Consider the following 56,007-nt stretch of genomic DNA (forward strand, 5'->3'; position numbering starts at 1 on the left):
AGATAACGGCGAGTAAACAAATTGCTATAAGCATTTTTTTCAATGGTTGTCCTTATTGCATGGCGCATGCATCATGCATGCTAACGATCAGAGCTGTTGTGCAGTGGGACGGAAGATAATTTCGTTAACATCAACATCGTCAGGCTCGCTGATAGCAAATGCGACCATGCGCGCGAAACTTTCAGGGGGTATTCCCACTTGTCCAACATAATCCTGATTGGCCGATTGGACATCTGGCTCGCTGATGTGATCCAGCAGTTCGGTCTTAACCGCCCCAGGGGAGAGGATGGTGGTGCGGATGTTGTAGGGTTTGACTTCCTGACGAAGCCCCTCAGTTAGCGCACGAACAGCAAATTTTGTCGCCGAATAGACGGAAGAAGCAGGAAAAATAAGGTGGCCCGCGACAGAGGCCGTATTGATAATATGCCCCGACTTTTGCTTCTGCATATGGGGAAGCGCTGCGGCTATGCCATAAAGAACGCCTTTAATATTGACGTCGATCATCTGATCCCATTCGTCAATTTTCAGACTATCAATACGCGATAGCGGCATCACTCCCGCATTGTTAACAAGCACATCGATACGCCCAAAGGTTTCAACCGCTGTGTCCACTAACTGCTTTACCTGAGTTTTGTCGGTGACGTCGACACTGATTGCCATTGCTTTGTGTCCGGCAGTCGTAAGCTCTTTGGCCAGCGCTTCAATGCGTTCCTGCCGGCGCGCGCCGAGTACAACGCTTGCACCGCGTTCAGCAAGGTGCCGCGCTGCTGCTTCTCCCAATCCGCTACTGGCGCCGGTGATGACGATGACTTTGTCTTTTACATTATCGATCATTTCACTTTCCTTTCACATGAGAAGCATTTACTAGGGTGGCGTATTCTTCGCCTATACCTTGAAACACTAGCGCGGAATGGACAGTGTGATTAGGCAGGATTAATTGCAAAGACTAATGACTAGAATTCATTAATATGAGTGGCAGCCATCTGTTCACAACCCTTGACTGGGTCGCTTCAGCATTCAGGAAGAAGACGACGATCCAACGAGAAGGTCATGTAGCGCGAATCAACCGGCATACTCCGCATCGCTAACCTTCTCCAGCCAGTTAACCGGCGTTCCGTTGAGGGATTCTTGGATGGCGATATGGGTCATGGCGACATCCGGCGCGGCACCGTGCCAATGCTTTTCGCCCGCCGGAAACCACACCACGTCGCCGGGTTGTATGGTTTCAATTGGGCCGCCTTCGCGTTGTACGCGCCCGAGTCCTTGCGTCACGATTAAGGTCTGGCCAGCGGGATGCGTGTGCCACGCTGTGCGTGCCCCTGGCTCGAAGGTCACGGCCGCTCCAGACGTGCGTCCAGGGGCTTCTGCTGAAAAGAGAGGGTCAAGACGAACGGTTCCAGTGAAGTAATCCTCTGAACCCGGTTGAGAGGCTTGCGTACCTACACGAGTAATTTTCATATAACAATGCTCTGTTTTTTCTGCTGGAATTTTTAACAAGATAGCCGGGTTAGGCTTATTGATAAACGTGGATTAATACCTAAACGTTATGCGCGTAATTCATTAATCAATATAAGTGGGAACAACGGCGTTCAACACCATGACGCCGGTGGTGCGTGCGGCGTTTGAAGATTACGGTCTAGACTATGTGCCTGAAAGCCTTGTTCGGGAGCACATTGATGAGGGGCGTTTGGTGTCCGTGTTGAAAGATTGGAGGCCACCTTTTCCTAGCTATTTTTTATTTTACCCCCACCGGCGGCGTTCCTCGCTTGCCTTAGGCGTTATCGCAGATACCTTGCAATATTATCAGTGAAGTTACCATTCATGAATTGCTTTCATAACGGCATTATTTTACTTGGCGTTGTTATAGGGCTAACTCCTTGTCATTTTAAATGGAGCCTGGTTTGTCGTTCAGGTTATTCCCACGGGAGAACAGGACACCACTTAATGGAAAGAGGATGCTGGTATGAAACGCTTTCTGATGAAAACGCTTCCCCTCCTTGTACTCATGTCGGGCAGTGCTCTGGCTCAAAGTATTGAGGTTGATACGTTGGAATCTCGGCCCACTTCCATTGGCTCACCTGATCTGTTTACCGGCCAACCCGTCATTGACCCCCTCTTTGCTGAAACTGACTACTCAAGTGTTACTGCGGGCGTGGTGACATTCCCTCCTGGCGCTCGTGCCGCTTGGCATACTCATCCTGCTGGTCAAATTTTGGTGGTCACGTCAGGTGTCGGCTGGGTGCAAACCCGTGGCGAAGAGCGTCAGGAGATCCGTGCTGGTGATGTAGTGCGCATTCCGCCGGATATTGAGCACTGGCATGGTGCTAGTGCAGAGAATTCCATGACCCATATCGCTATTCAAGAAGCCGTGGACGGCAGTGCTGCCGACTGGCTAAGCCATGTCACCGATGATGAATATGCAGAATAACGCTTAAAAGGCTTATCATTATGAAACTCGCAACAACAACATTATTGACGTTAACCCTTGCATGCATCGCTGCTTCGCCCGCTCAAGCAGCTTCAAACACGGCCTCAGACGCGCCTACTTTTGCGCAACTTGAAGCCGTTTCTCCGGCGTTGGCGGCCTATACGCAAACGCTTGTGCAGGATGAGGTATGGGAGCGTGAGGCGCTTTCTGCCCGTGATCGTAGCCTTGCCACGCTAGCGGCCATCGTCGCTAGTAATCACACGGCGGAAATGCCCCATCACTTCAACTTAGCGCTGGATCATGGTGTAGAGCCAGACGAAATTTCCGAGCTGATTACCCATCTGGCATTTTATTCTGGTTGGGGAAATGCGACCTCGGCAGCTGCTATGCTTTATCCTATTTTTGAGGCGCGTGGTGTTGGAGCCGATCAGCTTCCTGCTGCTGAGGTCGAGCTATTGCCTCTTGATGAGGAGGTAGAAGAACAGCGCGAAACCACCGTTGAAGAGAACTTTGGCGACGTTGCTCCAGGTGTGGTCCATTACACCACGCACACCCTGTTTCGTGATCTATGGCTTCGCCCTGGGTTAGCGTCCCGTGACCGCAGCCTGGTAACGGTCAGTGCACTGATTGCCACCGGTAAAGTCGAGCAGGTGCCTTTCCACCTCAACCGCGCCATGGATAACGGCTTGACCCAAGAGGAGGCATCTGAGGTATTAACCCACTTGGCGTTCTATGCAGGCTGGCCGAACATCTTCTCGGCGATGCCAGTGGTGAAGGACGTTTTTGAGTCGCGCAACGAATAACACCTAATAACACTTAATGACCTTGATGAGGAAGAAGCCGATGGCAACCCTGACAATTAATGGTCAAGTGCATGAAGTGAATGCCCCTGACCAGATGCCCCTGCTTTGGGCCATACGTGATGTTGTCCAGTTGACCGGCACTAAGTTCGGTTGTGGGATGGCGCAATGTGGCGCCTGCACGGTGCATATGGATGGCGAAGCCGTGCGCTCCTGTGTCACGCCGATATCTGCTGCCCAGGGGCGGGAGGTAACGACGATAGAAGCCATTGGCGAAGACGCTGTGGGCAGACGAGTACAGCAGGCTTGGCTAGACCTGGGTGTGGCCCAGTGTGGCTATTGCCAGGGTGGGCAGATTATGAGCGCGACCGCATTGCTGAAGCGAGAAGCACACCCCAGCGACGAGCAAATTGTTGATGCTATGAATGGCCACTTGTGCCGCTGCGGTACTTACACCCGTATTCAGCAGGCCATTCATCACGCTGCCGACACTGAGGGGGAAGACGCATGAGCACGTTACGCGACACGCTCTTATTAGCCAATGTTAGCCGTCGTCACTTTCTAAAGGGGTTGGCGGCAGGCGGTGCCTTAGTCGTGGCCGCTCGCTGGTCACCATTACTTGCGGATGAACCCCTCTATGGGGCGGAAGCGATGCCCAATGGGTGGGTAGACGACCCCAACGTCTTTATCCGCATTGACGAGGATGGCATTGTCACGGTGGTCAATCACCGGGCGGAAATGGGGCAGGGGATTCGGACTAGTCTCGCCATGGTAGCTGCTGATGAACTGGGCGCTGAGTGGGAGCATGTGCGGGTAGAGCAAGCCCCTGGCGAAGAAGAAACCTACGGCAATCAAAATACCGATGGTTCCCGCAGCATGCGCCATTGGTTTGCGCCAATGCGACGTGCAGCTGCTGCGGCGCGCACAATGCTTGAGCAAGCCGCAGCTCAGCAGTGGGAAGTGCCAGTTGAAGAGTGTCAGGTGGGTGTTCATGTTGTCATGCATACGCCTAGTGGGCGCGAGTTAGGGTTTGGAGAATTGGCGGCAGTGGCTAGTCAGTTACCCGTGCCTGAGCGCGATACACTTCGCCTGAAACCCCGCGAAGAGTGGCGCTACATTGGCCAAGATGAGAGTAGTCGCAAACGCCCATTTGCGGTTGATGGGGAAGATATTGTAAGTGGTCAGGCCGTTTACGGCGCTGATATTCACCTTGATGATATGGTCTATGCGGTCATCGCTCGCCCACCCATCTATGGCGCTCAGCTACGCAGCGTTAATGATGAGGCAGCGCGAGCCTTGCCGGGTGTCATCCGTATTATTGAAATACCGACGGTGGGGCAACCCGCTGGTTTTGAGCCCTTGGGTGGCGTCGCGGTGATTGCTGAGAATACCTGGGCTGCCATTCAAGGGCGCAATGCTCTTGAGATCGAGTGGGACGTTGAGGCGGCAGGTGATAATGCCCGCTACGATTCGACACAGTATCGAGAGCAGTTAGAGGAAGCGGCGAGCTCACCTGGTCAACTGGTTCGCGAGCATGGTGACGTGGCAGCAGCTTTTAACGAGGCCGACTCACTCATTGAGGCTACTTACTATATGCCGCATATGGCGCAGGCGCCCATTGAGCCTCCTGTCGCTCTGGCTCGGCTGGTAGATGGTCGAGCGGAAATATGGGCACCGATTCAGCATCCTCAAGCCGCAAGAGAAGGGGTAGCTGGGCAGCTCGGTCTTGCTGTTGAGGATGTGACGGTTCATGCCACGTTGTTGGGAGGTGGGTTTGGACGTAAATCCAAGCCGGATTATATTTTGGAAGCGACCTACTTGAGCCAAGCGCTAGAGGGTCGCCCAGTCCGTGTTCAGTGGACGCGTGAGGATGATCTGCATCACGCTTATTTTCATGCGGTTTCTGTTGACCATTTAGAAGCGGGCTTAGATAGCGACGGCAAGGCGTTGGGCTGGCTGCATCGTACGCTTTCGCCCAGCATTGCTTCGTTGTTTGCGCCTGATCCCATGCATAAGCAGGATTTTGAACTCGGCATGGGCTTTAACACGATGCCTTTCAATATTGAGGCCATTCGCTTGGAGAATCCTGAAGCATCGGCCCACGTACGCATTGGCTGGTTTCGCGCCGTGTACAACCTGCCACATGCCTTCGCTATCCAGAGTTTTGCCGCTGAACTTGCGGCGGCAGCTGGACGAGACCATCGAGATTACTTGCTAGAGCTGTTAGGGCCTGAACGTCAAATTGATCCACGAAATATAAATGAAAGTTGGAACTATGGTGAGGATCCAGAGCAGTATCAGGTTGATATTGGAAGAATGCGGGCGGTAATTGAGACCGCCACTGAAGCCGCTGGCTGGGGGCGAGAATTAGCTGAGGGTCGCGGCCTAGGCTTGGCCGTGCATCATAGTTTTGTTGCCTATGCTGCGGTGGTGTTTGACGTTGAGATCAATAGCGACGGTGAGTTGACCATTCATAGTGCTGATATCGCGTTTGACTGTGGTCTTCAAGTAAATCCGGAACGTATTCGTTCCCAAATGGAAGGCTCCATCATTATGGGCATTGGTATCGCCCTGCAAAGCGAGATAACCGCCCATGAAGGCCAGATTGAGCAGGATAATTTTCATCAGTTCCTGTTGCCGCGTATGGGGATTGCCCCAGATGTCATTCGGGTGCACTTAGTCAACAGCAGTGAAGATGTGCCAATGGGTGGGGTGGGAGAACCTGGACTACCTCCTGTCGCCCCCGCTTTGTGTAACGCTATCTATGCTGCTACGGGTAAACGAATTCGGCGTTTGCCGGTCGGCAATCAGCTGACGAGTTGAGTATGAAACACCTTGATCTGCAGGTGATGGAACAGGCCTTGGCTTGGAGCCAGAGTGGCGACACCATTTGGTTATGCACGGTGCTGGCTACCTTTGGCTCTTCGCCTCGTGAGCCAGGCTCATGGCTAGTCATTCGTAAAGACGGGCAGCACGTTGGTTCGCTTTCGGGAGGGTGTGTTGAAGAGGATTTTATAGAGCGTCTTAAACAGGGAGAGTTTGAGCGCCCCATTACCATGCTGCGCTATGGAGAATCAGGTAGCCTGCCAGGGGCGCACGTAGTGCTGCCTTGTGGTGGAATCCTGGATGTGTTGATTGAACAGCTACTCCCGAATGATCACACGCACAAACACCTGAAGGAGCTGCAGGCGGCTTTGCAAGGGCAGTGCAATAGATTACGACACGTTGATTTAACGACAGGAGAAACACATCTAACCGACGATGACGGTGCAGGCCCTCGCGTTGTCATACAGCATGAGCGCTCTTCCGTTCAACTGCGGGTCGGCCCCGCCTTACGGCTAGTGATTGCCGGTATTTCGTCGGTTTCAATGGTGTGCGCCGAGTTTGCTCATGCCTTGGGCTACGAAGTAGTGGTGTGTGATCCGCGTGCTGACGAAGTACGCAATGTCGAAATGGCCAACGTTAAGGTGCGTTTGGAGCTACCCTCACGCTATATTGCGGCAGAGAACTGCCACTCGGCGACGGCCATCGTGGCGTTGACCCATGACCCGCGTATTGATGATTTGGCCATGATGGAAGCAGTGCGCACGCGTGCTTTTTATATTGGCGTGATGGGGTCAGTGCGCGCGTCAACATTACGTGCTGAGCGTTTACGCCGCTCTGGTGGGTTGAACGACAAGCAAATAGCACGTATCCACATGCCTATTGGTTTGGACTTAGGGAGTAAGACGCCTGCAGAAATCGCGCTTGCGGTTATGGCTGATATAGTACGTGTACAGCGGGGCAGGCAACGGCATGCCCTCTGATGAATGCAAAGTATTGGCGGTAATACTCGCCGCGGGTTATTCACACCGCTTTGGTCATGCTGATAAACGACTGGCTAAGCTGCCTGACGGTCGTCCCATGTTGGCTGCTACCGTTGCCAATGCGACAAGCGCCTTTCCTCTGATACGTGTAGTGGTCCGCCAAGAGGACGATCGTTGTGCGCTGGGCTTGCCTGATGAAGTGCCCATTGTGTATGCCAACCAGCCTGAGTGCGGTCTGGGCGCAAGCTTGAGTAGTGCGATAAAGGCTTGCATGACTGATACGACGCTCAGCCATATTCAAGCGGTTGCCATTTTATTAGGTGATATGCCTACTATCCGTACGGATACCATGCGCCATATCGAGCAATACGGTGACGCTAATTGCATTGTACGGCCTTTCTATCAGGGTAATCCTGGCCATCCTGTGTTATTTGGTCGCCGTTTTTGGCACGAGTTAGCCTCTTTAAAAGGGGATGAAAGTGCTAAAACGATCATGTACCGCCATCCTCTACGTTGTCAGCAGATTAATGTCTCCGACCCTGGAGTGTGTCAGGACGTGGATACCCCCGAGATGCTTGATCAATTGACAACGCACTGAGTCTTAAGAATACGTCTTTTCACTATTTACCCAATCATCGGTAGCCTTTCTGCAACACCCCCTTTACTAGCAGCCCTTCTCCTTAGTGTGTGGGGGCGCCACTTGGTGAAGTAAAGATTATAACCACATTAAGTTGGCTCAATAAGTGGCTTAAATAATTCGACATTCGTTATGGTGTTTGATTTTTTGAATGTTATATCAACAATGTTTAGTCAAGCTGAAAGCGGCTCCTTTGAGTCAAGGTGTTAGTTTGAGGAGTGATAAAATTTAGATTCTCAAAATGATTCGTGTGTGAAATTCATGAATGCAATGAATCGAGATCGCTTGTGGTATTAAGCTTAGTGCCATATTGTTGCATAAAGTTTTAAGGTTGTATGATGGTTGTAAAGTAATCACTCAATTACTGAGATTTGGTTGCTTATAGCTAATGTGCTTTTTATGGTAAGTGATACTAATTTTCAGCAATGGTGAATACCTTGAAAAAAACGATACTCTCACTATCTATCATGGCGATTTCCTTCTCAGCGTTAGGGCAAGATATGTCAAATGGTGCCGATAATTTTTATACAAGTGATTTGGTAAATGTTCAAGCAGTTACGTTTGAAAATATTTACCAAATGAATGTGGCGGGAAATTTATTTATACCTGAGGGATTAGATCCAAACGAAACACACCCTGCCATTATTGTGGGTCACCCGATGGGGGCAGTAAAGGAACAGAGTGCAAACCTTTATGCCACAAAAATGGCCGAGCAAGGGTTCATTACGCTTTCTATAGATTTACCATATTGGGGGGAAAGTGAAGGGCAGGTTCGAAATGCCGTTTCTCCAGATATGTATGCAGAAGCGTTTAGTGCAGCAGTCGATTACCTAGGCACTAATGTATCGGTAGATCGAGATAGAATTGGCGTTCTTGGAATTTGTGGAAGTGGTAGCTTTGTCATCAGCGCAGCCAAAATTGACCCCCGAATGAAAGCTATTGCGACAGTGAGTATGTACGATATGGGAGCTGCAAATCGTAATGCTCTCAATCATTCTCAAACGATGGAGCAAAGAAGGGAAATACTCGAGCAAGCTGCAGAGCAACGATATATCGAGTTTACAGGCGGTGAAACAGCCTATACTGGCGGAACTGTACATGAGCTTAATGAAGACACTCATCCTATTCAACGCGAGTTCTTTGATTTTTATCGCACCTCTCGAGGCGAGTACACGCCTGATGGCTCTTCTCCAGAGACGACAACGCATCCCACGCTCACCAGTAACGTTAAGTTTATGAATTTTTACCCATTTGAAGATATTGAGATCATTTCACCTCGGCCTATGTTGTTTATTACCGGTGATGAAGCTCACTCCATTGAATTCAGTGAAAATGCTTACGAATTAGCTGGAGAGCCTAAAGAGCTGTATGTTGTCCCTGGTGCTGGTCATGTCGATCTATATGATCGTGTCGACTTAATCCCATTCGATAAACTGAACATGTTCTTTGACCAAAATCTATAATTTCACCATCCGGTGATGTTTGTTTTAAAAATGCTCGCTTTAAAATTATTGAAAGATCTAAAGCAATATTTAACTATCATTTGTAAGATGGCTAGTGGAGCAAAGGCTCCACTAGCTTTTAAATAAGATTTAAGCGCATGAGGTTTTAAAAGTTCGATTTATGAAAATTGGATAATGAATGTCAATAGAGCTGTTGTATTTAATTTGTATGTCGCAGTCTATCAACTAACAAAGAGAAAGCGCGTGATGCTTGACGGCGATTTGGGTAATACAAATGAAACCCAGGAAAAGAAGGGCACCAATCTTTTAGTACTTGAATAAGACGTCCTTCAGCTATATGGTTCTTAACCATGTCTTCTGGGATAAAGGCTAGCCCCATTCCTGATAATACTGCTTTGAGAAGTTGCTGGCTATTGTTAAGGGTAAGCTGGCCATTAATATGCACGTTAAGTTCACGGCCTTCATTCTCAAACTCCCATGCGTAAAGGCCGCCTTGGCTAATTTGGCGCATACCAATACAGTTATGATGGATGAGATCATTGGGTATTTCAGGCTTCGAATAACGTGAAAAATAATCAGGCGTTGCCACTGCCACCATTCGCATATCTGGACCGATTCGGGTTGCAATCATGTCTTGTGCCACAGCTTCCCCTAAGCGAACACCCGCATCAAATCGCCCAGTCACTATATCTGAAAAGCCATTATCAGTATCAATTTCTACATTAATATCGGGGTATTCTCTTAAAAAACTTTCAAGTTTTGGGATAAGGATAGTATCCGCGGCATGACTGCTACTTGAAATTCTAAGACTGCCTGCAGGCTTGTCTCGCAATTCACTCAGAGAAGAAATGCCTTCCTGAATTGATTCGAAGCAAGGCGTCAGTGAATTGATTAAGCGCTGACCTGCTTCCGTTGGAGAGAGGCTTCTTGTTGTGCGTGTAAGTAATCGAATTCCTACACGTTTTTCCAAACCACGAATAGTATGACTGAGAGCTGACTGCGTAACGCCTAGCTCAGCAGCCGCACGCGTGAAGCTTCCTTTATCAGCGACCATTAAAAAAGTGTGTAAGTCGTTAAAGTTTTCGCGGCTCATTAATGAAGGCTCCTCATGTCATGAATTTGCGTTTAATGGCGATTTTCTAGGCTAAAGGCCAACAATGTTAACAGCCAAGTTGAAGAGGGTTCAGTGAGTAACATTTTCCGACATCATATTGCGTGAATTATTCATGAGTATAACTAATGATTACGATGATTGTGCCGCTATTGTGGCTACTTCCACCACAGAGTTAACCTTGTTTGAAATCTACTGCGTGAAATCTAACACCTTACAAGGGATGAAAATGCAACTTAATGTATCGGCTGTGGATACTCCTAAGAAGTCTGCTTCTTGGGGAGCGGTATTTTCAATGTCGCTATGTGTTGCCATGCTGATTGCGGCAGAATTTCTGCCAGTTAGTTTACTGACACCCATCGCTGATAGTTTAAACGCTACAGAAGGGCAGGCTGGCCAGGCTATCTCTATCAGTGGTTTTTTTGCTGTGTTGGCCAGCCTGTTAATGAGTACTGTGGCTGGTCGGTTTAATCGAAAGTGGGTTCTGGTCTCCTTAACCTCCCTGATGCTTTTATCGCTGGTCATAATAGCGGTCACCCCAAATTTTGCCATTTTGATGCTTTCCCGTGCATTGCTGGGTATCTGCATCGGCGGTTTTTGGGCGTTAGGTACCGCTGTCATCATGCGCTTAGTGCCGATTGAGAGCGTATCCAAGGCTTTGGCAGTCATGTACACAGGCCAAGCAGTTGCTGCGGCTTTCGCCGCGCCAATCGGCAGCTACCTTGGGGCAATAATCGGATGGCGCGGTGTTTTCTGGGTGTTAGTGCCAATTGTGATAGTGAATCTGATTTGGCAATTAATTGCATTACCTTCACTACCTACCAACGAGCGCCAATCATTCCATACCCTGCTGACGGTGCTTAAGCGGCCTTATTTCGCTCGGGGTATTGCTGCTGTCGTTTTCGCTTTTGCGGGCGCTTTCTCCATGTTCGCCTACCTGCGGCCATTTCTCGAAACGATCACCGGGGGGAATGTCGTAACGCTATCGCAGCTCTTCCTGGCGCTGGGCCTCGCTGGGTTCATTGGGAGTTGGGCGGCGGGTAAGTTTGCTAATGAAAACGTCATTCGTTTTTTGCAAGTAGTACCCGTTGTTATGGGGTTAGTCACGCTGGGGTTACTCGGCTTTGGCCATATAGTGGTTGTTACAGCTCTTTTACTGGCGATCTGGGGCGCCATGAATACTGCCATGTCGATCAGTTGGATGGCTTGGCTTTCACAAAATGTCGACGACGCACCTGAAGCAGCAGGTAGTTTGATCGTTGCAGCTATACAAGGGGCTATTCTTCTGGGCGCTGGTTTTGGGGGTGTTTTACTTGATTATGCAGGCATTATTGCCACATTTTCGGGCAGCATCTTCTTGTCAGCTATCGCCTTTATGTTAGTTGGATCAGGAAAACGCTTGCTCAAAGCGGCATAAGTTTTCAGTACCTAATCTGCTCTATTAAGCGTCGTGCAAGCCGGGAATTTGCCGAGCAGCTTATTCAATTGATGAGTGGATTTTTAAGCCATAAAAGAGATGGGGCAACTGAGCAATATGAGTAAAGCAAGCTGTGCAAATGAGGTGCCGTTGCCAGAAAACAGTGTTAACTGGAGCCCCGTCTTTTCCCTGGCCCTGTGCGTCATTGGTTTGATCACCGCAGAATTACTGCCGATAGGATTGCTGACGCCCATGGCCAACGAACTTGGGATCACTGAGGGAATGGCAGGTCAAACGGTAACAACAACCGCTATCGTGGCACTAGTCGCTAGCTTGTTAGTGGCCCCAGCCACACGTCGTTTCGATCGGCGTGTTGTTTTACTCTTTTTTACCTTTTTATTTATTGCCTCTAACGTCCTGGTTGCGATGGCACCGAACTATGCTGCGCTGTTAGCTGGACGGGTGCTATTGGGTATCAGCATTGGCGGGTTCTGGTCGATGATTGCGGCGGTTACGATGCGATTGGTTCCTAAAGAACGTGTGCCGCGCGCGCTCTCAATTGTCTTCGGCGGTTCTGCCATTGCGATGGCGGTTGCCACACCACTGGGAACTTATCTGGGTGCCATCATTGGTTGGCGAGGCGTTTTTCTAGTCACTGGGGGGCTTGGCGTCATCGCACTCATTTGGCAATTTATCGCTTTGCCATCTATGTCGCCAAACGTACCGTCGCGTCTGAGTACTTTATTTAGTCTTTTGAAGCGCCCCCAGGTAGCACTTGGAATAGCTGCGAGCATCCTGATTTTTGGCGGCCACTTTGCCTTTTTTACGTATTTGCGCCCGTTTCTTGAAACGGTTACTCGCGTCAACGTTAGCGGTGTTTCCGTTATGATACTGGGGTTTGGGGTTGCCAATGTCGTTGGCACTTTTGTTTCAGGGGCGATGATCCATCGTAGTCTTCGCCTTACGCTGGCACTGATGCCAATCCTAATGTGTCTCGTAGCGTTTGGACTTGTTGTTTTCGGTGGGCTTGCTCCAATCGCTGCGCTACTTGTCGCGGGCTGGGGGTTTGCCTTTGGTGGCGTTCCGGTGGCATGGACGACGTGGCTCACACGAACCGTTCCGGATCAGATCGAAAGCGGAGGCGGGCTGCAAGTTGCCTCGATTCAGTTGGCAATGACCGTGGGAGCAGGCGTTGGTGGTGTGTTGGTAGATCGCAGCGGTGTATTGGTAGTTCCTACTATTAGTGGCGCTATCTTTATCGTGGCGGCGGGGTTAGTGTTAATCGGTCTGCGCCCACAAAATTCATGATCAAAAATTTTGAAAAGCAATAGAGCGATGGTAACTCCCAGAGCTATAAACGTTGCCATTGAATGAGTCAAAGGAATGGCTCACCGCATAATCCTGACAAGCCGCTGAATACGACGTTATATCAGAATTTCTGCAACGTCCACACTTGGCCGAAACCAGCCTTCCAAGGCTCTCATGTGTCATTTCCAGAAAGTGACTACCTGAATGTCCTCAGCGACGTCACCCCTGCTTGAGTAGCGCTACACTTTAGAGTCCGATCCTACGTCAGGAGATGGAACAGAAAAAGCGTTTCAGCGAAGAACAGATCATTGGCTTTCTGGGCGAAGCCGAAGCGGGGCTGCCCATTAAGGAACTATGCCGCCGGCACGGTTTCTCTGAAGCCAGTTACTAACTATGGCGCAGCAAATTTGGTGGTATGAGTGTGCCCGATGCCAAGCGACTCAAAGAACTCGAAGCCGAAAAAGGACGCTTGAAAAAGCTGCTCGCGGAGTCGTTACTGGAGATGTTCGTATAATATATATTATGTTAAATTGGCTATTTGAAACACTGAAAATCCCGACTAAGTTGGACAATCGGTCTACCTTCTCCTTATTATTCGTGCTCTTACTATCCAAGGATATTACTTGTTATGCGCCCAGGTGTTTTGTGGCTACTGGCTGGCTTGTCTCTCACGTTTGCAGGTTGTGCTGTTACCCCGCCAGACTCTAATGAACCACCTCCGCTGAGCGAAGCATCATTCAATGCCCGTATCCTTGAGCTTGAAAGCGCCTTGACTCAGCAGTGTAATGCTTCATCAGTGCTTCAGGAGCGGCAGGTGAGCCAGCAACAGGTACTTACTGCTGATGTGCGAGAAGTGGGTAGTTTGTTACGCCATTTGCGCAACGACGTTGCAAGTTTAGAAGCACGCAGCGAAGAGCCTGTTATTATTCGCGAAGAGTGTGCGGTGGCGAGCGAGACTGATGGTAAGACCTTGCTCGGCCGCAGCGAGTGGGTTGGGATGCCTAGCATTGGCACTTACCTTAAAGCCCGGGTAGACTCCGGGGCGAATACCTCTTCTCTCTCCGCCTCTGATATTACTCGCTTTGAGCGTGATGGTGAAAACTGGGTTCGCTTCAAGCTTGCGCTTAATGACTCTGATGTTGTGGTGGATCGTGTCCGTGATGAGTGGATCGAGGCGCCTATCATTCGCAGGGTACGCATTGTTCAGGCTTCTGGTGAAGAGTCGCGGCCTGTTATTTCGCTGCTGATGACGCTTGGGCCTATCCGCGAAACGGTTGAATTTACCCTGAACGACCGTACTCATTTAGACTACCCAGTGCTATTAGGCCGGCGTTTTATGATGGATATTGCCACTATTGATGTTTCTGAAACCTATCTTCATGAGCGCCCTGAATTTCCAGGCGGCGAACCAGCCGAGCATGCAGCTGCTGACGAAGAGTCTGATCTAGACGATACCGAAGAGTAACCTGTCTTCCCCGCCGCTTTTTGTTGAAAGGAATCTTCATGTCACGGCTACCATTTTATTTAATCGTAGGTTTTTTATTGATTGCTGGTATTGCTACCAGTGTTCATCGTCATCTCCAGTTTGAGATCCCTTGGTTTCCCGGCGAGCAGCGACAGGTGTGGGAAATCGAAGCAGTCATCAATTTCAATGCCCAAAATGGTCCTGTGCAAGTGGATTTGGCGCTGCCGTCGCATCAGGCGGGTTATCGTGTTCTTACTGAAAACACTGCATCCTCTGGTTATGGACTGGCTTACCTGGCGGATGAGCTTGGTCGCCAGGCCCAATGGACGATTAGACAAGCAGCGGGTAGCCAGCAGCTTTACTATTCAGTCCAAATGCTAGTATCCCCTGATGCTCGCTCGCCAGTGCAAACACCTCCAGAGCTCTCCTCCCCTCCTCCATGGGAAAGCCCCTACGATACAGCTGCAAGCCAGCTTATTGATCGTGCTTGGGCGCGTAGCGCTAACAACGCCACCTTTGCCAGGGAGCTGATTTTAGATGTTAACGGTAATCGCCAGGGGGAAAACGCACGTTTGTTACTTACCCAAGAGCAGCCGTCATCACTGGTAGTGCGGTTACTCAATCAAGCGGGTGTTCAAGCAAGGGAAGTCAGCGGATTAATGCTTGAAGATGGGCGTAGAAGGCAGGCTTTGAGTGGCTGGATCCAGGTATTTGATACATCTACTGAGAGATGGGCGATATTCAACCCCATCACTGGAGAGCAAGGAAAGCCAGATAACTTGCTGCTGTGGGAAACAGGTGGTCGTGCGGTGCTGGAAGTTCAGGGTGGGACTAATTCCCGGGTGAGCTTTTCAATGCTAACCCACCATCAGCCAGCATCAGCAGCGGTGCGCAATCACTACTCAGAGGATACTCTACTTAACTTCTCCATTCACAGCCTGCCGCTGGAAGAGCAAGCACTCTTTCAAACGATTTTGTTGATCCCGATTGGTGCGCTGGTAGTCGTTTTCTTACGTGTATTGGTGGGCGTGAAAACTTCAGGCACCTTTATGCCTGTACTGATTGCGCTTGCTTTTATTCAAACCACGCTGCTGACCGGTTTAATTGGTTTCCTGTTAATAGTGGCAGTCGGTTTGATTATTCGTAACTATCTGTCCTACTTAAACTTGTTGCTTGTGGCAAGGGTTTCAGCGGTTATCATAACGGTCATCGCCATTATCTCAATTTTTACCGTCCTTGCTTACCGCATGGGACTAAGCGCTGGGTTAACCGTCACCTTCTTCCCGATGATCATTTTGGCGTGGACTATCGAGCGGATGTCAATCTTATGGGAAGAAGAAGGTCCGAAGCAGGTATTGATCCAAGGGGGGGGCAGTCTGCTCACTGCTGTTCTTGCATACCTTGCAATGAATAACCCATGGGTGCGCCATATTACGTTTAACTTCCTTGGTGTACAGCTCATACTAATGGCGCTCATTCTGCTGCTGGGTAACTATACAGGTTATCGGTTACTTGAATTGCGTCGTTTCAAGCCAATCACTGATGATGAGAAAGTCTCATGAGTTGGCTTACAAACTGGACGTGGCCCACCCGGTTGCGTGATAAGGGCATCATCGGCATGAATCGGCGCAATATCCGCTACATAGGACGCTATAATTCACGCCGTTTATACCCTTTGGTCGATGATAAGCTCAAAACAAAGCTGCTGGCCCAGCAATATGGCATTACAACGCCAGAACTTATTGGGACGGTAACAACGCAGTTTGGCGTTAAGCGTATTGGCGAGATGCTGGAAGGCCATAATGGTTTTGTCATCAAGCCAGCGAAAGGCAGCGGTGGTAAAGGCATCTTGGTGATTGAAAAAGTGGAGGATGATGCTTTTATCAAGCCCAGCGGGGTTCGACAGTCTATTAAAGATGTTGAGCGCCATGTGTCTAACATTTTGTCTGGGTTGTACTCTTTGGGTGGCTCTCCTGATGTGGCAGTGATAGAGACGCTTATCAACTTTGATGAGAGCCTCTTGGCCTATACTTATGAAGGTGTGCCGGATATTCGGGTAATTGTGTTTAAGGGTTATCCTGTGATGGCGATGATGCGGCTCTCAACAGCAGCATCAGATGGTAAGGCCAATCTTCACCAGGGGGCTGTGGGGGTCGGTTTAAATATTGCCACTGGTGCCGCTTTGCGTGGTGTTCAGTTTGATCGTCCATGCTTTAGTCACCCTGATACGGGGCATGATTTGGCAAGTCTGGTTGTACCTCAGTGGGATACGTTGCTCCATTTGGCTGCAGGTTGCTATGAAATGACGGGGCTGGGTTACTTAGGAACCGATATGGTGCTTGATCGTGATCATGGCCCTATGCTGCTGGAGCTAAATGCACGCCCTGGCCTGGCTATTCAAATGACCAATGGCGAAGGTTTACGCCGACGGTTAGACCTGATTGAGCATCAGCCTGACGGCGTTTCTGTTGAGGAGCGAGTAGCGTTTGCTCAGCATCATTTCGCACGTCAAAGTGAGCTAGTCGAAATCCCTGACAGCGCCATGGAGAGCGCGTAGACTACGGTAACGTTGTCCGATGAGTTATCTATGACTGAAGCTAATTCGTTACTATTGCAGGCAGAGTCTCAATGCCATACTCGTGGGGTTAGGTTTACCCCTATTCGTCGTCGTGTTCTTGAGTTAATCGCCGAAAATGGGGGCGGTTTGAAAGCTTACGATTTGCTGGATAAGCTTTCGACGGAACACGCGGCGGCGCGACCTCCTACGGTTTATCGAGCCCTTGAGTTTTTAATCGACCAGGGGTTAGTGCACCGGATCGAGTCGCAAAATGCCTATGTGGCCTGCGCATGCCCTGAACACACTCACGGCTTCCAGCTGCTTATTTGCCGCCAATGTGGCTACGTTGAAGAGCTGCACCTCGATGCTATTAGTGACGAGCTAGCCACATTGGCAAAACGACAAGGTTTTAACGTCGAGCGTCAAACCATTGAGCTCCTGGGCCTTTGCCAACAATGTCGACAGCCGAGTGCTTAACTATGTCTCATTTTGACAAGATTATGTCTCGTTTTGACAAGATAGAGCCAAACGCTCTGTTTAAAGCGCTAGAGTCTGCCACTCCAGCTGATACGCTGCCAAGTACAGGTAAGCTGCTTGATGTGGTGCGCTTTAATGAGGACGGTTTGCTACCTGCCATCGCCCAGCAGTACGATACCGGTGAGGTGCTGATGATGGCGTGGATGAACCGCGAGGCACTTGAGGAGACGCTAACAACGCAGCGTGTTTGCTACTATTCTCGCTCGCGTCAAAAGCTATGGCGCAAAGGTGAAACTTCTGGCCAACAGCAGCAGTTGAAAACAGCTGCACTCGACTGCGATGGTGACACACTGCTACTCAAGGTTGATCAAACGGGGCCTGCTTGCCATACCGGTCGCCGCAGCTGCTTTTATATCTCCCTGGATGCTCATAAAGCACTTATTAGCAGCGTACCGCTTATTGATCCTGAAGCTCTCTACGGTAAGAAATAAGTGCGTGCCTTGATAGCAACAGTGCGTCGTGGCTGCACAAAAGCATTAACCGTGCTAATGATCGGCTGCATCAAAGTCTACCAGTATACGCTGAGCCCCCTTTTAGGGCCGCGTTGCCGATTTTGGCCTAGCTGCTCTTCTTACACCATAGAGGCCATTCAGGTGCATGGCCCGCTTAAGGGTGGCTGGCTGGCGATACGACGGATCATCAAGTGCCATCCAGGCCACCCTGGTGGCATGGATCCTGTGCCAGGCGGTAGGAGCGAGCAGCTCTGCCAGGAGGATGGCAAACACACTTCCCACTGCTGTAGTGGTGACAAGGAGCTTGGGGCGTCGCCGCACGTCCAGTGTGGCGATCGCCGCTAATGCTTCTGCTTTGCTAATACTCCTGTTTCTCTGCCAGCCTCTCTGGTTAAGGTTACCCTCTTCTACCTGAGCTGTTCTCTACGCTTTGCTACTTGGTATATGCGCTCTAGCATGGCGTGCAAACCATTGCTGCGTGTTGGGGATAAGTGCTTATCCAGACCTAAGTCCTTCATAAAGTGTGGCTCTGTATTGTTTATCTCTTCCGCACTTCGCTCGCTATAAATCCGTAGCAGCACCGCAATTAATCCTGAAACAATGGCTGCATCAGAAGTGGCTTTAAAAATCAGCTTGTCACCCTCCTCCTCATGCCGCATCCAGACATTGGATTGGCAGCCCTGAATTTTGAACTCATCTGTTTTAAATTCTTCCGGAAAATCAGGCAGCTGCTTTCCCATATCGATAATGTACTGGTAGCGGTCCATCCAGTTATCGAATATTTCAAACTCTTCGACCAGCTCTTGTTGGGCTAGCTCAGCGCCGGAGGTGCTCATGGCGTTTCCCTTTGGGTTAGTGTCACAGAATGCTATCCATTATAACGTTTAGCCACGCTCTTTTGGGTCCGTTTGCCCTAAACGATGGCGCTGCTGCTCATAGTGCCACTCAGCTTCCTCGGTGTGTAGGTAGCGTGTTGTCGTATCTATTCTTGCGTGGCGAGCGCTTTCGGCCAGGTAGCGCAAGCTAACGCCGGATTGTGCTTGGTGGGTGATGGATGTGTGTCGCAACCAGTGCGGAGTCGCCTGGCGTAGAGCACTTATGTGAGTGGGATTACCGCCCTGCTCTTCTAGCGCGTCAGCGGCATCAGAAAACGTTTTGCGAATCAATCGATACACTTGGTTGTCACTAATGCCGCGCTGACCGTCTAGTGCGCGGATAGCAGGAGATATCTCCTGGTATTCAGGTAAACCGGCCAGCCCCAAACACCTACGCCACTCTTGTAAGCAATCTAGCATATCGTTTGGTGCCGGTATGCGTGCAAGCTTGTTACCCTTGCCGACCACGACCCACCACCAGCGCCCTTCTCTTTGCTGGAAATCTCCCATTTGAGCAGCTGACATTTCGCTAATGCGTGGTGCTAATAAGTATGCGAAGCCAAAGATAAAGCGTCTACGTGCATGCTCATAAAGAGTGCGTGGATTTTGTGTTTTTGGAGGTTCGTTTACCCAGAGCCACAGCCACTCCCACAATTCACGCTCCAGATAGCGCTCAATACGCTGGGCTTGGTGGTTCAGCCGCCTGGCTTTATCGCGCATCAGAACAAACGGATTGTGGTTGATCCACCCGGCTTCAACTAACCAGCTAAATAGCCCTTGAAGAATGGTCAAGCTTTGCCGGCGGCTGGCGGGCGAAAGGCCGTTACGAAAAGGTCGCCACTGGGGGTGGTGGCGTGACTTGGCTGGCCCTACCCATCGCTCCCGTGGCTGAGGGTCCTCTAAAAAAATTTCAAATTGCCGTAGTGTTTCGCGGTTTATATCTCTTAGCGCTATGCCGTGGCTTGTTAGCCATAGCAGAAGGCGCTCAGCCTCGCGACGGTAGCTTTTCAGTGTTTGTGGGCTGTCTTGATACTCTGCCAGCCAAGCAGCTACTGCCTGGGCATCACTCTTTGCCTCAATGCGCAATACGCCATCTGTTGCTTCGAACATTGGCCAAAAGCTATTTCCTGATGGTAATGCAGTGGTTTCTGGCTTGCTCGTCGGGTAATTGGGCATCACAGCTTCTTTTATCGGACATTTTGTAGCTGTTTATTTTAACGCTATTGCTGAGTATAAGAAGCCGTTACGGATAATAAAATTCAAGATAATACGGGTAATCTTGAATTTTATACCAATAAGATAAATATTATTACGTTTTATGTATTACGTAATTATTGTCTTTTAGAAAAAATACGTAGAAAATAGGTGTTTTGATTAACGGGGAAATCCCAATGGCGCGTAGCGGTATTCAATACAGCGATGTACAGCAGGCAGTAGATACCTTGCTGGCTCGTGGCGACACGCCTAGTGTGCAACGGATACGAGAAGTGCTGGGCACGGGGAGCTTCACTACGATTAGTGAACATTTTCGTCACTGGCGTACCGAGCGTGAAAAGAACCGCGATGTTCCTCCGCCCAAAGGTGTACCCGAAGTCGTCGTTAATGTAGCCAGCGAGTTATGGAGGGAAGCTCAAGAAGTGGCTAATCAGGCGCTAGTGCACTACCGCGAAGATGCTAATCGCCAAGTAGAAAGTGCCCAGCAGCAAGTAGCCGAGGCCACGCAGCTAGCCGCAAACGCAGAGCAGAGAGAGAGCGCACTGGCTGAGCACCTTCGTCACACCGAGCAGCGTCTTGAAGTGCTTAATCGTGAGCTGGCAGAAAGCCAGGGTAATGAACGCCAATGGCAGCAACAGGCGGAAAGTGCACGGCAAGATAATCAGCAGTATCAGAAGAAGCTCATTCAGCTTGACCAAGAGGCAGCTGAACTGAAAGAACGCTTTGCGAGTGAGCAGCAGCGTCAGCAGGCCGCCTGGGAGCAGCGACTGACTCAAGAGGAGCAGCGAAATGAAGCGTCAGAAGGTAAATTGATGGCCCTGCTGGACACTTTGAGGCAAGAGCGCACCCAGGCAGAAAAAGCGTTACAAAAGCGTATAAACCAGTGGGAACAGCGTGCTGAAAGTCTCAATAAAGAGCTACAGCTGAAAAATGCTACGCTGCATGAGTACCAACAGGATAATGCCACTCAACAGCAGCGTATCGCTGAGCTTGAACGCTTGAATGTCGAGCTACAATCACAGCTAAAAACGCTACATGACGAGTTAACGCAAGCCCGCCAAGCGCTGGATCGTCAACAACGGCAAGCTAAGGAAGATGATCAGTGGCAGAGACAGCTTGTACAGCATCTGGAAATTGTACAGTCACAGCTAACGGCCCTGCCCAGCCAACTGGTTCCCGCTGACACGCAGAATGAAAACACCGACAAATAGGAATTTGCTATAAAAAAGCCCAGCTTTGGTTTGCTGGGCTTTTGGGTGAGGCAGAACGGCTAGCGATAGTAGGCGTTAGTGGTGTCAGTGTGGTCGGTGACATCACGAATGCCAACAAGCTCAGGAATACGCTCCATGAGCGTTTTTTCTACGCCCTCTTTCAGCGTAAGATCAACCGCTGCACAGCCCTGGCAACCACCACCAAAAGCGAGAATCGCCATTTTTTCTTCGGTAAGCTCTACGAGCTTGATCTCACCGCCGTGGGCCGCCAGCCCTGGATTAATCTCACTGTAGAGAATGTAATTGATGCGGTCTTCCAAGGGGCTGTCTGCATTTACCTTGGGCATTTTCGCGTTGGGGGCCTTTATGGTGAGTTGGCCACCCATGCGGTCTGCATTGAAGTCAACGACTGCTTCTTCGAGAAATGTCAGGCTGTTCTTCTCAAGAAATACATTGATTTTTTCAAGCTCAAGCTTAAGGTCAGTAGGCTCTTCCTCCCCAGGACGACAGTATGCTAGGCAAGTTTCTGCATAGGGCGTACCAGGCTGGGTAATAAAGATACGTACTGCTATACCTTCAACATTCTGCTTTTCCAGCAGTTCCGCCAAGTAATCTTGAGCGCTGTCGGTAATATCAATACTGGGAGCTTCGATAGTCGTGGTCATAAGGGATGTTATCCTCCCGTGGTAGTGGCGACGCCACTTCACATTTCATTTGTGGCTATGGTAAGCAAAACTGCTCGCCGACACAATCCCGACCGTTTTAGTCGACTATTTCGGCGCTATAAAATATTCAACGAGCTAAGCCTTCCTAAATCTGTCACATGAACCACTAACAGAGATAACTCTTGCACGCTAACTTGCTGTCGTGAGTAGCTCCCTTTGTTATGATAGAGGCCGCTTACTAACCACTACGATTATAAGAACACCCTTTTTCGACTGAGACGCTGGAGATTTCCCCCTGCCATGGCCGCTAGTGATTTGACTACTTCCCTTGCCCAACGCCTGACTCAACGCATTCTCATTTTGGATGGCGGTATGGGCACCATGCTGCAGAACGCTCAGCTAAGCGAAGAGGATTTTCGTGGCGAACGCTTTCGCGAGTGGCCATCGGATCTAAAAGGTAATAATGACCTGCTAGCACTGACCTGCCCAGATGTAGTGTCACGTATCCACCGGGATTACCTTGAAGCAGGAGCCGATATCCTTGAGACCAATACCTTTAACAGTACGCGCCTCTCTCAAGCTGATTACGGTATGGAAGACCTTGTTCCTGAGCTCAATCGGGAGTCGGCGCGCTTAGCCCGGGAAGTTTGCGACTCGGTATCGGCCGAAACTGGCGTACCACGTTATGTCGCAGGCGTTCTTGGCCCAACATCACGTACTGCGTCACTGTCACCCGACGTCAATGATCCTGCAAAGCGTAATGTTACCTTTGATGAGCTGCGTGAGAACTATTACGAAGCGGCAAGTGAGTTAATCAAAGGTGGCGCCGATCTGATTATGATCGAAACCATCTTTGACACGTTAAATGCTAAAGCGGCTATTTATGCCCTGGAAGAGCTGTTTGACGACCTGGGCCAGCGGCTACCAGTGATGATTTCCGGCACCATTACCGATGCTTCTGGCCGTACTTTATCTGGGCAAACTACGGAAGCATTCTGGAATTCTATCCGTCATGCGCAGCCGCTCTCAGTTGGCTTGAACTGCGCACTGGGAGCGGAGGAGCTTCGCCCCTATTTAGAAGAACTCTCCACCAAAGCAGACACCTTTGTTTCTGCCCACCCCAACGCAGGCCTGCCAAACGAATTTGGTGAGTATGACCAAACCCCAGAAGAGATGGCGGAAATTGTAGGAGAGTTCGCTCAAAGCGGGCTGGTCAATATTATCGGTGGTTGCTGTGGCTCCACTCCCGAGCACATTCGGGCCATTGCTGATGCAGTGCGGCCAATGGCACCCCGTAAGGTGCCCCAGCGCAGTAATGCATGCCGCCTGTCCGGGCTCGAGCCATACAACATTGAATCAACGTCACTGTTTGTTAACGTGGGTGAGCGTACCAACGTTACCGGCTCAGCCCGCTTTAAGCGCTTAATTGTCGAAGAGGATTTCACTACCGCACTGGAAGTGGCGTTGGAGCAGGTAGAAAGCGGCGCGCAGATTATCGACATCAACATGGATGAAGGCATGTTGGAGTCCCAGGAAGCCATGGTGCGCTTTCTTAATTTAATTGCCGGTGAGCCTGATATCGCTCGCGTGCCCATTATGATCGACTCCTCAAAATGGGACATTATCGAAGCGGGCCTGAAGTGTGTTCAGGGCAAAGCCGTGGTGAATTCGATCTCTCTAAAAGAAGGTGAAGCCGCCTTCCGCGAGCAGGCTACAAAATGCCGCCGTTTCGGTGCCGCCATTGTGGTTATGGCGTTTGACGAAGAGGGCCAGGCGGATACCTTTGCTCGTAAAACAGAGATTTGCGAGCGAGCTTATCGTTTGCTGGTTGATGAGATCGGTTTCCCTGCTGAAGATATTATCTTCGACCCCAATATTTTTGCCATTGCCACGGGTATTGAAGAGCATAACAACTACGCGGTCGACTTCATTGAAGCTACGCAATGGATTCGCGAACACTTGCCCCATGCGATGGTTTCTGGCGGTGTGTCTAACGTATCGTTTTCATTTCGGGGTAATAATCCGGTACGTGAAGCTATTCACTCAGTGTTTTTATATCACGCCATCCGTGCGGGTCTCACGATGGGTATCGTCAATGCCGGACAGTTAGCGGTGTATGACGACCTCCCCGCAGAGCTACGCGATGCGGTGGAAGATGTGGTGCTTAACCGGCGTAGCGATGGCACCGAACGACTACTTGATCTGGCGGACAAATATAAAGGCGATGGCAGTGGTGCCGCAAAGAAAGAGGATCTTGAGTGGCGCAGTTGGCCGGTCAATAAGCGTATTGAGCATGCACTGGTTAAAGGTATCACAGCGTTCATTGAACAAGACACCGAACAGGCCCGAGTTCAGGCGACCCGCCCTATAGAGGTAATTGAAGGCCCGCTGATGGACGGGATGAACGTCGTTGGCGACCTATTTGGTGCTGGCAAAATGTTCCTTCCCCAGGTGGTAAAGTCAGCACGGGTAATGAAGCAGGCCGTTGCTTATTTGATTCCATATATCGAAGCCGAGAAAAGTGAAGAGACACAGGCCAAAGGCAAAATTGTCATGGCCACGGTGAAAGGGGACGTACACGATATCGGCAAAAATATTGTCGGCGTGGTACTGCAGTGTAATAACTACGAAGTCATTGACCTTGGCGTGATGCTACCCACCGAAAAAATTCTGCAAGCGGCTCTGGATCATAACGCCGACATTATTGGGCTTTCTGGCCTGATTACCCCGTCGCTTGATGAGATGGTACATGTGGCGAAAGAGATGCAGCGCAGAGGCATGAGCTTACCGCTGCTGATTGGTGGTGCAACCACCTCAAAAGCACATACAGCAGTTAAAATTGAACCGCAGTACGAGCACCCTGTCATTTATGTGACCGATGCCTCACGCGCTGTTGGTGTGGCTGGTAAGTTACTTGCACCTAGCCAAAAAGCGGCTTATGTCGCAGAGATTCGTGAAGAGTACGAAAAGGTCCGTGAGCGTAATGCTAAACGCCGCCCTAAAGCAGCAGACCTGGACTACACCCAGGCGCGCAAGCGGCGCTTTCGTACTGACTGGAACAGTCTCACTCCGGTGAAACCTCAAACGCCTGGTCTCACCACCTTTGATGATTATGACCTGGAAGAGCTAGTTGAGCGAATCGACTGGACACCCTTCTTTATGAGCTGGCAGTTGGCTGGCAAGTACCCCAAAATTCTAAACGATGAAGTCGTCGGCGAAGCGGCGCAAAACTTGTTTGCTGATGCTCAGGTAATGCTGCGTAAACTAATCGATGAAAAATGTGTTCAAGCCCGGGGAGTTATTGGTCTGTGGCCTGCCAACAGTGTTGATGACGACGTCATTGAAGTATACGCAGACGAAAGCCGTACAGAGGTAGTCGAGCGCTTGCACCACATTCGCCAGCAAACCACTAAAGGCCGTGATGGCATCTGTTATAGCTTGGCCGACTTTATTGCGCCTAAAGAGAGCGGCAAAGCTGATTGGATCGGCGGCTTTGCAGTTACTACAGGCCATGGAGTAGATGAACTCTCCAAAGCTTACGAAGCCGCGGGTGATGACTACAATGCGATTATGGTGCAAGCACTAACCGACCGCTTAGCAGAAGCTTTTGCCGAACGTATGCATGAGCGAGTGCGCAAAGAGTTCTGGGGCTACGTGCCAGAAGAGACGTTAGATAATGACGCCTTGATTGCCGAAAAATACCAGGGCATTCGCCCTGCTCCAGGCTACCCAGCCTGCCCCGACCATACCGAAAAGGCTACGCTCTTCCGTCTGTTGAATGCGCCTGAAAACACGGGCCTTACGCTCACGGAAAACTTTGCCATGTGGCCTGCTGCGGCAGTTTCTGGTTGGTACTTCGCGCATCCTCAGTCGAAGTATTTCTCTACGGGCAAAATCACCCGTGATCAGGTAGAAGCTATTGCTGAGCGCAAACAGATGCCACTTGAAGAAATGGAGCGTTGGCTATCTCCGGTGCTGTCTTACGACCCTAGCTAATGTCGCCCGTGGTTCGCCGCCAAGGTAGGGTCATGCGGCTGGCCTTACCGATTATGTTGGGCATGCTTTCTCAAAGCATGCTCAACCTTATCGATGCTGCGCTAGTGGGACACCTCGGTGAGGAAGCGCTAGCGGGTGTAGGTATAGGTGGCTATGCCATGTTTATGATGACTGCGCTGGTGTTCGGACTTTCCTCAAGTGTGCAGTCGCAGACTGCTCAGGACTCAGGTTCAGGTCAGTACACCTCCCGCTCGTTGCAGGCCGGGCTTACCATCGGCGTTGCTGTAGCTGTCCCCCTCTCATGCTTAGCATGGTGGCAAGCCCCTGCCTTTATTCAGTTAATCGCGCCCACCGACGACGTCTCGCGCATAGCCGTTGATTACTTTCGTTGGCGAGTCATATCTCTAACGGCTATTGCATTAACACTGTGCTTACGTGGTTACTGGAATGGCTTGCAGCAGACGCACCTTTATCTACGCATTATCGTCATCGTGCATGTTTTTAACGTGTTCGTAAGCGCAGCGTTAATTTATGGCCTTGCAGGCTTACCCGCACTAGGTGCCAGCGGTGCAGGTATTGGCACTACGCTGTCACTGCTATTAGGGGTAGTGATTTGGTGGAGCGTTACCGTCAAGCATCTTCGTAATGAAGAAGCCCCCTGCTTTTGCACACTTCGCACCACGCTATTTCTCGCTGTGCCACACTCTATGCAGCAGCTGTGGTTTGCAGCTGGTTATGTGGTGCTTTTCTGGCTGTTGGGCAAGGTGGGGGCACAAAGCGTTGCAGTGGGCCATGTATTGGTGAACTTATCGCTGTTACTGATATTGCCTGGTGTTGGGGTTGGCATCGCTGCAATGAGTTTAGTCGGTGAAGCATTAGGCCAAGATGACCAGCATGCAGCCCACCGCTGGGGGATAGATGCGTTGAGTGTTGCAGGTATGCTGCTTACCGCTTTAGCGCTACCTATGCTGTTGTTCCCTGAAAATATATTGGCGCTTTTTTTTGCTGATGAATCGCTCATCCAGTTAGGTACCCTACCGCTGCAAATTACCGGCCTGATGATAGTATTGGATGCAGCCGCCTTAGTGCTAGCGCAGGCGCTAATGGGAGCAGGCGCTCAACGCATGGTAATGCTTCTTACGCTAAGTATGCAGTGGCTGCTTTTTTTACCGCTCGCTTGGTGGGTGGGTGTTTGGCTAGGGTATGGCCTGATAGGCGTATGGCTGACACAGCTTTTTTACCGCCTTCTCAATTCAGTGAGCTTTTTATGGGTCTGGCAGCGAAGGCGCTGGTGAGCCCCCAGTTTTAAATGCCATTTAACGATAAAAAGATAATTATATATTCTTTTGTAGAATATAAAGACCGCGTTAAGGTGGCGGTACATTACCGTCCGTCTCGACGTGACCATTTCGCTTTTAGCAGGATCGTGCCACATGTACCGTTATGATATTCACGACCAAACCTTGGTTGACGAGCGCGTAGCTCAGTTTCGCGACCAAATGGACCGCTACCGCGCCGGACGTTTGGGAGAAGAAGAGTTTCGTCCACTGCGGCTGCAAAACGGCCTGTATATCCAAAAGCATGCGCCTATGCTGCGTATTGCGATTCCCTATGGAATGCTGGCAGGCTACCAACTGCGCGCATTGGCTGATATTACCCGCCGCTATGATCGGGGCTATGGTCACTTCACTACCCGACAGAACCTACAGTTAAACTGGCCGGCGCTGGAAGATGTGCCCGATATCTTGGCAGATCTTGCCAAGGTGCAAATGCACGCGATTCAAACCAGTGGTAACTGTATCCGTAACACCACGAGTGACCAATTTGCCGGCATTGCGGGTGATGAAGTAGAAGATCCGCGTCCTTGGTGTGAGCTAATTCGTCAGTGGTCTACTCTGCACCCAGAGTTCGCCTTCCTTCCACGCAAGTTTAAAATTGCGGTAAGTGGGGCTGCACAGGACCGCGCGGCTATTCAAGTGCATGATATAGGCCTGCGCCTATGGCATAACGCTGAAGGCGAACTGCGGATTAAAGTGCTAGCCGGTGGCGGTCTTGGCCGCACGCCAATGATTGCCGATGTAGTACGTGAGGATCTTCCCTGGCAACACCTGCTAACGTATTTAGAAGCGTGCGTGAGGGTTTATAACCAGTTTGGCCGCCGTGACAACAAGTTTAAAGCACGCATCAAGATATTAGTGAAAGCACTCGGTATTGAGGAGTTTCGCCGTCGTGTCGATGAAGAGTGGGCGCACCTAAAGGATGGTCCGCAGACATTGAATCAGGCAGCGGTTGATTCAGCTAAGCTCCACTTCCCTGAGCCAGAGCGTCGGCCCGTGGCTGAAGTCGCAATAGAAAACTTCGAACAACTGCGCAGTGACAACCGCAGCTTCTCCCGTTTTGTAACCAATAACGTAACTGACCACAAGGTGCCGGGCTATAAGGCCGTGACGCTGTCGCTTAAGCGCCGTGAACATGCACCTGGTGATGTCACCGCAGACCAAATGGAAGCGGTTGCAGATCTAGCGGATCGCTATAGTTTTGGCGAGGTGCGGGTTACTCACGAGCAGAACTTAGTACTTTCTGACGTTCCGGTCGATGAGGTAGAAGCACTGTGGAAAGAGCTTGATGCACTTGGCATGGCTAATCCAACGGTTGGCACGCTGAATGATATCATCTGTTGCCCTGGTGGCGATTACTGTGGTTTGGCCAACGCGGTCTCTATTCCGATTGCTCAGGCGTTACAAGAACGCTTTGAAGATCTAGATTTTCTCTATGATCTTGGCCCGCTTGACCTCAATATCTCTGGCTGTATGAATGCCTGTGGTCATCACCATGTAGGTCATATAGGCATTTTAGGCGTTGATAAAAAAGGTGAAGAGTATTACCAGATATCGGTGGGTGGCAACTCCACGGATGACGCATCGTTAGGCAAAATTCTAGGGCCGTCGTTCTTCAGAGAAGACGTACCGGGGGTAGTTGAAAAAGTACTTGAGGTATACGTGGCCGAGCGTCATGAAGACGAACGCTTCCTGGATACCTATCGCCGCATTGGTTTAAAACCTTTCAAGGAGCGTGTTTATGCCCAGCAATGATATTCAGGCCGAAACAGCTGAGCTTGTGCCGGTGCATGTTAATCACCTAATTGACAATGGCGAGCTGGCTGCAGAGAACGCCTGGTGTGTGTCATACGATACCAATACGCTGCCTGAGCAGCGTCCGGCTTTCGTACCGCTGGCGCTATGGCAAGCCAATCAGGATGATTCTGAGCTGGCACCATTACTGACTAGCGATACGGAGCTGACCCCCGAACTTGGCCAGCAGCTGAGTACAACCAGTGCTATTGCAGTCGATTTCCCAGCCTTTACCGATGGTCGCGGTTACACCATTGCCCGATTATTGCGTGAGCGCTACGGCTATACGGGTGAAGTTCGTGCTGTGGGTGATGTGCTGGTGGATCAGCTGGACTATATGCGCCGCTGCGGCTTTACGACCATGGCGCTGCGTGATGACCAGCACCCCGATGATGCTATTCGTGCACTCAATGCCTTTAGCGTTCGTTACCAAACGGATGTGGAAGTGCGTCAGGCATTGTTCGAACGCCGTTTAGTGGATACTCAGCAGTAACCTCTAAACGGAATAGAACTAATAACAAGGGCAGCTTCTGGCTGCCCTTTTGCTCTCCTGCTACTTTTCTCCTTATTGATTAACCTCGCCGTTTTTGCTGGCGCTCTCGATTATTGGCTTTGGCCCGGTCACTTTTGCGTAGCATCACCCAGGTAGCCCCAAGGCCACCGTCAGCGGGTTGCGCTGATACATAGGCCTGTACTTCATCAAATTGGCTGAGCCATTTTGCTAAATAAGAGCGTAGTACATTGGCAGGGCTATCAAGTTCACGACCACGTCCATGCACGATTAATACGGAACGTAGATCATGGGCGTAGGCTTCTTGGATAAACGGAAAAAGCACTCTGCGAGACTCCGCAAGAGGTCGCCGTAGTAGATGCAGTTGCGCTTGTACGCTGTAACCACCATGTTTTAGTTTATCGATTACCCCTTGTTGAATGCCTTCGCGACGGTACTCAATAGGATCAAATGGCGGTAAGAGATCGACAAAGTCATCGGATAAAAAATTACGCTCTTCTAGGCGTTCTGCAGCACTTTCACGCCGCGCTAACTGCGCTTCTGAAGGAGATTTGCGCGGCGTACCGGTATCTGCTTGGTTTCCTCTGGGCAGTGGCTTTACATCACCAATAAATGCACGGAAGTCGAGTTCATCACGAAGTGACTGATTCATAGCAGGCTCCTTCGGCAGGGTCTATGGCTTTTATCCTAGCAAAACCATAGGAGTTGCTTAAGACTTGTTTCATTATGTTGGCGGGGCAAGCTTTATTTTCAGTGGATTAAAGGGGATACAATGAATTGGCTTAAGCGATTGTTGGTCGGCAGCACTGTGCTGGCAATCGGCATTGCTGGGTGGTTATGGTTGACCATGTTAAGTCCGTGGTTTTATGAGCGCCCTGCCCACCTACCTGATATCGAGCAGCGAACACACCACGTGTTTGTCTACGGTACACTGCGCTATTCCGCCGTTCGTTGGCTAGTAATGGGGGCATCTGGTAAACCAGAACCAGCGCAGCTAAATGGTTTTGAACGTGATGGTCTCGACCTTTCCCCGAGTGCTAACAGCCATGTGGAGGGGTTAGTGCTAACCGTAACAACCGACCAATTGGCACGTTTAGATCGCTACGAGCGACTGGGCATTCGCTATGAACGCATTGAACAAACCTTAGATGACGGCACTACAGCATGGGTTTATGTGCGCCTATTCACACACAGTCAACTGGTTAGCCCCTCTCCTGCCCAGCGCTTAGCTCTGTTAACATATCGCTGATTTGCTGATAGCTGCAATATGACTCAATCGCGGTTAGATTGACTACTTTTAGGATACGCCATGAGTGATGCTACGCCGTTTGTTCTAATTCTTTACTATTCTCGCTCTGGGGCCACATCAGATATGGCGCGTCAGATAGCAGCAGGTGTTGAAAGTGTGGCCGGTATTAAAGCTCGCTTACGCACAGTACCTCCAGTGTCCACTACGTGTGAAGCCGTTGACCCTGAGATTCCTGAAGAAGGTGCGGTATATGCTGAACTGGAAGATCTGCGTCAGTGCAGCGCGCTGGCACTGGGCAGCCCCACACGCTTTGGTAATATGGCAGCGCCTCTCAAGCACTTTTTGGATACAACCAGTAGCCTTTGGATGAATGGAGCGCTCATAGACAAACCCGCCTGCGCCTTCACATCCTCCTCGAGCTTACACGGGGGACAGGAGAGTACCCTGTTGACCATGCTTGTGCCGTTACTCCACCATGGAATGGTATATGCAGGAATCCCCTATAGCGAAACTAAACTGATTGACACACAAACTGGCGGTACACCCTATGGGGCAAGCCATGTAGCGGGTCCACGTAGCGACCGCCCAGTGGATGAGCACGAACGGGCATTGTGTGTTGCTCAAGGCAGGCGCCTTGCAAGATTAGCCTTAGCACTCAACCAAATGAGCACTTAACCAAATGCATGGGGAGAAAACCGAATGAGGCAGTGGCTAGAAGGGCTTGAAACGCGCCAAGGGTTAGACAAATTGACCCATCAGTCTAGGCAGCTGGTACTGATTAGCTTTGTTGTTCTGTTGCTTCTGGTGGTTTACCGTGGCTTTTTTATTCAAGAAGATGGGTTCAACTGGCGTCCCGTTGTGGCTTTCGTGTTGCCGCTGGTGCTGTTCCTACCCTCCATTATTGGTCAGCGTGCCCGAGGACATGCATGGCTCGCATTTGTGAGTTTGCTCTATTTTACCCAGGGAGTGATGCTGGCAACTCTACCTGGGCAGGGACTGCGCGGTGTGTCAGAAGCGCTTGTTTCACTAGCTCTTTTCACCGGTTGTATGGCATACGCACGCTTTCGCAGTCGCCAGCAGCGTTTGCAGCGCTAGCCTTAGCGGCCTTGGTCCTAATCACCAAGGCCGCTAAGAAAACCATCCCCAGTCAAGCAAACCAGAGCCAACCAGTAACACCCAACGCAATAAGCAACGCAGCGCATGCTCTTAACCGTTGATGGTTCATCACCTCTGCGGTTAAGTCCACTGGCGGATGTTTAAAGTGCTTTACGCCAGTCACCATCGCTGTGACCAAGCTTTCCCCTAACAACTTGTGGGCGATTAATGCCACTACATGCAGGCTAATTAAGATCAGTAACAAATCGCTGTTCAATGCATGCAGGCCCGATAACTCTCGGCTGATGTCCCGGCCAACAAGGCTATAGAAAGGCCCCTGGAAGAAAATGTCATCACTCAAGAAAAGGCCGCTAATCGCCTGAAAGGAGAGTGATAACAGCAACAAAACGACCATCCAACCACCCAACGGATTATGGCTGGCGTATTGAGAGGCGCGGCGCAAAAAGAGCGCTCTGGTATAGGCAACTACCTCAGAGGGAGGAGACAAAAAGCTACCAAAGCGTCCATAAATACTACCGGTGAAGCCCCATATGAAACGAAACACCAGTAACCCGATAATGATATAACCAGTCTGTGCGTGCACTTCGATGGGAAATAAAAAGGGTACTCCATCTGTTTTAGTGGTGTAGTAAGAAAGAGCGACCGCTACCAGCAGCCCCCAATGAAATAAACGTATTAACACATCCCATACGTATACATGCTGTTTCTTGCTGTGCATCCACCTTCCTCTATCGCTGTACTGGGAGAGTTTCGCATTTATCAGCAATTTCTCCTAGAAGCTATTTATCAATCCCGTTGGGATAGTAACAACAGCGTAGCTGTCCTGGGTTAAGTAGCTGTCCAAGGTTAGGGAGTAAGATGCAATGCTGCTTGATCAATACTTGAGCTTTACCAGCAGACCAGCGAACATGGAAAGCAAAGTTGAACATTACTGCAAGGGAGCACCATCCAATGACGCGTAACATTGCCGATATCAGGCGTGACTATGAAGGTGGCAGCCTAGATGAAGCGCATACCCCCGCTGATCCGTTCGTACTGTTTGATGAATGGTTCAGCCTGGCTCTGGACTCTGAGGGGGAAGATGGCAATGCCATGACGCTTTCAACAGTAGATAGCCAAGGTCGGCCACACGCACGTATTGTGCTATTAAAAGGCTTTGATGAGCGAGGCATGGTCTTTTTCACTAATTATCATAGTCACAAAGGTAGCGAGTTAAGCAACGTGCCTTTTGCAGCCATGACGTTTTGGTGGCCATCTCTTTCACGCCAAGTGCGTATCGAAGGCCCAGTAGAGCAAGTAGCGGTCGATGAATCAGATGAGTACTTTGCTAGTCGCCCGAGAGGGAGCCAGCTGGGTGCCTGGATTGCGACCCAAAGCGTGGTAATCCCCAACCGCAACTGGATCGAAGAGCGTCAAAAACGTTTTGAGCAGGCTTACGATGGTCAAGACATACCGCGTCCCATTCACTGGGGTGGCTACCGGGTTACACCAGAGATGATAGAGTTTTGGCAAGGGCAGCCCAGCCGCTTGCACGACCGTTTGCGTTTTGAACGCCGTGATGGGGGTGAGTGGAGCCGCTTCCGTTTAGCTCCTTAAAGCTCACCCAAGCAATTGAAAAGCCAAGAAGCTGAGAAGACCCGCAGGGAGGGCAGTATCTGCGGGTCTTCTGCGTATTGAAGCCTTAGTCTGGCTGACTTTCCAGGCGGTGCCGTTGCCATTCGCTATCTGGTTCGTTAAGGCGCAGCACGGCATCAATCACCTGCTCTTCCATATTGTAGCGACACTTAAAGCCCAAGTGCTTCATTAAGGCCCGCATCGGATGGTTATCCACCATGATTTTGCCGATCATCTCCAGCGTGCCAATACTGGTGCAGTAGTCGATCATTTTTTTCATCAATAAGCTACCGATGCCGAGGCCTTGCAAATCATCTCGAATGATCACTGAGAACTCCGTACGAATATTATCTGGATCATTCCACACCCGGGCGACGCCCAGCATCTCTTTACTGCCGTCATCATGCTGATGCTCGGCAATAAAAGCCATTTGCCGGTCATAGTTAATATGCGAGAGGATCGATAAATCGCGCTGGGTAAGACTGGATTTATTGTGAAAATAGCGAAAACGGATACTCTCTTCCGACAACTGTCGATGAAACGTCGTAATCAGCGGTGCATCCTCTGCGCGGATAGGCCTTACTTCAACCGGCCAGCCATTTTTCAGTGTCACCCACTCTCGTAATTCTTCGGGGTAAGGCATGATGGCAAAACGTGCGGGCGTCCCTAAATCCATTGCAAAATCAACCGCCAACATTCCATCACGGTTCAATAATAGTGGATTTAGCTCTAGGCCACGCAAATCTCCGAGATCCGACGCCATTTGTGATAGCTTCACAAGCAGTTGACATAGGCGCTGTATATCCCTGTCGGGGTCAGCCGAATGCTCACGAATTAAAGAGGCCGCATGTGTTCTTCCCACTACGTCGGCAGCAAGACTCATATTCAATGGCGGCAGAGCTATTTGCCTATCTGCCAGTACATTAACTTTATAGCCACCAATCCCAAAGACAATCAGTGGGCCAAATACCGGGTCGCGGGTTATCCCCGCGCAGACCTGCATCGAGTGTTTTCCTCGCTGCATAGGCTGTAAGCAGTACTCACGGATAGCGTACTCGGGGAATTTTTCCCGCACCTTATCGCCTAGTTGGCGAATACCGTCAGCCACCTGTTCTGGTGTTTCTAGATCCTGGAGCAGCCCAGCAGAAATTTTATGGGGATGCTTGCGATAACGATAGGGACGACAATTACCTTCATGGATGACTTTAAGAGCTTTTGGGCCTTCAAAGCGTGGTGCAATGGTTAAAGCCTCTTCAGGGCTAGTGATGTAGGCGCTGGGCGCTGTTGGGATGCCATAAGCCTCAAGAACCTGGGCTGTTTCTGAGTGTGTCAGCGTTTGCCTCCCCTGCTCTTTCGCACGTCTAATTAACGCTCGGCATTCGGCACGTATCTCAGGACTGGTGGAAAACGGTAAGCTAGGCGGGATTTCATGAAGCAGCGCCTGTACTCGCTGATAATCCACCATGTGCATAAAAGCCTTAACCGCTTTTTCAGGCGATGTATAGGTGGGTATCCCCGCTAAATTGCAGACATGCCGTGCATTGAGGGCTTCTTTTAATCCCATCCAGCTCGTTAGCAGATTACGTTTAAAGGTCTTACTATGGTCAATCAGTGCCTGTGCGGTGACCACTGAGGGGGCTAGCCGAGTGGGTGCATGTACTACTAACACGGCATCCACGTTAGGGTCTGCTGTAACAATCCTCAGGGCTTCTACAAAACGCTCTGGAGTGGCGTTGCCGCCTAAATCCACCGGGTTTTCACCTGGTTTACTCATATCCACTTGGCTTTTATGTAGTGCTGCCTGCGTCTCTACACTAAACTCTGCGAGTTTACCGCCTGCGTTCATGAGCTTGTCTATGGCGAGCATAGCAGGCCCTAATCCATTAGAAACAATAGCTAAACGGTCACCTCGCAAGGGTTTCATTCGTGATAAGGTTTCTAAAGCATCAAACAATTCGTCAGAATCATTAATTCTGACAACCCCCGCACGAGCAAAGGCTGCATCGAACACCAGATCTCGATTAGCAATGCCGGGGGTTGGAGCCATCCCCGAAATATCAGACTCAGGGGTTCGGCCACTCTTGATTGCCAGCACAAGACGATTGCGCGATGCATCACGCACCGATGTCATAAAGTGCTGGGCGTCAGTGACACGCTCAAGGTGTAGCAGGATTGCTTGGGCTGGAGAGAACTGATTGACATAGTCGATCAAATCCGGCAGCAGAACGTCTACGCTGTCGCCTACAGTAATTAAGTGAGAAAACCCCACATCACGACCTGCTGCCCAATCAATCATTGCATTGGCTAGCATTCCTGATTGCCCCAAATAAGCCACTTTACCTGCTTTTACCGGTTGGCTCGCATACGACGCATTGAGCTTTCTACCAGGCACTATGAGTCCCATACACTCAGGGCCTAAAACCCTTATTCCGGACTCCCTCGCCGCTTGCAACATGCGCTGCCGAATAGAGCCTTTAGTGCCCTTTTCGCGATCTAGATAAGCACCACCTGACAGAACCAATGCCGCCTTAACGCCAAAATGGCCGAGTTTTTTGATGAGGCTGGCAACACCTTCGATCGGTGAGCAAATAACGGCCAAATCAGGGACTTCAGGTAGATCGTTGACACTGCGTACGCAGTCGACACCAAATACCTTTGTATAGCCCCTGAGATTAACGGCCCATAGCGTCCCTTTAAAGCCACCTTCTTGAAGGTTGGTGAGCACCAATCCACCGAGCGATGCGGGTTTTTCCGAGGCACCAAACACTGCAACAGTTCGTGGCTCAAAAAAATGATGCAAAAAACGTGTGCTCACAGGCGTATCTCCCTGAGGTAAACAACTACTGTGTACGACTTATTGAGACTGTCGCGCAAGCCCCCGTGGCGATTATGGTGGCTTTAATATGAATGGAGCGCTTGCATGATTACTGCCTACCTTACCCATCCCAACTGCTCATTGCACCATATGGGGCCAGAACACCCCGAAAGTCCACAGCGACTGGAGGCTATACGAGCCCGGTTGTCGTTAACAGGCTTGCTTCAACAAACCATGCAGGCTGATGCGATAGAAGCTAGAGAAGAAACGCTGGCTAGGGTTCATCCAGCGAGGCACTTGCGTGCATTAGATAAGTGCTTACCAACGGAAGGCATCATAACCTTAGATAGCGACACCATGATGAACCCTAATAGCCTTCAGGCCGCTCGTGTAGCAGCTGGTGCTGTAGTACGCGGCGTCGATCAGGTGTTTAAACGCCAAGCAGATAACGTGTTTTGCGCTGTTCGCCCCCCGGGCCATCACGCAGAAGCATCTGATGCTATGGGTTTTTGTTTTTATAATAATGTTGCGGTGGGAGCAGCACATGCGCGTGCTAAGTATGGTGCTAAACGCATCGCGATACTCGATTTTGATGTCCACCAGTGTAACGGCACCATTGATATCTTCAAAAATGATCCCGAGATTTTAATCTGCTCTAGCTTTCAGTACCCCTTCTACCCGTGGCGCTACCTACGCAGCGAGTGGCAAAATGTTGTGAATACGCCACTGGAGGTTGGTACAGATAGCCAAGAGTATCGACGTGTCATCGAGCGTCAATGGTTACCTGCGCTGCATGCTTTTAAGCCCGATTTGGTCATGCTTTCCGCTGGGTTTGATGCCCATAAGGACGACCCCATGGGAGACATCTGTCTGGAAGATGAAGATTTTTATTGGGTTACCCATCTAGCTATGGAAATTGCAGCGCTCTATGCAGAAAATCGAGTGGTATCAGTCTTGGAAGGTGGCTACAACCTTAAAACGCTAGCTAGCGGTGCTGAAGCGCATATAAAAGCGCTGCTAGGCTTACCCTTTAGCGACGCATCCTGAAACGGTATCTCAATCTACAAGCCCAGTTGCAGCTCAGCGTAGTGTAAATAGGATGTGGTACTATGCTGTTTTATTGGCATCTTCTCTTACGTGATACCTTATGACGGCAACTTCTGAAGAGCATGCAGCGCTGCGCATTGCGTCAGGGCGAAAAGCCTTTGTAGAACCCTTACGCCTTGGCGAGAGGCTCAAGCAAATTCGACTGGCCAATCATTGGACACTTGAAGATGTTAGTCAGCGTACGGGGCTGGCACGCTCAACCCTTTCCAAAATTGAAAATGACCAAGTCTCCCCTACCTTCAGCGTGGTTCAGAAGCTGATTTCAGGTTTAAATATCGACTTGCCTCAGCTATTCACACCGCCCAAGCGGGAACGCTACACCATGGGGCGTAGAGACCTCACACGTAAGGGTAAGGGGCAATTGCACCCTACCCCTACTTATGAGCACGAGCTCCTGGGGTATCAGCTTGCTCAGAAGCGCATGATTCCTTTTAAAACCATTGTAAGAGCACGCAGTTTTGATGAGTATCAGCAATGGGTGCGTCATGATGGCGAAGAGTTTTTGATGGTGCTGCATGGCGATATCATGCTTTACACAGAGTTTTATGCCCCACTAGTGTTAGCTGAAGGAGACAGCATCTATTTTGACAGCGATATGGGGCACGCACTGGTTTCTACCAGCAGCGAGGATGCCGTCGTACTTTCTGTGTGTACAAGAGGAGATCTAGTTTAGAAACTACAGGCAGTTAGTTGGCTTTGGTAAGCCTGCGATACGGGCGATCCGCTTGGGTGGGCTACCAGGAAACAGAGACATTAAATAAACAGAACGCCCTTTTTCTTCACCCAATGCTTGCTTCGTGGCTTTTACTAGTGGCCGCATGGCAGGCGCCATCTCGTACCGGGCATAAAAATCACGCACTATTTTTATGATTTCCCAGTGTTGGCTGCTTAATGCTAGCCCTTCATCCTCAGCCAGAAGGTTAGCAACCTCCTCGCTCCAATCTGCTTGTTCTACTAGATAACCTTCGGGATCAAGCGGAATAGTATTTAACGAATCAAGATAACGGTATAAATGTTGGTTGCTCATATCAGTCAGTACCAGGAGACAATCTTCTCATGCTGCTCAGTAAGGGCTACGAAATCGCCCAGCTCAATGAGTGGTAGATTATTGGAAAGTGCCGCAGAGTAAAGGCCTCTAGATAGCACGTCTTCTGTAAGTAAATAAATACTAGCAGCAGATGTTTTCCAACCCAGCCACTCAGGGTACAAGGCTGCTTGAGCGGCGTCTTCAATAAGCACTACCGTATCACCCCCACTCATTGCTTCAAGCATGTGTTGGGCTGCATCGCTACTCGGGGGCTTATTAAGAATGTGTAACATCAATCGGCTGCCCTCTAGAAATTTAGTACGCGGTCAAACCGCTTTACTACGCTAGGTAACTCTGCCATAGGAATCACAGTGACACCGTCAACCAAATGCTCGCTATTAAGATTAAGTGCTTGTAACGCCTCATCAGGTACTAATAGCTGCTCAATATCATACATCTCCAACATATCAATGGTTGGAAGTATTGCCTTTTGACCTGGCGCACCTACTGCCTGTTCCCTTAACAACGCCAGCACCCCCTGCCCTAAAAAAAGCAGGCTAATTGATTGCCCAAACGCGGCGGCAACCAAAGCAACGTCTAAGCCTTCTCGCAGTTCATTAGAGCTGTATGGAGCATGACGAATAATGATGAGCTGCTCATTTTCATTAACCATTCGGCCCTCCTATGCAAACGTAATCAAGCGATCGCAACGTTGTTGTAACGCCAGTAACTGTCCTAAGCCGGTTAATTCAAACGGTGATTCAAGATTAAAATTTTCCTGACCATGTCGCTTTGCTTCAGCTTCATCCATTACTCCACGGCGTAATGCTGCTGCAATACAAACATCTAGTGCTACACCATGCTGTTCATGGAGCTCTATCCAGGCATTACGCATATTAAGCTCATCCTGAGGAGGAGCCATTAGTTTCGAGGCATTATGGATGCCATCCTGATAGAAAAAAATCCCGGAGACACGGTGGCCTTTTTTCACCACAGCTTGAGCAAATCGCAGTGCTGAATGGGGCGCAGCACTTACATAAGGCGCTCCCATTACCAACAAGCCATACTCCATAACGTCCTCTCTATATATAGACCAAAAAAAACAGACCCTACTGAGGGTAGGGTCTGCCATAGAGATTGCTACCGCGACAATCAGTCGTTGCTCATAATACCAAGGATAGATAATAGACTTACAAACAGATTGTAGATAGACACGTAGAGCGTGACGGTTGCGAGAATATAGTTAGTCTCGCCAGCACGATGCACGATTTCGCTAGTTTGATACAGGATAGCCGCGGCGGCAAAGAGTACAAACCCAGCAGACACCATCAGTGAAAGGGCAGGAATATTAAAGATCAGCCCAGCCACCATAGCCAAAATCAGCACGATGGCACCTGCCATCAGGAAATTGCCTAAGAAGCTAAAGTCTTTCTTAGTGGTGAGTGCTACCGCAGAAAGACCAATAAACGTTAGCCCTGTCATCGCGAGCGCATTCATAATCAGCGCCCCGCCGTTAGGCAGTGTTAAATACGCAGAAATAATTGGTCCAAGGGTGAAGCCCATAAATCCTGTGAAGGCAAATGTCGCCAACAAACCAGTAGCTGAATTAGCCGTTTTATGCACCAAGAACATTAGGCCATAGGCACCAATGAAGAACACGAAAATGTTCATTCGCTGAATACCAAGCGCTACTGAAGCGCCTGCCATAACAGCAGAGAAAAGCAGTGTCATGGCAAGCAAGGCGTATGTATTGCGCAACACCTTGTTAGCACTGACATTACTTACCGCGCTACCTGACTGCGGTCTTGCCGTGTGAGAATCGTTAAAAGCCATCGTTCTTGCTCCCTAATGATAATACCAACAACAGACAAGAATGCCGTTACCGAGTTCCAGACGCAAGTTTTTGTATTACACGCAAAGCAAACATTCCTGTGCATCGGAGCAAAGGAAGCAGGACTGGTAGCTTTTTTGCTACCCAGCTCAACGCCTCTACATCAAGGCCGCTGAGAAAGATCTACACAGTAAATGTAGCGTTCTTAAGGGAGGCTCAGCAGCAATGACCGGAGATACAATCAGCTTTGTTTGACCTCTTCTTCTTCACCTTCATCTTTCTTGTGTGGAACAGCAGCTGTTGACACTGCCTGGCGAGCGTCTTGGCCGTTATACAGCCGAGCATCAATAACGTTCAAAACCGCCAACTGCGCAAATAACACCGCAAAACAGAGCACAAGACCTTTCAACATGACGGTAATTCCTTAGTAGGCTAACAAAATCTTTGCTGAAAGCGAATAATAGCCTACCGTCTGCAGAAAGCAACGAAGTAGAAGTAAAAACCCCTTCTAACGGTCATTTCAGGCCACCCTTGCTATACGTCAAACTCTCTATGCAAACTCTTCTGTATCAATATCCGCTTGTTGAGCCTCACTGTAACGTGACCCAGCCACTTGTTTCGCCCCCATCATGTCGTTCAGCTTAGCTAGGGTGGCATCATCAATTTCAATATTTTCAGCCTGTATGTTTTCACGCATATGCTCAGCAGAGCATGTGCCAGGAATAGGCACAACATTTGTAGACTGCGCTTTTACCCAAGCCAGCGCCAGTTGAGAAGGAAGCACTCGCAAGGTTTTCGCCAGGTCATTAAAGAGATCTAGCAAGCGTAAGTTATGGGATAAATTATATTTGCTGAAACGTGGCATTGTTGCCCGCATATCCCCTGCCGCCAATACGCTGTTTTCTTGCACCACCCCAGCAAGAAAGCCTCTTCCTAAGGGGCTGAAAGCGACCAGCGCTATATTTAACTCAACACAGGCCTCCAGCAACGCTATTTCCGGATTACGCGTCCATAGCGAATACTCGGACTGTACCGCTGACACTGGATACTCAGCATTGCCCTTGCGCAATGTCTCTGCAGAAACTTCCGATAAGCCAACTGCACGCAGTTTCCCTTCGTCCACCAGCCGTCCTAAGGCACCAACGCTCTCTTCAATTGGCACTTGGCGGTCCAGACGATGCAAGTAATAGATGTCGAGGTGATCAGTTTGTAAGCGCGTCAGGCTGGCCTCACATTGGCGACGTAATGTTTCAGGGCGCCCATCAATAACGCGCTTACCGCTTTCAGTGTCCATGGCCATGCCGCACTTACTCGCCAACAAGAGATGCTGCCGCTTGCCTGTCAGCGCCTTGCCCAGTAAGCGCTCGTTAGCAGTGGCTCCGTAAAGAGTGGCGGTATCAAAATGGCGATAGCCCACATCAAATGCTTCATCAAGTGTTCGCACCGCCGCGGCTTCTGGCACATGCTGCCCATAACCATGGGATAGATTCATGCAACCAAAGCCAATACGAGGGGACGCAACCTCGGTTAATCGATCAAAAAACGCGGACATGGATAACCTCTGAGTAGTTGACTGTAGCTGTAGCGCTCAAGACCACCGCCACCATATATGCTCCATATAGGTGGCTGCAGCAGCCTCTCTCCAGGGCGGCGCAGGTGAGCAATAATGCCGAGATCAATCTACCATGGGAATGTTATCAACGAACGTCCAGTAAACGGTCTCTCATCATGGCTGTTCCACTGAGACGTCTTACAAAAAGGATATGGCTATTGCTAATACGCTTATAGTCGTTGCAATTACCACATAGAGGCATGGTTTGAAAGTGGCAGGAAGAAGCGTGAAGCACGCCACAATAATAATTGCTTCGACGTTTTGTGGGCACTATATCTTAGCGTATACGAAAAAAGCCCCTGACGAATCAGGGGCTTTTCGAGATAAGTGGCGGAGGGACAGTCCGCTAATGGCTATTTAAATACAATAACTTATATTGTTAATTTATTTTTACCCAACATCCCACCCAACATAAATACAGGTGCTTGTGTGCGCTTCGATGCGACACTATGCAAGGCTTTTTGGTGGTGTCAGCTTGCTGGCGCTTGATGGGTAAGATCGTGGAAGTTAACGCCTGTGGCTTTAATCACCGCAGTCATAGTTCGAAGTGTTGGGTTGCCCTTCGGGGATAAGGCGCGGTAAAGGCTTTCGCGTGATACTTTGGCACGTTCTGCTACCAGCGCCATTCCGCCTTGAGCTTCAACGACATGACGCAGCGCCATTAGGAAAGCTGACTCCCCCCCCTCTTCGTCCAGCTCATCAAACGCTGTTCGCAGGTAGTCCAGAGCCATACCGGGGTCAGTGCGCAGCATTTCAATAACGGCTTCATCATGACTTTTCATGACGTGTTCTCCTTTTGTGGTCGGCCAAAAACGCTTTTGCCTGTTCAATGTCAGACTGCTGGCGCTGTTTGGTGCCACCTATTAACAACATTACCAAACGCGCCCCTACCTTGGCGTAGTAAACGCGGTAGCCAGGGCCATAGGTAATGCGTAGCTCCCATACCCCATCACCTACCGTCTTGGTGTCGCCTGCATTACCCGCTGCCAGCCTGTTAAGGCGTGTTAGTACCCGCATAGCGGCTTGACGGTCTTTAGCCTTCGTAGCATCCAGCCAGGCTTGAAAAGGGTCATAGCCATCAGCGGTAAGGTAGTGGGTAAGTTCGGTCATATTGCTATTGTAGCTTAAAAGCTACAGATTAAAAGAGATAGCGTGACTTTAAGCGATTGAAAAACTCAAACGACAATGACTCTTTTTACCAACAAATCCTTAGTAGCTGATTTTTCAATTTCGCGGGTATGAGAATTTCATTGGAGGAACGGTGTCCGCTCAAGTGAACGCTGGAGGGATTGGAATAGCCCCTACCCCCTCACGTTACCAGAGCAATATTGGGAAAAAAGTTTCGTTATTTCTCGCGCATAAAAAAAAGCCTGGGGGTGCGGTGTCCGCTTATAGGTGCCCTAGAGATTCTACCCCCCCTCCCCCTATAGGCCCATGACGCGGGCGTTTCAGCCTATGGCAGTCATCGGTAAAGTAATTATCTGAGCAGGCTTAGAGCACCTAACAGGCAGGGATATAGCAACATAAACACGCAAAAGGCCCGCACTTCGCGGGCCTTTCAGGGTATCGATTAGAGGTTTTATGCGTCATCTACCGCTTGTGGTATCAATATGGTTGATAGTAGTCACAGGGAAGCCTTCTCAGATTCGGCATAGGTCTTACGGATCCATGCCTCTACCACTTCAGAAGACCAACGGACACCACCCATAGGCATCTTTCTACCACGTGGGAAGTCACCATCACGAATCATCGCGTAAACTTTGCTTTCGCTGTAAGCAATCCGGGCGGCAACCTCCCGCATTCTTAGAAGATGAAGTGTCATAGCGCGGTCTCCTTGCTCTCTAAGCGGGCGAGGCGTATAGCCGCCTCTATCACCGCTGAGGTAATCGGTTCGGCACGATAGAGTCTTAATACAGCCACCAAGATGCCGGTGCTCCGGTCGGCGCTACAAGTTAACTAGTGCGGCGTACTGCTGGCTTGGGGCTGTCTTTAAGGTTGCTAAGATCCCACTTACAGTAACGTACCCACTCCAGCAGCCCTTTTATCATGGGCAGTTCGTCATCTACCGCAGTGGGGGCGCCTAGATATTCGAGCAGTTGCTCTTCGGCTTTATCGAGGAATTCTAAGGTAAGTTCTAGGTGTCCAGTGACAGCCATCGGGGGCTGGCCTTCATACTCAACGACTGCAGTGAAATCACCCCCACGACTCCATAAAGCGTTTTGGGTGTTCCTGATCCCTTGCAAAGCGCGCTCTGACGCAATTAATGCGCGGCGGGCCATAAGGTGGTTAGTTCGATAGCCATGCTCATTGGCACACAGAGCTAAGCGAGTATCCAAGCACGATGCGCATCCAGCCAAGCGTGCTATATAACTCATGGTTAGTCTTTTTGCGTCTTCCATATTTTTCATTCCCTTGTTACTGGGCCATAGTTTTTAAACCGTATTTCTGTGTTAGCGCCTTGTGTGCTTTTCCATCGCCGAAAATACTGGCAACCCACTGATTAATGATTTGCTCTCCATCTGGGCCTTCCCGCACTTCTCTCTGGCCAGCGCGGCTACGGTCTTCGTGCAAATGAAAAGAAACATTAGCGCCCCCGCTGGTGTCACCAGGACGATTCATTTGGCTTTCCACTCGCGCCATCATGGCGTCGGTATTATCCAGCGTGGTATCCAACTTAGCACTCGTGCCCGCAGTGGTGACCTTCTCCCCCTTCTCAAGCAACCAAGTGCCTGTCTCTGGCACGTAATCCATCCCATCGTGGGCCATGCCCACTAGCCCTGTGCCCTGGATATTTGAAACAAGCCCGGCTGTCGCGGCGGCTACCGTAGCCATGGCCGGAATATTGGCAGGGAACGGCAGCGCAGCTGCGCCAGCAATACCTTGTTGTATAGAAATAATCGACGAGGCAACCGCGAAAGCCTTTTCAGCAGCAAACATGGCTTTGTAGATGCCACTTTGCTCACCGGCAAACTGCTTAGTAATGTCGGCCATATCGCCGAACATACTTTCAGCGCCAGCCATTTGAGCCATTATGCGAGCCTGCTCAATCCGAGCCAGCTCATTTTCATGCTGTTCTTTAAGGGCCCTCTCTTGGTCATCCCACTGAGACGTTAGGTCAGCGCGCTCTTTGCGGAATTCTTCGAGCATTTCAAGCTGAGTGTCATACCACTCCTGAAGCTTTTCCTCAGCCTCGTCTATCTTATCCAGCTCACCAAAGGGGCCTCCGATGGTGGCGTCTAGCCCACCGTATTCCGGGGCATCCACAAAAGCGGCTTCTGCGATTTTGGCGGCGGCTTCTGCGTATTCATCACTGGCGACGTTTACAGCATCCAGCACGGCTAACCGCTCATACATCTGGTCTGTTAACTGCTCTTCGGTGGTGCGCAGCTCGAGCAACAAGCTTTGGTAATCACTGGCCGATTGCTCACTTGCCTCGTACGCTGAAACGGCATTAAGCGCACCTCGTGCCGCTTTAATCTGGGAGTCTGACGCCCCCTCTTGCGCCAGCTTATAAAGAACCAGCTCATCCTCCGCCATTCCCAGCGTGGCCGCTTGAAGCTGGAGCGCAGCTACCTGCTTATCAATATCCGCCGCAGCTTTGGCGGCACTACTATCAGTCGTGGGCGGATCACTAGGCACGCGGCGGTTCCCAAGCTCGGCCATTGCCTGGTCAATCTTCTGTAGCTCGTCGGCGAATGCTTCAGCTCGGGCTTGCTGCTCTGCCAGATCCGCATTTAGCCCGCCACCACCAGCAGCACCGGTTAGCTGTGCGGTCGCTGGGCCTGGGCGACCCTGGTACTGTATGTTCTGGCTACGCTGCTGGCTCTCTAATTTGCCTATCTCCCCGGCAAGCCGAGCGGCTTCCATGCGGGCGTCAACCAAGCCCGCTACCAATGGTACCTTTTTGTTTTCAAGCTGCGCCTGGGTCAGGCCTTCAATGCTTCCAGTGAGCTCGCTCACTTCCTTCTTGGCATCCTCAAGCGCACCGGACGTGAGCCCTAACTCATCTCTAAAAGCAAACATCACGCCCGTAGCGGCCCCAATCGCAATAACGGCAAGCCCTAGCGGGTTAGCTCGCACGGCAGTATTAAAGGCCCACGTACCAATAGTGGCCACGTTGACGGCAGTGCTATACGTCACATAAGCCGCAGCAGATGCAGCGGCACCTACGGCAACACCTCCAAGCAATTGAAGCTGAAGATCGTAATCACCAGCATGGAATGCCCGGGTTACCGAATTGATTGAATCGGCCATGTCATTCAAGGCCGGAGATAACTTAACGGCGACCGCGTTACCCATGGCTTCGGTAGAAAGACCGATACGGGCAATAGCGTCGTTAGCTTCCTCGATAGCGGCGGCATCCATCATGGAAACCGAAAGGCCATAATCTTCAATGTCCTGTCGGGCGGATCGAATAGCATCGCCACCTTTGAGAAATAGCTCTGTTGCGCCACGCTGTTCAAAGCCCAGCTGTTGCAAATGCCGTGCGGCCTCTTGTGAAGACACGCCAGAATCACGCAGGCGATCCGCTATATACGCTAGCTTTTCGTCAACATCCATCCCTTCCATTTCACGAAGGTTAAGGTTGAGCCGCTCCACAGTCTTCAACGCAGGCCCGCCGCTCATTTCCACGGCACCCAGGCGGCGGTTCATACGGTTAAGCGATGCCTCCATGCCATCAATGCCACTATCGGAAGCCGCCATATTCACGGCACGAAGGCCGTCAATGGTGCCCTCTAGCGATCGCGCCAGCTTGGCGTTAGCGTCAATGGTATCCATGTTCGACTTGGCGTAGGCATAGATACCCGCAGCTGCGGCGGTGGCGCCAGCCGCAAGCGCTGCTATCCCGGCGCCCGCCTTCTTGGCGTCAGCCTCCATGCGGCGCATATTGCGCTCTGTATCACGCTGCGCTTTTTCCATCGGCCCTAGAAAATTGCCGGTTTGCAGCACCATATCAAGCGTTAAGCGGCCAAGCGATCGAGCAGACATAGGGCCTCCAGTAAGTAGGAGAAGGCCCATGCGGGGCATTCTCTTTTGTCAATAACTGTCTAAAGATACAGTTTAACACTACCAATAAAACGCACCTACACAGCAGCTAAAACAACTACTCGTCTGCACGGGCGAGTGGAATTAGCATCACAACCTCCGCTTCCAACGCTCAAGGTGGCCGGGCGTACAACCTGCGTCAATATCAGTCAGCGCGTCATTAGCTAGCCGGTCAAGGCGGCTCTGTATCCGCTTCACGCCTGCATCGTCACCACGGCCAAAGGCCCACTCTAGGCGGCGGTCTAGGCGTTCCCGCTCACTGTCTAGGCGTTCATCCCGGTACTGCTCAGCATTGCGGTAGGTGTGCTTAAAGGCGTTATCGTTGATCTTTCGGGCATCGGTCGCAAAGTTGCGGCGGGCTTGGTTGGTGCGGCGCATGGCATCCCCCGGTAGTTGGCGGTATCGTTTAACTGTATCAGAGAGAGTGATACCGCTATCGATCATTAAGAGAGGGTTACTGGAGGCGCTTGGCCTTGCGGCTGCTCAATAGCAGGTAGTTATTAGCAGCCCGGCGGCCTGCGTTGTCTTTAGCCTGGCTGCGTGGCTCTTGCTGCTCTGCCTGTTGCCACGCTTCAACGTACTGGCGGGATAGGCGCATGGCGTGACCTGGGGCCAGTGTAACCAGCCTCACGCGGATAAAGCGCTTATCCTCAGGCACCAGCGGGCAATGCCGCTCTATCATCGCCAGCCATGGTTCTATGATGGGCGTGACGGTTTGCCGGCGGATTGTGTCGGGCACCTCGCCAACAGGTTCAGGCAGTGCAGGCCAGCAGGCTTTGGCGGCGTCCATAGTGCCCATATCGGTTAGCAGGTGGCGGCACTGCTTACGGGCGCTGGGTAGGTCAGGTGCTACCGTGAACGCATCGTCTAGGACTGCGATAACTTCAGCACGCACAGGGTTAGCCAACAGCATCAGCCTTTCACGCGCCAGCCTCTCAAGATCGTCACCCAGGTCACGACCTATGACCTTCAGCGTGCCTAGCATGGCGTCTACATCGCCAGCACCTCCCCCCCGTTTTTCCTGAAATGCCTTAGTTGTGTCACTGACTTTACTGACAGATTTAGATAAGTCAGTTTTGTCAGTTACACACATAGGGCTTTTCTGGATTGAAGCGGTATCGCTTGCCATTTCGGTGAATGCCCTAGTTGTGTCACTGACTTTTCTGACAGATTCAGATAAGTCAGTTTTGTCAGTTGCACACATAGGGTTTTTCTGGATTTTAGATAGCCAACGTCCCATTAGCGCACCTCCCCAACCGGTACCAGTTCTGGGTGCCAGTGGTAATCGGTTCTAGGCTTGGTGGTGGTCGGCACTTCCAGCGCGGTCAGGTGGTGGTGTTCCACCAGTACATCAAGCGCATCACGCACGGCCTCTGTGCTGTCCAGTCCTGCCCACTGCTTGCGGCGCACGTCCCGCGAGGTGAACGGGCTTGGCAGCTTATCCCGGCGTTTGACTATCAGCGCAGCCCCTATGGCCCCTCGGTTGATGGCAGCGCTATACAGGCGCTCTGCATGGGTCTTTAGGTAGTCGGCCCACTCTAAAGCCCGTGCAGCGGCTACTATGCCCACGGCCCCACCTTCCCCTTCTATCAGCTCAAACAGTAGCGCCAGTCCTGCAATGGTCTGGGGCATCTTGAGTAGGTGGCTTTCTAGCGCTGGTGCCAGATCGCTTTCACGGGCTTCAGCGTTGATACCTTCCATCCACTCAATGAATAGCGCCTGCGCCTCTGGGGTGAAGCGCCACGCGGGCGGATCGCCTTCGACATCGGTTTCTAGCGCCAGCCCTTGCAGCTTGAAAAAGGTCTGCTCGTATGCGTGCCGTGCCTGTGGATCCGGGGCACGGTCGCGCCAGCGCCATTGCCTCAGGTCGTCGGGCCACACGGCTAGCTGAAGGCGCTGAACCAATCCATCGTTGGCTGTACCATTACTGGCGCTGCGCACGATAGGCGCTATCTTGTCGGGCTGAATGCCGCCAATCATGGATAAGGTGCAGTTCTCTATCTCGATGGTGCCCCGGCCTATGCGGTCATAGGTAAAGCGTCCGTTACCGTCAAAGCACTCGAGGTAAAAGGCGCGGTCGCTTTGGTAGTCATCTTGCGCCAGCTTACCCAACCAGCCCGCTAACTCATCACGCACCAGGATAAGGCCGTTGGGGTTCTCGTTTAGCAGCTCCCCCAGTTTTTCCACGGTGGCGTCATTAACGATAAGCCGCGGCTTACCTGGGGCCGGCGCTTCATACTCGGCCTCTACCAAAACGGCTAACGCTTCGTCTCGCTTGCCCTGCTGGTGTAGCTTTTTCGCTTTGTCCTCTGTGGCCTTCTTTTCCAGTTCGGCCAGCTTTTGCTCTGCCTTGTACTGCTGAAGGGCTTCGCTATGGCTGTCACTGGCGTCTTGCTGAATACGCACCAGCGGGGCAAGCGCGGCTTTCATGCTGGGGCTTTTCATAGCGCTTGGGCGGCCAATGATCGCGCCCCATTGGTTGGGTGTAACTGTCCAATCATCCCGCTGTTTGGGGCATACCAGCACCTTACGGCCCACCAGCGCAGACAGCGCACAGATTGCCGTTACGGCTACAAAGTCAGGCGGGCACTGTTGGCGGTCGGCTACGTCCATCACATAAGCGCTGATCGCATCAGGCAGCATGTCAGGCTGAAACGAGGCCACCGGGGCCAAAGCGCTAGGCAACGATAGCAATGGCTTTGGCGCTCCGGGCTGACGGCTCTGGGCATAATCATCAAGCCAGGTAGCGCCTCTTACTTGTGCGGCTTCATACATGACAACCCACCTCCCTTGCTGCGTTACGCAAACGACCGGCAGCGGTGGCCAGTCGGTCAAGATCCGCGCGCGCCAGCCCTTCACCACGATGGGTGGCTTCCGCTGCCAACAGGGTAATCAGTGCCTCTTGTGCGATAGCGCTTAGCACGTCGCGGGGTACCCAACGTTCACCAGGGCGCTTACTGGCGTGGTAGTCATCCTGGTCACGCTGTGGGAACAGGTCTTTCAGCTCTAGACCCACGGCGGCTAATACGTCAGCTGTAGGGCACTCAGCAAAACACTTCACTAGGATGGTGCCGTCTGGCGTCTCACGTACTGCAAGGCTAGGTGATCGGTCTTGGTGGGCTGGGCAGCACGCCAACCAACGACCGGGCCCATTCTCCTTTACCTTGTCCAAACGAGTCAGCAAGGCGTAAACGTCAGGGCGCGTGCTATGCTCATACTTCGCGTTTACTTTGGTAGGTGGCGCGACAGCCCGGCCATTGCGCTGGGCTGCTTTATTTTGGGCGTTAGCTTGCATCGTTGCCCCCTGACTTATCGGCTTCGGCCACCTTGAGCGTGCCCACCATAAGCCCATCACGCCCCATGCGAAGGTCTGCATCTTCAGCTGTGACGGTCAGCTCACGTGGGCCTTGATCGAGCTGTTTAGCGGTTTCTTTCAGCAGGTGCGCTAGATCGTGAGCATCGTCAGCACACAGCGCCAGCACCACACGCTTTGACGCCTGAGTGATTGGGTGCTGGGTAAAGCTCATCGCTTCCATTAGCGCGTTGGCCGCATCCGATATGTGTTGGCAAGCGTGGGCATAGTGGGCCACGGCTTCAGCATCTACGCCATCGGCTTCAAGCTCATCGGCTAGGTCGTCCACCTTATCGCCAATGGCTATCAACGCGCTTACTTGGTCTAGGGTTAGGTGTGTTTGGCGGGTATTCATGCATCACCCCCAGCGCCAGCGGCCTTGCGGGTTTCCTGCTCTTGGATAATGTCAGTCAGTGAGCTGGCGTGGTTCGCCAGGTGCTTAATGGCCGTAACCACACAGCCCCGGTGAAAGCGCCCTATGACTTGCGTTTCATCCTCGCTGCCTTCGTTGCTGCAGCTCTGTTCTAGCAAATCAGCAAGGCCATACACGGCGGCCATCATGTCCTGAATGTCTTGGGCGTGGGTCTGCGTGTGATTCATGCCACACCCCCAGCGCTGCGCTTGGCAGTATCAGAAAAGCGTGCTTCTAGCTGTTGGGCTTTTTCAATGTGGTGGTTGTAACGCTTTAGGCGGGTGCTGGCGCTGCTGTCGGCAAACAGTGCGGCTTTTGCCATTGCTCTGTGTGCAGCGGCGCGGCTGGATAGATTACGGGTAATGACGTTGGACAGGCGTAGTAGTGCCATGGGTGTGACTCCTTGGATTGTGGAGTCGTCCCCGGCTGCGGCCAAGCAGCTAATGGGGGCGACTGTACGCGGGTTGGCCGACCGGCATCCAAGGGAACCGGCACGCTCGAAAGCGTCCCACGCACAGCCGCCATAACGCATAGCGGGCACAAAAAAAGCGCCTGCTATGTTTGGGGCGCTTGTGCGCCTCGGATGTTTCGACCGGCCAAGGTCGGCTGACGATTTTGCGCCAGCTCGATTAGCGTAAACGCAGGACGTCACATTGGCAAGCATTAGCACGCCTCCCGCTGGGATTGTTCCCACGCTTCGAGGTCTGCCAATGCCCAGCGCGTGACGTTTGGGCCTAGCTTGATGGGTGTCGGGAAGTCGCCCTCTTTTGCCCAGCGGTAAATGCTGGCGCGGTGGACTCCATAGCGATTAGCCGCTTGTTCAGCGCTTAGGAACTCATTGCCGGGCTTGGCTGATGCTTGGGGTTTCGTTTTCGCTGCCATGTTGCTTTACCTCGTCGTATTGGGTAACGGGGTAAAGCATGGCGAAGTGATAGATTGTAGTAATTGTCAGTTTTAGTCAGTTTCTGACAAGTCGATAGGGGCAAATAACAACTCTTCTTCGTCTGGGGATAGCCTCAACCGTGGAGCATCTGGGAATACCCTCCATGAACATGGATCCATAGCCATTTTCCAATACGTTATTTTTCCATGACTGTCATCTAGCGCTTCACCAAACATCTCTAAAGCCATTGGCATTAGGGCTTCCCTTAGATTAGGGTCGCTTAAAACTTCTTCATAAACTTCACGCGCCACTTTTCCGTCTTCATTGTAAAAGGCTCGGGATACGGTTCTTTCGCCCATGCCTCCAAATTGCTCACCTACAAATTCAAACAAAGCCACGTCTATTGGATATACTTTAGGGTTAACTTTGTTTAATGCGAATACGCATGCAACCGCCATTTGCTTCGCGTCTTTGTTTGAATCTAAGCGCCCAGACGTGATTGGAAGCCCCATGCTTTCACCAATAAAACGACCACGCTTGCTTGACCACTCGTTTACAGCTCTAGCTAAGATTTCTAAATGGCAACTCTCGGGGGGCCACGCGGTTAAAAGCCAGTCCTCCATGGCTCTAAGCGCTTCTATCAATGAGGATACCTCCCCCTCACTATTGGCGTGTTGGTGAAGCATTGTCCCTTCAGGATGACTCTCGTTAAGTCGTTTCTCTCTAAAGCGTCCGACACGAAGTGAAGCTTCTAGCGTGACGCCTTCAACTTCCAGATAACTCAATGCCGCGCGGGCTGCGTCTTGCTTGCTGTAATCTTGCTTGCTGTAATCTTGCTTGCTGTAAGTTCGCGGATCTATGCCCTCGCTTACCTGGCTTTCTTTTCCCATGTAATTAGCTAGTCGCTCTAGCACGCTGTCCAAGTCGTCTTGGATCGCCTTTAGTTCATTATCCATCGGTGGCCACCTCTCCTCGGATCGGTGCAACGTTGCCAGCGCCAGCCGGTGCAGGCTTGGTGATGAACACGGCCCATTGATCCATGACGCGGGCACGCTTGGCGTATAGGTCGCTACGGCGGTAAGCCGCCTCTGTGCCATTGCGGATGCTATGCGCCAGCGCTGCCTCTGCTACTTCGTGAGGCGTGCCGGTGCGCTCTGCCATCCAATCCCTGAACGTTGACCGGAAACCGTGAACCGTTGCCCGGTGATCCTCTTTCATGCGGCGGAGTAAGGCAGTCATGGCTGCATCAGACAGCAGCTTGCCTTGGGGGCTTAGAAAGACGTATTCCCGTGCCTGAGACTGCTCTTTGAGCAAGGCCAATGCTGGCGCGGATAAGGGAACGCGGTGTTCCTTGCCTGCCTTCATGCGGCTGGCGGGTATCGTCCAGGTGGCGTTGGCCAGGTCTATTTCATCCCAGCGAGCGCCACGGGTTTCACCAGAACGGCAGCCGGTCAGGATCGTAAACGCCAGGCACTTGGCCGCGTCACCGGTTCGCAGCTCGAGGGATTGCCAGAACGTGGGCATGCTGTCGATCGGCATGGCGCGGTGGTGTTCCACCTTCGCCACTTTGGAAGGAGACGGCAATATGGTGTCTAGGTTGCCTTTCCAGCGAGCTGGGTTATCGCCGCTTCGGTGGCCGTTGACGGTTGCCCAACTCAATACCGCTTCAATGCGCTGCCTGACGCGGGTAGCAGTTTCCGTTTTGGTTTCCCAGATTGGCTGTAGCACTTGCTTGATGTGCACCAGCTCAATATCTGAAACGGCCATCTTGCCAAGTATCGGAAACGCGTAGGTTTCTAGCGTGGCCTGCCACTGCTTGCCGTGTTTGCTGTTGCGGCTCTCTGCCTGCTTAATCTTGATAACAGCCGCAGCGGCATCGGTGAAGGTGATAAGCGCCAGCTCAGCAGCGCGGCGTGATTGTCCAGCGGCTTTGCGCTCGGTAACTGGATCAATGCCAGCATCCAGCTTTTCACGAACTGCACGGGCCTTGTCGCGGGCCTGTGCCAGTGTGACGCCGGGGTAACTCCCCAGCCCCATGTCACGGCGCACTTTGAACGCTTTTCCGGATGCAGCTAAGCGTGTCTCACCAGTGGCGTAACGCAGCACCCACGACCGAGTACCCGTTTTGGCGACCTGAAGATAAAGGCCAGGCACTTCACCAGCAGCATAAAGTCCCCGTTGCGTGAGTCGCTTCACTTCCAGCGCTGTTAATGGCTTCGTCTGTCTTGGCATAACGGGCTCCTAACTCTTTACCCAACATCCCACCCAACATAGATTCTGCGCTTGTGTGCGATGGCGTGCAACCCGATAAAACACTATGCGAACGTAAGCTATTGATTATGCGGAGTACAGACGAAAAAAAGCCCGCAATTAGCGGGCCTTTTAAAGCGTTATGGCGGAGGGACAGGGATTCGAACCCTGGATAGGCTATTCACCTATGCCGGTTTTCAAGACCGGTGCATTCAACCGCTCTGCCATCCCTCCGGCTTATGGGTGCGTATAATATCAACATTTCCTTGGAAGTCAATGCCTTTAGGATGAATTAGTACAACCTTAAGCCAACCCGAGTGATATTACCGCCTTCCATCTCACTAACTACCCAGTGAATACCGTGCCAATCTACATCATCGCCTACTACTGGGTGCCCACCTACTCGCAAAGACACAAATTCAGCAAGCGTCATATCCTGCTCACCCGGGCTTAAGGTCAAACCGTACGCTTGAGCAATATCTTGCATCTGCGCACTGCCATCCAGGGTAAAGGTACCGAAGAACGCTCGCTCCTGCTTGAGCTTGGCATCGCCATTGAAAAGCCGGTTTAGTGCCGCGAGGTCTTCCGAGCGCCCTATCACGCAGATCACGTCCTTAAGCTTTAGCCTTGTACTGCCTTTGGGATGCAGCATTGCATGATTGCGAAACAAGGCAGAAATCAAAGCACCGGAAGGGAAGCGTAAAAGCCTGATAGGCACGTCCTCCAAGTCTTGATTTTCTACCACATAGACAAACATTTCGAAGTCGTTATCAGGCAGTATGCCAAGAGGCCCTCGCCGATTTGGGGTTGCCCCCGTAGGCACCTCTACTTTTAACCAGCGCGCCATTAGCGTTAGCGAACCACCTTGAATAAGCAGCGACATCAGTACCACTGCAAATGCTACATTGAAATACAGAGAAGCGTTTTCTACCCCCCCTATCACCGGAAAGATAGCAAGCACAATAGGAACAGCCCCTCGTAATCCTACCCAGGCAATAAACCAGGTTTCGCGCCAGCGAAACTTGAAGAATGGCTTGATAGTAATCAGGACGGCTAGCGGACGAGCAATAAAAATCAGCGCCAACGCCACTAAGCTAGCGGGCAATGCCACATCCCAAAGCTGGCTTGGTGTGACTAGCAGCCCCAGTACTAAGAAAAGGCCTATCTGGCTCAGCCAAGCCAAGCCATCATGAACAGGTAAAATAAAGTTGAGATGGCGGCCAGGCTGATTACCGATCATCAACCCCGCCAAATAGATCGCTAAGAAACCGCTACCACCAAGTACGCTGGTTAAACCAAATACGCTAAACCCAAGTGCTAGCGCCAGCATGGCGTAAAGCCCAGGGGCAAGGTCAAGCCAGCGTAACAGCTTGGCACTCAGCCACCCGCCACCCAGGCCAATCGCCAGACCAATACCAAATTGAGCAATAAAGAAAAGCAGCGTTTCAGTGGGCCCACCAATATCCCCCACCAATAGCTCAACTAGCATAAGGGTTAGGAAAATTGCCATCGGGTCATTGGTGCCCGATTCAATTTCCAGGGTAGCCCCAACACGCTCGTTCAAGTTCACACCGCGCCCGCTAAGCATTGAAAACACTGCTGCTGCATCGGTAGAGCCTACAATGGCCCCGACCAAAAGGCCTTGAATCAGTGTTAAATCAAACACCCACATAGCAATAATGCCAACGATGGCACTGGTAATAAACACGCCAAAGGTGGCTAGAGAAAGTGCGGGCCTGAAACCTACACGAAAAGTTTTTAAGCGGGTACGTAAACCACCATCTAACAAAATCATGGCCAATGCTAAGTGGCCAATCGTAAAGGCCATTGAGTAGTCATCAAACACGACGCCAAGCACGCCTTCCTCACCAGCCAGCATGCCCAGACCAAGGAAGATAAGCAGTAACGGAATACCGACCATTGATGAAAGGCGGCTCGCTAAAATACTGAGCGCCATGAGTGAACCGCCAACTAAAAAGAACGTATAAATTGCGTCCATGTGTCTCCGTCTCTACATCATTGCTGCTCTATTATTGCATGCCACTGTTGAATTTACTGTGTCATCTTGCCTGCTTGATTCACTAAGGGGCTGGTCAGACGCTTAACCA

The 56,007-nt window shown here is 51.1% G+C and carries 60 protein-coding genes, 1 tRNA gene and 1 pseudogene (1 of these 62 cut by a window edge); 28 read left to right on the forward strand and 34 right to left on the reverse strand.

Annotation, left to right across the window (positions count from 1 at the left end; all coding sequences use genetic code 11):
- The 3 genes from CPA45_RS02480 to CPA45_RS02490 all read right to left on the reverse strand — a co-directional run.
- Positions 1-34 carry the beginning of an MBL fold metallo-hydrolase gene (locus CPA45_RS02480; RefSeq protein ID WP_096649997.1) on the reverse strand. The gene continues 1,058 nt to the left of window position 1, outside the view, so 34 of the gene's 1,092 nt are visible here — the first part of the coding sequence; the start codon lies at positions 32-34; its stop codon lies off the left edge, out of view.
- A 53-nt stretch (positions 35-87) separates the two neighbouring features.
- Positions 88-834, reverse strand: coding sequence for an SDR family oxidoreductase (locus CPA45_RS02485; RefSeq protein WP_096649999.1), 747 nt, complete (start codon positions 832-834; stop codon positions 88-90).
- 228 nt (positions 835-1,062) lie between these two features.
- Positions 1,063-1,458: a (R)-mandelonitrile lyase gene (locus CPA45_RS02490; protein ID WP_096650001.1), complete on the reverse strand. Its 396-nt coding sequence runs from the start codon at positions 1,456-1,458 to the stop codon at positions 1,063-1,065.
- A gap of 139 nt (positions 1,459-1,597) precedes the next feature.
- Between CPA45_RS02490 and CPA45_RS23235 the strand changes: the two genes are divergently transcribed.
- The 8 genes from CPA45_RS23235 (at position 1,598) to CPA45_RS02530 (ending at position 9,134) form a co-directional block, all read left to right on the forward strand.
- Positions 1,598-1,810 carry a type 2 periplasmic-binding domain-containing protein gene (locus CPA45_RS23235; protein ID WP_096650003.1) on the forward strand — a complete coding sequence of 71 codons (213 nt, stop codon included), beginning with the start codon at positions 1,598-1,600 and terminating at the stop codon, positions 1,808-1,810.
- Between the two features lie 153 nt (positions 1,811-1,963).
- Positions 1,964-2,428, forward strand: a complete 465-nt coding sequence (locus tag CPA45_RS02500) for a (R)-mandelonitrile lyase (protein ID WP_096650005.1) — start codon at positions 1,964-1,966, stop codon at positions 2,426-2,428.
- Between the two features lie 20 nt (positions 2,429-2,448).
- Positions 2,449-3,231, forward strand: coding sequence for a carboxymuconolactone decarboxylase family protein (locus tag CPA45_RS02505; protein ID WP_096650007.1), 783 nt, complete (start codon positions 2,449-2,451; stop codon positions 3,229-3,231).
- A gap of 40 nt (positions 3,232-3,271) precedes the next feature.
- Positions 3,272-3,739, forward strand: a complete 468-nt coding sequence (locus CPA45_RS02510) for a (2Fe-2S)-binding protein (protein WP_096650009.1) — start codon at positions 3,272-3,274, stop codon at positions 3,737-3,739.
- The gene (locus CPA45_RS02515) at positions 3,736-6,051 is read left to right on the forward strand and encodes a xanthine dehydrogenase family protein molybdopterin-binding subunit (RefSeq protein WP_096650011.1); all 2,316 of its coding nucleotides are present in this window, start codon (positions 3,736-3,738) and stop codon (positions 6,049-6,051) included. Before CPA45_RS02510 ends, CPA45_RS02515 begins: the two co-directional genes overlap by 4 nt.
- Before the next feature lie 2 nt (positions 6,052-6,053).
- Positions 6,054-7,034, forward strand: a complete 981-nt coding sequence (locus CPA45_RS02520; protein ID WP_096650013.1) for an XdhC family protein — start codon at positions 6,054-6,056, stop codon at positions 7,032-7,034.
- Positions 7,024-7,632, forward strand: a complete 609-nt coding sequence (locus tag CPA45_RS02525; protein WP_096650015.1) for a nucleotidyltransferase family protein — start codon at positions 7,024-7,026, stop codon at positions 7,630-7,632. Before CPA45_RS02520 ends, CPA45_RS02525 begins: the two co-directional genes overlap by 11 nt.
- Positions 7,633-8,108: 476 nt before the next feature.
- A complete protein-coding gene (locus CPA45_RS02530; RefSeq protein ID WP_208858449.1) occupies positions 8,109-9,134 on the forward strand; it encodes an alpha/beta hydrolase in 1,026 nt (341 codons plus the stop codon).
- A 199-nt stretch (positions 9,135-9,333) separates the two neighbouring features.
- On the opposite strand, the gene CPA45_RS02535 is transcribed toward CPA45_RS02530, so the two are convergent.
- Positions 9,334-10,227 (reverse strand): LysR family transcriptional regulator, encoded by an 894-nt coding sequence (locus tag CPA45_RS02535; RefSeq protein WP_096650019.1) that lies wholly within the window; start codon positions 10,225-10,227, stop codon positions 9,334-9,336.
- Between the two features lie 133 nt (positions 10,228-10,360).
- Here CPA45_RS02535 and CPA45_RS02540 point away from each other — a divergent pair, with 133 nt between their 5' ends.
- From CPA45_RS02540 to yidD, 9 genes and pseudogenes are all read left to right on the forward strand, one after another.
- Complete coding sequence (locus tag CPA45_RS02540; RefSeq protein WP_208858450.1) at positions 10,361-11,662, forward strand: MFS transporter; 1,302 nt, start codon at positions 10,361-10,363, stop codon at positions 11,660-11,662.
- Positions 11,663-11,779: 117 nt separating this feature from the next.
- A complete protein-coding gene (locus CPA45_RS02545) occupies positions 11,780-12,970 on the forward strand; it encodes an MFS transporter (protein ID WP_096650214.1) in 1,191 nt (396 codons plus the stop codon).
- A gap of 271 nt (positions 12,971-13,241) precedes the next feature.
- Positions 13,242-13,472, forward strand: a pseudogene (locus CPA45_RS02550) (transposase); the annotation flags it as partial.
- Positions 13,473-13,598: 126 nt separating this feature from the next.
- Positions 13,599-14,435: an ATP-dependent zinc protease family protein gene (locus tag CPA45_RS02555; RefSeq protein ID WP_096650021.1), complete on the forward strand. Its 837-nt coding sequence runs from the start codon at positions 13,599-13,601 to the stop codon at positions 14,433-14,435.
- 38 nt (positions 14,436-14,473) lie between these two features.
- Positions 14,474-15,997 carry an inactive transglutaminase family protein gene (locus tag CPA45_RS02560; RefSeq protein ID WP_096650023.1) on the forward strand — a complete coding sequence of 508 codons (1,524 nt, stop codon included), beginning with the start codon at positions 14,474-14,476 and terminating at the stop codon, positions 15,995-15,997.
- Entirely contained in the window at positions 15,994-16,992 is a 999-nt protein-coding gene (locus CPA45_RS02565) for an alpha-L-glutamate ligase-like protein (RefSeq protein ID WP_096650025.1), read from the forward strand. Before CPA45_RS02560 ends, CPA45_RS02565 begins: the two co-directional genes overlap by 4 nt.
- A gap of 30 nt (positions 16,993-17,022) precedes the next feature.
- Complete coding sequence (locus CPA45_RS02570; RefSeq protein WP_096650027.1) at positions 17,023-17,469, forward strand: transcriptional repressor; 447 nt, start codon at positions 17,023-17,025, stop codon at positions 17,467-17,469.
- A gap of 23 nt (positions 17,470-17,492) precedes the next feature.
- Positions 17,493-17,960 carry a phosphoribosyl-AMP cyclohydrolase gene (gene hisI, locus CPA45_RS02575; protein ID WP_096650215.1) on the forward strand — a complete coding sequence of 156 codons (468 nt, stop codon included), beginning with the start codon at positions 17,493-17,495 and terminating at the stop codon, positions 17,958-17,960.
- Between the two features lie 57 nt (positions 17,961-18,017).
- The gene (gene yidD / locus CPA45_RS02580) at positions 18,018-18,326 is read left to right on the forward strand and encodes a membrane protein insertion efficiency factor YidD (protein WP_096650216.1); all 309 of its coding nucleotides are present in this window, start codon (positions 18,018-18,020) and stop codon (positions 18,324-18,326) included.
- 62 nt (positions 18,327-18,388) lie between these two features.
- Here yidD and CPA45_RS02585 read toward each other — a convergent pair whose 3' ends face one another.
- Both CPA45_RS02585 and CPA45_RS02590 read right to left on the reverse strand, forming a co-directional pair.
- Positions 18,389-18,817 carry a SufE family protein gene (locus CPA45_RS02585; protein WP_096650029.1) on the reverse strand — a complete coding sequence of 143 codons (429 nt, stop codon included), beginning with the start codon at positions 18,815-18,817 and terminating at the stop codon, positions 18,389-18,391.
- Positions 18,818-18,865: 48 nt separating this feature from the next.
- Positions 18,866-19,966 (reverse strand): tyrosine-type recombinase/integrase, encoded by a 1,101-nt coding sequence (locus CPA45_RS02590; RefSeq protein WP_096650217.1) that lies wholly within the window; start codon positions 19,964-19,966, stop codon positions 18,866-18,868.
- A 281-nt stretch (positions 19,967-20,247) separates the two neighbouring features.
- On the opposite strand from CPA45_RS02590, the gene CPA45_RS02595 reads away from it, so the two are divergent.
- A complete protein-coding gene (locus CPA45_RS02595; RefSeq protein ID WP_096650031.1) occupies positions 20,248-21,282 on the forward strand; it encodes a DNA-binding protein in 1,035 nt (344 codons plus the stop codon).
- A 59-nt stretch (positions 21,283-21,341) separates the two neighbouring features.
- On the opposite strand, the gene nfuA is transcribed toward CPA45_RS02595, so the two are convergent.
- Positions 21,342-21,947: a Fe-S biogenesis protein NfuA gene (gene nfuA, locus CPA45_RS02600; protein ID WP_096650033.1), complete on the reverse strand. Its 606-nt coding sequence runs from the start codon at positions 21,945-21,947 to the stop codon at positions 21,342-21,344.
- 300 nt (positions 21,948-22,247) lie between these two features.
- Between nfuA and metH the strand changes: the two genes are divergently transcribed.
- The 4 genes from metH (at position 22,248) to CPA45_RS02620 (ending at position 29,567) form a co-directional block, all read left to right on the forward strand.
- Entirely contained in the window at positions 22,248-25,943 is a 3,696-nt protein-coding gene (metH, locus tag CPA45_RS02605) for a methionine synthase (RefSeq protein ID WP_096650035.1), read from the forward strand.
- Complete coding sequence (locus CPA45_RS02610; protein WP_096650037.1) at positions 25,943-27,238, forward strand: MATE family efflux transporter; 1,296 nt, start codon at positions 25,943-25,945, stop codon at positions 27,236-27,238. The genes metH and CPA45_RS02610 overlap by 1 nt, the downstream gene beginning before the upstream one ends.
- A gap of 138 nt (positions 27,239-27,376) precedes the next feature.
- Complete coding sequence (locus CPA45_RS02615; RefSeq protein ID WP_096650039.1) at positions 27,377-29,035, forward strand: nitrite/sulfite reductase; 1,659 nt, start codon at positions 27,377-27,379, stop codon at positions 29,033-29,035.
- Entirely contained in the window at positions 29,022-29,567 is a 546-nt protein-coding gene (locus CPA45_RS02620; protein WP_096650040.1) for a DUF934 domain-containing protein, read from the forward strand. The genes CPA45_RS02615 and CPA45_RS02620 overlap by 14 nt, the downstream gene beginning before the upstream one ends.
- A 79-nt stretch (positions 29,568-29,646) precedes the next feature.
- Here the strand turns inward: CPA45_RS02620 and smrA are convergent, their stop codons facing one another.
- Positions 29,647-30,237: a DNA endonuclease SmrA gene (smrA, locus tag CPA45_RS02625; protein WP_096650042.1), complete on the reverse strand. Its 591-nt coding sequence runs from the start codon at positions 30,235-30,237 to the stop codon at positions 29,647-29,649.
- 120 nt (positions 30,238-30,357) lie between these two features.
- Between smrA and CPA45_RS02630 the strand changes: the two genes are divergently transcribed.
- The 3 genes from CPA45_RS02630 to CPA45_RS02640 are packed head-to-tail and all read left to right on the forward strand — an operon-like array spanning position 30,358 to position 31,929.
- On the forward strand, positions 30,358-30,834 hold the full coding sequence (locus CPA45_RS02630; RefSeq protein ID WP_096650044.1) for a gamma-glutamylcyclotransferase family protein: 477 nt from the start codon (positions 30,358-30,360) through the stop codon (positions 30,832-30,834).
- A 60-nt stretch (positions 30,835-30,894) separates the two neighbouring features.
- Positions 30,895-31,509, forward strand: a complete 615-nt coding sequence (gene wrbA / locus CPA45_RS02635) for an NAD(P)H:quinone oxidoreductase (RefSeq protein ID WP_096650046.1) — start codon at positions 30,895-30,897, stop codon at positions 31,507-31,509.
- A 24-nt stretch (positions 31,510-31,533) separates the two neighbouring features.
- Positions 31,534-31,929: a DUF2069 domain-containing protein gene (locus CPA45_RS02640; RefSeq protein WP_096650048.1), complete on the forward strand. Its 396-nt coding sequence runs from the start codon at positions 31,534-31,536 to the stop codon at positions 31,927-31,929.
- A gap of 52 nt (positions 31,930-31,981) precedes the next feature.
- Here the strand turns inward: CPA45_RS02640 and CPA45_RS02645 are convergent, their stop codons facing one another.
- Positions 31,982-32,668 (reverse strand): cytochrome b/b6 domain-containing protein, encoded by a 687-nt coding sequence (locus CPA45_RS02645; RefSeq protein WP_096650050.1) that lies wholly within the window; start codon positions 32,666-32,668, stop codon positions 31,982-31,984.
- Positions 32,669-32,901: 233 nt separating this feature from the next.
- Here CPA45_RS02645 and pdxH point away from each other — a divergent pair, with 233 nt between their 5' ends.
- Entirely contained in the window at positions 32,902-33,546 is a 645-nt protein-coding gene (gene pdxH / locus CPA45_RS02650) for a pyridoxamine 5'-phosphate oxidase (RefSeq protein WP_096650052.1), read from the forward strand.
- 85 nt (positions 33,547-33,631) lie between these two features.
- On the opposite strand, the gene CPA45_RS02655 is transcribed toward pdxH, so the two are convergent.
- Positions 33,632-36,379 (reverse strand): bifunctional acetate--CoA ligase family protein/GNAT family N-acetyltransferase, encoded by a 2,748-nt coding sequence (locus tag CPA45_RS02655; protein ID WP_096650054.1) that lies wholly within the window; start codon positions 36,377-36,379, stop codon positions 33,632-33,634.
- 105 nt (positions 36,380-36,484) lie between these two features.
- Between CPA45_RS02655 and CPA45_RS02660 the strand changes: the two genes are divergently transcribed.
- Entirely contained in the window at positions 36,485-37,426 is a 942-nt protein-coding gene (locus CPA45_RS02660; RefSeq protein WP_096650056.1) for a histone deacetylase family protein, read from the forward strand.
- 100 nt (positions 37,427-37,526) lie between these two features.
- A complete protein-coding gene (locus CPA45_RS02665; protein WP_096650058.1) occupies positions 37,527-38,159 on the forward strand; it encodes a helix-turn-helix domain-containing protein in 633 nt (210 codons plus the stop codon).
- Positions 38,160-38,162: 3 nt separating this feature from the next.
- On the opposite strand, the gene CPA45_RS02670 is transcribed toward CPA45_RS02665, so the two are convergent.
- From CPA45_RS02670 to CPA45_RS02780, 24 genes are all read right to left on the reverse strand, one after another.
- On the reverse strand, positions 38,163-38,513 hold the full coding sequence (locus tag CPA45_RS02670) for a TusE/DsrC/DsvC family sulfur relay protein (protein ID WP_096650060.1): 351 nt from the start codon (positions 38,511-38,513) through the stop codon (positions 38,163-38,165).
- Positions 38,514-38,518: 5 nt separating this feature from the next.
- Positions 38,519-38,806, reverse strand: a complete 288-nt coding sequence (gene tusB / locus CPA45_RS02675; protein WP_096650062.1) for a sulfurtransferase complex subunit TusB — start codon at positions 38,804-38,806, stop codon at positions 38,519-38,521.
- A 14-nt stretch (positions 38,807-38,820) separates the two neighbouring features.
- Positions 38,821-39,186: a sulfurtransferase complex subunit TusC gene (tusC, locus tag CPA45_RS02680; protein WP_096650064.1), complete on the reverse strand. Its 366-nt coding sequence runs from the start codon at positions 39,184-39,186 to the stop codon at positions 38,821-38,823.
- Positions 39,187-39,195: 9 nt separating this feature from the next.
- Positions 39,196-39,585 carry a sulfurtransferase complex subunit TusD gene (gene tusD / locus CPA45_RS02685; protein ID WP_096650066.1) on the reverse strand — a complete coding sequence of 130 codons (390 nt, stop codon included), beginning with the start codon at positions 39,583-39,585 and terminating at the stop codon, positions 39,196-39,198.
- Between the two features lie 80 nt (positions 39,586-39,665).
- Positions 39,666-40,346 (reverse strand): Bax inhibitor-1/YccA family protein, encoded by a 681-nt coding sequence (locus CPA45_RS02690; protein WP_078087598.1) that lies wholly within the window; start codon positions 40,344-40,346, stop codon positions 39,666-39,668.
- Positions 40,347-40,585: 239 nt separating this feature from the next.
- Positions 40,586-40,756: a hypothetical protein gene (locus tag CPA45_RS22780; RefSeq protein WP_165771497.1), complete on the reverse strand. Its 171-nt coding sequence runs from the start codon at positions 40,754-40,756 to the stop codon at positions 40,586-40,588.
- A gap of 138 nt (positions 40,757-40,894) precedes the next feature.
- A complete protein-coding gene (locus CPA45_RS02695) occupies positions 40,895-41,896 on the reverse strand; it encodes an aldo/keto reductase (RefSeq protein WP_096650068.1) in 1,002 nt (333 codons plus the stop codon).
- A gap of 530 nt (positions 41,897-42,426) precedes the next feature.
- Positions 42,427-42,738: an addiction module antidote protein gene (locus CPA45_RS02700; RefSeq protein WP_018916179.1), complete on the reverse strand. Its 312-nt coding sequence runs from the start codon at positions 42,736-42,738 to the stop codon at positions 42,427-42,429.
- Positions 42,725-43,066 carry a type II toxin-antitoxin system RelE/ParE family toxin gene (locus tag CPA45_RS02705; RefSeq protein ID WP_096650070.1) on the reverse strand — a complete coding sequence of 114 codons (342 nt, stop codon included), beginning with the start codon at positions 43,064-43,066 and terminating at the stop codon, positions 42,725-42,727. The genes CPA45_RS02700 and CPA45_RS02705 overlap by 14 nt, the downstream gene beginning before the upstream one ends.
- Positions 43,067-43,580: 514 nt before the next feature.
- Complete coding sequence (locus CPA45_RS02710; protein WP_096650072.1) at positions 43,581-43,778, reverse strand: helix-turn-helix transcriptional regulator; 198 nt, start codon at positions 43,776-43,778, stop codon at positions 43,581-43,583.
- A gap of 130 nt (positions 43,779-43,908) precedes the next feature.
- Positions 43,909-44,331 (reverse strand): hypothetical protein, encoded by a 423-nt coding sequence (locus CPA45_RS02715; RefSeq protein ID WP_133066772.1) that lies wholly within the window; start codon positions 44,329-44,331, stop codon positions 43,909-43,911.
- Between the two features lie 40 nt (positions 44,332-44,371).
- On the reverse strand, positions 44,372-46,945 hold the full coding sequence (locus tag CPA45_RS02720; protein ID WP_096650074.1) for a hypothetical protein: 2,574 nt from the start codon (positions 46,943-46,945) through the stop codon (positions 44,372-44,374).
- Between the two features lie 147 nt (positions 46,946-47,092).
- On the reverse strand, positions 47,093-47,446 hold the full coding sequence (locus CPA45_RS02725) for a hypothetical protein (RefSeq protein WP_165771498.1): 354 nt from the start codon (positions 47,444-47,446) through the stop codon (positions 47,093-47,095).
- Between the two features lie 10 nt (positions 47,447-47,456).
- Positions 47,457-48,131 (reverse strand): hypothetical protein, encoded by a 675-nt coding sequence (locus CPA45_RS02730; protein WP_133066773.1) that lies wholly within the window; start codon positions 48,129-48,131, stop codon positions 47,457-47,459.
- A 110-nt stretch (positions 48,132-48,241) separates the two neighbouring features.
- The gene (locus tag CPA45_RS02735; RefSeq protein WP_096650077.1) at positions 48,242-49,777 is read right to left on the reverse strand and encodes a YfjI family protein; all 1,536 of its coding nucleotides are present in this window, start codon (positions 49,775-49,777) and stop codon (positions 48,242-48,244) included.
- A complete protein-coding gene (locus tag CPA45_RS02740) occupies positions 49,770-50,297 on the reverse strand; it encodes a hypothetical protein (protein WP_208858451.1) in 528 nt (175 codons plus the stop codon). Before CPA45_RS02740 ends, CPA45_RS02735 begins: the two co-directional genes overlap by 8 nt.
- The gene (locus CPA45_RS02745; RefSeq protein WP_096650078.1) at positions 50,287-50,709 is read right to left on the reverse strand and encodes a hypothetical protein; all 423 of its coding nucleotides are present in this window, start codon (positions 50,707-50,709) and stop codon (positions 50,287-50,289) included. The genes CPA45_RS02740 and CPA45_RS02745 overlap by 11 nt, the downstream gene beginning before the upstream one ends.
- The gene (locus tag CPA45_RS02750; protein WP_096650079.1) at positions 50,706-50,954 is read right to left on the reverse strand and encodes a hypothetical protein; all 249 of its coding nucleotides are present in this window, start codon (positions 50,952-50,954) and stop codon (positions 50,706-50,708) included. Before CPA45_RS02750 ends, CPA45_RS02745 begins: the two co-directional genes overlap by 4 nt.
- Positions 50,951-51,157: a hypothetical protein gene (locus CPA45_RS02755; RefSeq protein ID WP_096650080.1), complete on the reverse strand. Its 207-nt coding sequence runs from the start codon at positions 51,155-51,157 to the stop codon at positions 50,951-50,953. The genes CPA45_RS02750 and CPA45_RS02755 overlap by 4 nt, the downstream gene beginning before the upstream one ends.
- A 272-nt stretch (positions 51,158-51,429) precedes the next feature.
- A complete protein-coding gene (locus tag CPA45_RS02760) occupies positions 51,430-51,648 on the reverse strand; it encodes a helix-turn-helix transcriptional regulator (protein WP_096650081.1) in 219 nt (72 codons plus the stop codon).
- A 72-nt stretch (positions 51,649-51,720) separates the two neighbouring features.
- Positions 51,721-52,605 (reverse strand): hypothetical protein, encoded by an 885-nt coding sequence (locus tag CPA45_RS02765; protein WP_096650082.1) that lies wholly within the window; start codon positions 52,603-52,605, stop codon positions 51,721-51,723.
- Positions 52,598-53,881, reverse strand: coding sequence for a tyrosine-type recombinase/integrase (locus CPA45_RS02770; protein ID WP_096650083.1), 1,284 nt, complete (start codon positions 53,879-53,881; stop codon positions 52,598-52,600). Before CPA45_RS02770 ends, CPA45_RS02765 begins: the two co-directional genes overlap by 8 nt.
- Positions 53,882-54,042: 161 nt before the next feature.
- Positions 54,043-54,133, reverse strand: a tRNA-Ser gene (locus CPA45_RS02775).
- 58 nt (positions 54,134-54,191) lie between these two features.
- Positions 54,192-55,898, reverse strand: a complete 1,707-nt coding sequence (locus tag CPA45_RS02780; RefSeq protein WP_096650084.1) for a potassium/proton antiporter — start codon at positions 55,896-55,898, stop codon at positions 54,192-54,194.
- Between the last annotated feature and the right edge of the window lie 109 nt (positions 55,899-56,007).

Source organism: Vreelandella nigrificans (assembly GCF_002374315.1).
GTDB lineage: Bacteria > Pseudomonadota > Gammaproteobacteria > Pseudomonadales > Halomonadaceae > Vreelandella > Vreelandella nigrificans.

Coding starts and splice junctions, on each gene's coding strand:
- hisI (WP_096650215.1), top strand. CDS start 17,493: ATGTCTCGTTTTGACAAGATAGAGCCAAACGCTCTGTTTAAAGCGCTA.
- CPA45_RS02700 (WP_018916179.1), bottom strand. CDS start 42,738: ATGAAAAGTCATGATGAAGCCGTTATTGAAATGCTGCGCACTGACCCC.
- CPA45_RS02565 (WP_096650025.1), top strand. CDS start 15,994: ATGAGTTGGCTTACAAACTGGACGTGGCCCACCCGGTTGCGTGATAAG.
- CPA45_RS02755 (WP_096650080.1), bottom strand. CDS start 51,157: ATGGCACTACTACGCCTGTCCAACGTCATTACCCGTAATCTATCCAGC.
- tusB (WP_096650062.1), bottom strand. CDS start 38,806: ATGTTACACATTCTTAATAAGCCCCCGAGTAGCGATGCAGCCCAACAC.
- CPA45_RS02590 (WP_096650217.1), bottom strand. CDS start 19,966: ATGTTCGAAGCAACAGATGGCGTATTGCGCATTGAGGCAAAGAGTGAT.
- CPA45_RS02725 (WP_165771498.1), bottom strand. CDS start 47,446: ATGATCGATAGCGGTATCACTCTCTCTGATACAGTTAAACGATACCGC.
- CPA45_RS02515 (WP_096650011.1), top strand. CDS start 3,736: ATGAGCACGTTACGCGACACGCTCTTATTAGCCAATGTTAGCCGTCGT.
- tusD (WP_096650066.1), bottom strand. CDS start 39,585: ATGGAGTATGGCTTGTTGGTAATGGGAGCGCCTTATGTAAGTGCTGCG.
- CPA45_RS02505 (WP_096650007.1), top strand. CDS start 2,449: ATGAAACTCGCAACAACAACATTATTGACGTTAACCCTTGCATGCATC.
- CPA45_RS02705 (WP_096650070.1), bottom strand. CDS start 43,066: ATGACCGAACTTACCCACTACCTTACCGCTGATGGCTATGACCCTTTT.
- CPA45_RS02780 (WP_096650084.1), bottom strand. CDS start 55,898: ATGGACGCAATTTATACGTTCTTTTTAGTTGGCGGTTCACTCATGGCG.
- CPA45_RS02585 (WP_096650029.1), bottom strand. CDS start 18,817: ATGAGCACCTCCGGCGCTGAGCTAGCCCAACAAGAGCTGGTCGAAGAG.
- CPA45_RS02500 (WP_096650005.1), top strand. CDS start 1,964: ATGAAACGCTTTCTGATGAAAACGCTTCCCCTCCTTGTACTCATGTCG.
- CPA45_RS02610 (WP_096650037.1), top strand. CDS start 25,943: ATGTCGCCCGTGGTTCGCCGCCAAGGTAGGGTCATGCGGCTGGCCTTA.
- CPA45_RS02525 (WP_096650015.1), top strand. CDS start 7,024: ATGCCCTCTGATGAATGCAAAGTATTGGCGGTAATACTCGCCGCGGGT.
- CPA45_RS02770 (WP_096650083.1), bottom strand. CDS start 53,881: ATGCCAAGACAGACGAAGCCATTAACAGCGCTGGAAGTGAAGCGACTC.
- CPA45_RS02595 (WP_096650031.1), top strand. CDS start 20,248: ATGGCGCGTAGCGGTATTCAATACAGCGATGTACAGCAGGCAGTAGAT.
- CPA45_RS02560 (WP_096650023.1), top strand. CDS start 14,474: ATGTCACGGCTACCATTTTATTTAATCGTAGGTTTTTTATTGATTGCT.
- nfuA (WP_096650033.1), bottom strand. CDS start 21,947: ATGACCACGACTATCGAAGCTCCCAGTATTGATATTACCGACAGCGCT.
- CPA45_RS02690 (WP_078087598.1), bottom strand. CDS start 40,346: ATGGCTTTTAACGATTCTCACACGGCAAGACCGCAGTCAGGTAGCGCG.
- smrA (WP_096650042.1), bottom strand. CDS start 30,237: ATGAATCAGTCACTTCGTGATGAACTCGACTTCCGTGCATTTATTGGT.
- CPA45_RS02570 (WP_096650027.1), top strand. CDS start 17,023: ATGACTGAAGCTAATTCGTTACTATTGCAGGCAGAGTCTCAATGCCAT.
- CPA45_RS02510 (WP_096650009.1), top strand. CDS start 3,272: ATGGCAACCCTGACAATTAATGGTCAAGTGCATGAAGTGAATGCCCCT.
- CPA45_RS02750 (WP_096650079.1), bottom strand. CDS start 50,954: ATGAATCACACGCAGACCCACGCCCAAGACATTCAGGACATGATGGCC.
- CPA45_RS02745 (WP_096650078.1), bottom strand. CDS start 50,709: ATGAATACCCGCCAAACACACCTAACCCTAGACCAAGTAAGCGCGTTG.
- CPA45_RS02645 (WP_096650050.1), bottom strand. CDS start 32,668: ATGCACAGCAAGAAACAGCATGTATACGTATGGGATGTGTTAATACGT.
- CPA45_RS02670 (WP_096650060.1), bottom strand. CDS start 38,513: ATGAGCAACCAACATTTATACCGTTATCTTGATTCGTTAAATACTATT.
- CPA45_RS02490 (WP_096650001.1), bottom strand. CDS start 1,458: ATGAAAATTACTCGTGTAGGTACGCAAGCCTCTCAACCGGGTTCAGAG.
- CPA45_RS02485 (WP_096649999.1), bottom strand. CDS start 834: ATGATCGATAATGTAAAAGACAAAGTCATCGTCATCACCGGCGCCAGT.
- tusC (WP_096650064.1), bottom strand. CDS start 39,186: ATGGTTAATGAAAATGAGCAGCTCATCATTATTCGTCATGCTCCATAC.
- CPA45_RS02620 (WP_096650040.1), top strand. CDS start 29,022: ATGCCCAGCAATGATATTCAGGCCGAAACAGCTGAGCTTGTGCCGGTG.
- CPA45_RS02660 (WP_096650056.1), top strand. CDS start 36,485: ATGATTACTGCCTACCTTACCCATCCCAACTGCTCATTGCACCATATG.
- CPA45_RS02540 (WP_208858450.1), top strand. CDS start 10,361: ATGAGTATAACTAATGATTACGATGATTGTGCCGCTATTGTGGCTACT.
- pdxH (WP_096650052.1), top strand. CDS start 32,902: ATGACGCGTAACATTGCCGATATCAGGCGTGACTATGAAGGTGGCAGC.
- CPA45_RS02615 (WP_096650039.1), top strand. CDS start 27,377: ATGTACCGTTATGATATTCACGACCAAACCTTGGTTGACGAGCGCGTA.
- CPA45_RS02695 (WP_096650068.1), bottom strand. CDS start 41,896: ATGTCCGCGTTTTTTGATCGATTAACCGAGGTTGCGTCCCCTCGTATT.
- CPA45_RS02730 (WP_133066773.1), bottom strand. CDS start 48,131: ATGGCAAGCGATACCGCTTCAATCCAGAAAAGCCCTATGTGTGTAACT.
- metH (WP_096650035.1), top strand. CDS start 22,248: ATGGCCGCTAGTGATTTGACTACTTCCCTTGCCCAACGCCTGACTCAA.
- CPA45_RS02665 (WP_096650058.1), top strand. CDS start 37,527: ATGACGGCAACTTCTGAAGAGCATGCAGCGCTGCGCATTGCGTCAGGG.
- CPA45_RS02640 (WP_096650048.1), top strand. CDS start 31,534: ATGAGGCAGTGGCTAGAAGGGCTTGAAACGCGCCAAGGGTTAGACAAA.
- CPA45_RS02735 (WP_096650077.1), bottom strand. CDS start 49,777: ATGTATGAAGCCGCACAAGTAAGAGGCGCTACCTGGCTTGATGATTAT.
- CPA45_RS02760 (WP_096650081.1), bottom strand. CDS start 51,648: ATGGCAGCGAAAACGAAACCCCAAGCATCAGCCAAGCCCGGCAATGAG.
- CPA45_RS02740 (WP_208858451.1), bottom strand. CDS start 50,297: ATGCAAGCTAACGCCCAAAATAAAGCAGCCCAGCGCAATGGCCGGGCT.
- CPA45_RS23235 (WP_096650003.1), top strand. CDS start 1,598: ATGACGCCGGTGGTGCGTGCGGCGTTTGAAGATTACGGTCTAGACTAT.
- CPA45_RS02715 (WP_133066772.1), bottom strand. CDS start 44,331: ATGAGTTATATAGCACGCTTGGCTGGATGCGCATCGTGCTTGGATACT.
- CPA45_RS02520 (WP_096650013.1), top strand. CDS start 6,054: ATGAAACACCTTGATCTGCAGGTGATGGAACAGGCCTTGGCTTGGAGC.
- CPA45_RS02630 (WP_096650044.1), top strand. CDS start 30,358: ATGAATTGGCTTAAGCGATTGTTGGTCGGCAGCACTGTGCTGGCAATC.
- CPA45_RS02765 (WP_096650082.1), bottom strand. CDS start 52,605: ATGGATAATGAACTAAAGGCGATCCAAGACGACTTGGACAGCGTGCTA.
- wrbA (WP_096650046.1), top strand. CDS start 30,895: ATGAGTGATGCTACGCCGTTTGTTCTAATTCTTTACTATTCTCGCTCT.
- CPA45_RS22780 (WP_165771497.1), bottom strand. CDS start 40,756: ATGTTGAAAGGTCTTGTGCTCTGTTTTGCGGTGTTATTTGCGCAGTTG.
- yidD (WP_096650216.1), top strand. CDS start 18,018: ATGATCGGCTGCATCAAAGTCTACCAGTATACGCTGAGCCCCCTTTTA.
- CPA45_RS02710 (WP_096650072.1), bottom strand. CDS start 43,778: ATGACACTTCATCTTCTAAGAATGCGGGAGGTTGCCGCCCGGATTGCT.
- CPA45_RS02555 (WP_096650021.1), top strand. CDS start 13,599: ATGCGCCCAGGTGTTTTGTGGCTACTGGCTGGCTTGTCTCTCACGTTT.
- CPA45_RS02535 (WP_096650019.1), bottom strand. CDS start 10,227: ATGAGCCGCGAAAACTTTAACGACTTACACACTTTTTTAATGGTCGCT.
- CPA45_RS02545 (WP_096650214.1), top strand. CDS start 11,780: ATGAGTAAAGCAAGCTGTGCAAATGAGGTGCCGTTGCCAGAAAACAGT.
- CPA45_RS02720 (WP_096650074.1), bottom strand. CDS start 46,945: ATGTCTGCTCGATCGCTTGGCCGCTTAACGCTTGATATGGTGCTGCAA.